Origin of the sequence: Burkholderia pseudomultivorans, assembly GCF_902499075.1 — a bacterium.
In the GTDB taxonomy this organism is placed as follows: domain Bacteria; phylum Pseudomonadota; class Gammaproteobacteria; order Burkholderiales; family Burkholderiaceae; genus Burkholderia; species Burkholderia pseudomultivorans.
The window spans coordinates 1-50,526 of record NZ_CABVPP010000056.1 but is presented as its reverse complement, the minus strand read 5'-3'; the positions used below and the strand labels follow the sequence as shown (position 1 = coordinate 50,526).

Annotated in this window: 50 protein-coding genes and 2 pseudogenes; 28 read left to right on the top strand and 24 right to left on the bottom strand. The window is 67.4% G+C overall.

What is annotated here, in order from left to right; translation table 11 throughout:
* The 3 genes and pseudogenes from BST28156_RS27665 to BST28156_RS27655 all read left to right on the top strand — a co-directional run.
* Positions 1-219 (top strand): annotated as a pseudogene (locus tag BST28156_RS27665) (chemotaxis protein CheA); the annotation flags it as partial.
* 154 nt (positions 220-373) lie between these two features.
* Positions 374-958 (top strand): hypothetical protein, encoded by a 585-nt coding sequence (locus tag BST28156_RS27660; RefSeq protein ID WP_060241374.1) that lies wholly within the window; start codon positions 374-376, stop codon positions 956-958.
* Positions 959-1,121: 163 nt separating this feature from the next.
* Positions 1,122-2,483 (top strand): sigma-54 dependent transcriptional regulator, encoded by a 1,362-nt coding sequence (locus BST28156_RS27655; protein ID WP_174903887.1) that lies wholly within the window; start codon positions 1,122-1,124, stop codon positions 2,481-2,483.
* A gap of 42 nt (positions 2,484-2,525) precedes the next feature.
* On the opposite strand, the gene BST28156_RS27650 is transcribed toward BST28156_RS27655, so the two are convergent.
* Positions 2,526-3,014: a hypothetical protein gene (locus BST28156_RS27650; protein WP_040131284.1), complete on the bottom strand. Its 489-nt coding sequence runs from the start codon at positions 3,012-3,014 to the stop codon at positions 2,526-2,528.
* Positions 3,015-3,386: 372 nt separating this feature from the next.
* Between BST28156_RS27650 and BST28156_RS27645 the strand changes: the two genes are divergently transcribed.
* Positions 3,387-4,085, top strand: coding sequence for a LuxR C-terminal-related transcriptional regulator (locus tag BST28156_RS27645; protein ID WP_174903886.1), 699 nt, complete (start codon positions 3,387-3,389; stop codon positions 4,083-4,085).
* Between the two features lie 34 nt (positions 4,086-4,119).
* Here BST28156_RS27645 and BST28156_RS27640 read toward each other — a convergent pair whose 3' ends face one another.
* Positions 4,120-5,673, bottom strand: coding sequence for a methyl-accepting chemotaxis protein (locus BST28156_RS27640; RefSeq protein ID WP_174903885.1), 1,554 nt, complete (start codon positions 5,671-5,673; stop codon positions 4,120-4,122).
* A gap of 250 nt (positions 5,674-5,923) precedes the next feature.
* Here BST28156_RS27640 and panE point away from each other — a divergent pair, with 250 nt between their 5' ends.
* The 8 genes from panE to BST28156_RS27600 all read left to right on the top strand — a co-directional run bounded on the left by panE (position 5,924) and on the right by BST28156_RS27600 (position 15,257).
* Positions 5,924-6,871 carry a 2-dehydropantoate 2-reductase gene (gene panE / locus BST28156_RS27635; RefSeq protein ID WP_174903884.1) on the top strand — a complete coding sequence of 316 codons (948 nt, stop codon included), beginning with the start codon at positions 5,924-5,926 and terminating at the stop codon, positions 6,869-6,871.
* Between the two features lie 276 nt (positions 6,872-7,147).
* Positions 7,148-8,107: an AraC family transcriptional regulator gene (locus tag BST28156_RS27630; protein WP_174903883.1), complete on the top strand. Its 960-nt coding sequence runs from the start codon at positions 7,148-7,150 to the stop codon at positions 8,105-8,107.
* Positions 8,108-8,228: 121 nt separating this feature from the next.
* On the top strand, positions 8,229-9,179 hold the full coding sequence (locus tag BST28156_RS27625) for a substrate-binding domain-containing protein (protein ID WP_174903882.1): 951 nt from the start codon (positions 8,229-8,231) through the stop codon (positions 9,177-9,179).
* 62 nt (positions 9,180-9,241) lie between these two features.
* Positions 9,242-10,762, top strand: a complete 1,521-nt coding sequence (locus BST28156_RS27620; RefSeq protein WP_174903881.1) for a sugar ABC transporter ATP-binding protein — start codon at positions 9,242-9,244, stop codon at positions 10,760-10,762.
* Positions 10,749-11,768: an ABC transporter permease gene (locus BST28156_RS27615; protein WP_174903880.1), complete on the top strand. Its 1,020-nt coding sequence runs from the start codon at positions 10,749-10,751 to the stop codon at positions 11,766-11,768. The genes BST28156_RS27620 and BST28156_RS27615 overlap by 14 nt, the downstream gene beginning before the upstream one ends.
* A 53-nt stretch (positions 11,769-11,821) precedes the next feature.
* Positions 11,822-12,910, top strand: coding sequence for an alcohol dehydrogenase catalytic domain-containing protein (locus tag BST28156_RS27610; protein ID WP_174903879.1), 1,089 nt, complete (start codon positions 11,822-11,824; stop codon positions 12,908-12,910).
* A 29-nt stretch (positions 12,911-12,939) separates the two neighbouring features.
* The gene (locus tag BST28156_RS27605; protein ID WP_174903878.1) at positions 12,940-14,487 is read left to right on the top strand and encodes an FGGY-family carbohydrate kinase; all 1,548 of its coding nucleotides are present in this window, start codon (positions 12,940-12,942) and stop codon (positions 14,485-14,487) included.
* On the top strand, positions 14,484-15,257 hold the full coding sequence (locus BST28156_RS27600) for an SDR family oxidoreductase (RefSeq protein WP_174903877.1): 774 nt from the start codon (positions 14,484-14,486) through the stop codon (positions 15,255-15,257). Before BST28156_RS27605 ends, BST28156_RS27600 begins: the two co-directional genes overlap by 4 nt.
* Before the next feature lie 67 nt (positions 15,258-15,324).
* On the opposite strand, the gene BST28156_RS27595 is transcribed toward BST28156_RS27600, so the two are convergent.
* The 4 genes from BST28156_RS27595 to BST28156_RS27580 all read right to left on the bottom strand — a co-directional run bounded on the left by BST28156_RS27595 (position 15,325) and on the right by BST28156_RS27580 (position 17,195).
* Entirely contained in the window at positions 15,325-15,471 is a 147-nt protein-coding gene (locus BST28156_RS27595; protein WP_174903876.1) for a hypothetical protein, read from the bottom strand.
* Positions 15,472-15,635: 164 nt separating this feature from the next.
* Positions 15,636-16,220, bottom strand: a complete 585-nt coding sequence (locus BST28156_RS27590) for a nucleotidyltransferase family protein (RefSeq protein ID WP_174903875.1) — start codon at positions 16,218-16,220, stop codon at positions 15,636-15,638.
* Between the two features lie 343 nt (positions 16,221-16,563).
* On the bottom strand, positions 16,564-16,959 hold the full coding sequence (locus BST28156_RS27585) for a type II toxin-antitoxin system VapC family toxin (protein WP_009688937.1): 396 nt from the start codon (positions 16,957-16,959) through the stop codon (positions 16,564-16,566).
* Positions 16,956-17,195, bottom strand: coding sequence for a type II toxin-antitoxin system Phd/YefM family antitoxin (locus BST28156_RS27580; protein ID WP_105769670.1), 240 nt, complete (start codon positions 17,193-17,195; stop codon positions 16,956-16,958). Before BST28156_RS27580 ends, BST28156_RS27585 begins: the two co-directional genes overlap by 4 nt.
* 271 nt (positions 17,196-17,466) lie before the next feature.
* Here BST28156_RS27580 and BST28156_RS27575 point away from each other — a divergent pair, with 271 nt between their 5' ends.
* Complete coding sequence (locus BST28156_RS27575) at positions 17,467-19,563, top strand: hypothetical protein (protein ID WP_174903874.1); 2,097 nt, start codon at positions 17,467-17,469, stop codon at positions 19,561-19,563.
* Here the strand turns inward: BST28156_RS27575 and BST28156_RS27570 are convergent.
* The gene (locus tag BST28156_RS27570; protein ID WP_174903873.1) at positions 19,557-19,949 is read right to left on the bottom strand and encodes a hypothetical protein; all 393 of its coding nucleotides are present in this window, start codon (positions 19,947-19,949) and stop codon (positions 19,557-19,559) included. The two genes, BST28156_RS27575 and BST28156_RS27570, sit on opposite strands and share 7 nt — an antisense overlap.
* A 314-nt stretch (positions 19,950-20,263) precedes the next feature.
* Here BST28156_RS27570 and BST28156_RS34870 point away from each other — a divergent pair.
* Positions 20,264-20,563 (top strand): annotated as a pseudogene (locus BST28156_RS34870) (DUF308 domain-containing protein); the annotation flags it as partial.
* 140 nt (positions 20,564-20,703) lie between these two features.
* Here the strand turns inward: BST28156_RS34870 and BST28156_RS27565 are convergent.
* Positions 20,704-21,915: a helix-turn-helix transcriptional regulator gene (locus BST28156_RS27565; RefSeq protein ID WP_374991858.1), complete on the bottom strand. Its 1,212-nt coding sequence runs from the start codon at positions 21,913-21,915 to the stop codon at positions 20,704-20,706.
* A gap of 605 nt (positions 21,916-22,520) precedes the next feature.
* Between BST28156_RS27565 and BST28156_RS27560 the strand changes: the two genes are divergently transcribed.
* The 3 genes from BST28156_RS27560 to BST28156_RS27550 are packed head-to-tail and all read left to right on the top strand — an operon-like array spanning position 22,521 to position 26,184.
* Positions 22,521-23,642 (top strand): glycosyltransferase family 4 protein, encoded by a 1,122-nt coding sequence (locus BST28156_RS27560; RefSeq protein ID WP_174903871.1) that lies wholly within the window; start codon positions 22,521-22,523, stop codon positions 23,640-23,642.
* Complete coding sequence (locus tag BST28156_RS27555) at positions 23,639-24,385, top strand: polysaccharide deacetylase family protein (protein ID WP_174903870.1); 747 nt, start codon at positions 23,639-23,641, stop codon at positions 24,383-24,385. Before BST28156_RS27560 ends, BST28156_RS27555 begins: the two co-directional genes overlap by 4 nt.
* Entirely contained in the window at positions 24,382-26,184 is a 1,803-nt protein-coding gene (locus tag BST28156_RS27550) for an ArnT family glycosyltransferase (protein ID WP_254596430.1), read from the top strand. Before BST28156_RS27555 ends, BST28156_RS27550 begins: the two co-directional genes overlap by 4 nt.
* Before the next feature lie 192 nt (positions 26,185-26,376).
* On the opposite strand, the gene BST28156_RS27545 is transcribed toward BST28156_RS27550, so the two are convergent.
* The 3 genes from BST28156_RS27545 to BST28156_RS27535 are packed head-to-tail and all read right to left on the bottom strand — an operon-like array spanning position 26,377 to position 30,062.
* Positions 26,377-27,060 (bottom strand): Fe2+-dependent dioxygenase, encoded by a 684-nt coding sequence (locus BST28156_RS27545; RefSeq protein WP_060241354.1) that lies wholly within the window; start codon positions 27,058-27,060, stop codon positions 26,377-26,379.
* Complete coding sequence (locus BST28156_RS27540) at positions 27,057-27,812, bottom strand: tetratricopeptide repeat protein (protein WP_174903869.1); 756 nt, start codon at positions 27,810-27,812, stop codon at positions 27,057-27,059. Before BST28156_RS27540 ends, BST28156_RS27545 begins: the two co-directional genes overlap by 4 nt.
* Positions 27,813-27,815: 3 nt before the next feature.
* On the bottom strand, positions 27,816-30,062 hold the full coding sequence (locus BST28156_RS27535) for a TonB-dependent receptor (protein WP_060241429.1): 2,247 nt from the start codon (positions 30,060-30,062) through the stop codon (positions 27,816-27,818).
* 300 nt (positions 30,063-30,362) lie between these two features.
* Between BST28156_RS27535 and BST28156_RS27530 the strand changes: the two genes are divergently transcribed.
* Entirely contained in the window at positions 30,363-30,602 is a 240-nt protein-coding gene (locus BST28156_RS27530) for a FitA-like ribbon-helix-helix domain-containing protein (protein WP_012216644.1), read from the top strand.
* The gene (locus tag BST28156_RS27525) at positions 30,599-31,054 is read left to right on the top strand and encodes a type II toxin-antitoxin system VapC family toxin (RefSeq protein ID WP_060241352.1); all 456 of its coding nucleotides are present in this window, start codon (positions 30,599-30,601) and stop codon (positions 31,052-31,054) included. The genes BST28156_RS27530 and BST28156_RS27525 overlap by 4 nt, the downstream gene beginning before the upstream one ends.
* A gap of 99 nt (positions 31,055-31,153) precedes the next feature.
* Here the strand turns inward: BST28156_RS27525 and BST28156_RS27520 are convergent, their stop codons facing one another.
* Positions 31,154-32,449 (bottom strand): aspartate carbamoyltransferase, encoded by a 1,296-nt coding sequence (locus tag BST28156_RS27520; protein ID WP_060241351.1) that lies wholly within the window; start codon positions 32,447-32,449, stop codon positions 31,154-31,156.
* 234 nt (positions 32,450-32,683) lie between these two features.
* On the opposite strand from BST28156_RS27520, the gene BST28156_RS27515 reads away from it, so the two are divergent.
* Positions 32,684-32,818 carry an entericidin A/B family lipoprotein gene (locus BST28156_RS27515; protein WP_060241350.1) on the top strand — a complete coding sequence of 45 codons (135 nt, stop codon included), beginning with the start codon at positions 32,684-32,686 and terminating at the stop codon, positions 32,816-32,818.
* A 90-nt stretch (positions 32,819-32,908) separates the two neighbouring features.
* Here BST28156_RS27515 and BST28156_RS27510 read toward each other — a convergent pair whose 3' ends face one another.
* The 3 genes from BST28156_RS27510 to BST28156_RS27500 form a co-directional block, all read right to left on the bottom strand.
* Positions 32,909-33,481: a permease gene (locus BST28156_RS27510; protein ID WP_174903868.1), complete on the bottom strand. Its 573-nt coding sequence runs from the start codon at positions 33,479-33,481 to the stop codon at positions 32,909-32,911.
* 149 nt (positions 33,482-33,630) lie between these two features.
* Complete coding sequence (locus BST28156_RS27505) at positions 33,631-34,590, bottom strand: DMT family transporter (RefSeq protein WP_174903867.1); 960 nt, start codon at positions 34,588-34,590, stop codon at positions 33,631-33,633.
* Positions 34,591-34,645: 55 nt separating this feature from the next.
* On the bottom strand, positions 34,646-35,440 hold the full coding sequence (locus tag BST28156_RS27500) for an AraC family transcriptional regulator (protein ID WP_174903866.1): 795 nt from the start codon (positions 35,438-35,440) through the stop codon (positions 34,646-34,648).
* A gap of 167 nt (positions 35,441-35,607) precedes the next feature.
* Here BST28156_RS27500 and BST28156_RS27495 point away from each other — a divergent pair, with 167 nt between their 5' ends.
* Together BST28156_RS27495 and BST28156_RS27490 are read left to right on the top strand one after the other, a co-directional pair.
* Positions 35,608-36,441 carry a MoaF C-terminal domain-containing protein gene (locus tag BST28156_RS27495; RefSeq protein WP_174903865.1) on the top strand — a complete coding sequence of 278 codons (834 nt, stop codon included), beginning with the start codon at positions 35,608-35,610 and terminating at the stop codon, positions 36,439-36,441.
* Entirely contained in the window at positions 36,438-37,247 is an 810-nt protein-coding gene (locus BST28156_RS27490; protein WP_174903864.1) for an SDR family oxidoreductase, read from the top strand. Before BST28156_RS27495 ends, BST28156_RS27490 begins: the two co-directional genes overlap by 4 nt.
* An 86-nt stretch (positions 37,248-37,333) precedes the next feature.
* Here BST28156_RS27490 and BST28156_RS27485 read toward each other — a convergent pair whose 3' ends face one another.
* Entirely contained in the window at positions 37,334-38,011 is a 678-nt protein-coding gene (locus BST28156_RS27485; RefSeq protein ID WP_174903863.1) for a dihydrodipicolinate reductase C-terminal domain-containing protein, read from the bottom strand.
* A 363-nt stretch (positions 38,012-38,374) separates the two neighbouring features.
* On the opposite strand from BST28156_RS27485, the gene BST28156_RS27480 reads away from it, so the two are divergent.
* Positions 38,375-39,088 (top strand): SDR family NAD(P)-dependent oxidoreductase, encoded by a 714-nt coding sequence (locus tag BST28156_RS27480; RefSeq protein WP_060241426.1) that lies wholly within the window; start codon positions 38,375-38,377, stop codon positions 39,086-39,088.
* 94 nt (positions 39,089-39,182) lie between these two features.
* On the opposite strand, the gene BST28156_RS27475 is transcribed toward BST28156_RS27480, so the two are convergent.
* On the bottom strand, positions 39,183-39,917 hold the full coding sequence (locus tag BST28156_RS27475) for a LytR/AlgR family response regulator transcription factor (RefSeq protein ID WP_060241345.1): 735 nt from the start codon (positions 39,915-39,917) through the stop codon (positions 39,183-39,185).
* Between the two features lies 1 nt (position 39,918).
* Positions 39,919-40,992: a sensor histidine kinase gene (locus tag BST28156_RS27470; protein ID WP_174903862.1), complete on the bottom strand. Its 1,074-nt coding sequence runs from the start codon at positions 40,990-40,992 to the stop codon at positions 39,919-39,921.
* A 314-nt stretch (positions 40,993-41,306) separates the two neighbouring features.
* Here BST28156_RS27470 and BST28156_RS27465 point away from each other — a divergent pair, with 314 nt between their 5' ends.
* Positions 41,307-41,840, top strand: coding sequence for a hypothetical protein (locus BST28156_RS27465; protein WP_174903861.1), 534 nt, complete (start codon positions 41,307-41,309; stop codon positions 41,838-41,840).
* A 143-nt stretch (positions 41,841-41,983) separates the two neighbouring features.
* Here BST28156_RS27465 and BST28156_RS27460 read toward each other — a convergent pair whose 3' ends face one another.
* Together BST28156_RS27460 and BST28156_RS35210 are read right to left on the bottom strand one after the other, a co-directional pair.
* Positions 41,984-42,286, bottom strand: a complete 303-nt coding sequence (locus tag BST28156_RS27460; RefSeq protein ID WP_060241342.1) for an H-NS histone family protein — start codon at positions 42,284-42,286, stop codon at positions 41,984-41,986.
* A 127-nt stretch (positions 42,287-42,413) separates the two neighbouring features.
* Positions 42,414-42,860 (bottom strand): hypothetical protein, encoded by a 447-nt coding sequence (locus BST28156_RS35210; RefSeq protein ID WP_374991857.1) that lies wholly within the window; start codon positions 42,858-42,860, stop codon positions 42,414-42,416.
* A gap of 219 nt (positions 42,861-43,079) precedes the next feature.
* Between BST28156_RS35210 and BST28156_RS27450 the strand changes: the two genes are divergently transcribed.
* Positions 43,080-43,277: an oxidoreductase-like domain-containing protein gene (locus BST28156_RS27450; RefSeq protein ID WP_081077125.1), complete on the top strand. Its 198-nt coding sequence runs from the start codon at positions 43,080-43,082 to the stop codon at positions 43,275-43,277.
* Positions 43,278-43,304: 27 nt separating this feature from the next.
* On the opposite strand, the gene BST28156_RS27445 is transcribed toward BST28156_RS27450, so the two are convergent.
* The gene (locus BST28156_RS27445) at positions 43,305-44,765 is read right to left on the bottom strand and encodes an MFS transporter (protein WP_174903860.1); all 1,461 of its coding nucleotides are present in this window, start codon (positions 44,763-44,765) and stop codon (positions 43,305-43,307) included.
* Between the two features lie 170 nt (positions 44,766-44,935).
* On the opposite strand from BST28156_RS27445, the gene BST28156_RS27440 reads away from it, so the two are divergent.
* Together BST28156_RS27440 and BST28156_RS27435 are read left to right on the top strand one after the other, a co-directional pair.
* A complete protein-coding gene (locus tag BST28156_RS27440; protein ID WP_174903859.1) occupies positions 44,936-45,808 on the top strand; it encodes a LysR family transcriptional regulator in 873 nt (290 codons plus the stop codon).
* 48 nt (positions 45,809-45,856) lie between these two features.
* A complete protein-coding gene (locus BST28156_RS27435; RefSeq protein WP_174903858.1) occupies positions 45,857-46,168 on the top strand; it encodes a DUF7660 family protein in 312 nt (103 codons plus the stop codon).
* An 86-nt stretch (positions 46,169-46,254) separates the two neighbouring features.
* Here BST28156_RS27435 and BST28156_RS27430 read toward each other — a convergent pair whose 3' ends face one another.
* A complete protein-coding gene (locus BST28156_RS27430; protein WP_174903857.1) occupies positions 46,255-47,208 on the bottom strand; it encodes a LysR family transcriptional regulator in 954 nt (317 codons plus the stop codon).
* Positions 47,209-47,306: 98 nt separating this feature from the next.
* Between BST28156_RS27430 and BST28156_RS27425 the strand changes: the two genes are divergently transcribed.
* Positions 47,307-48,287 carry an NAD-dependent epimerase/dehydratase family protein gene (locus BST28156_RS27425; protein WP_174903856.1) on the top strand — a complete coding sequence of 327 codons (981 nt, stop codon included), beginning with the start codon at positions 47,307-47,309 and terminating at the stop codon, positions 48,285-48,287.
* Positions 48,288-48,313: 26 nt separating this feature from the next.
* Here the strand turns inward: BST28156_RS27425 and BST28156_RS27420 are convergent, their stop codons facing one another.
* Together BST28156_RS27420 and BST28156_RS27415 are read right to left on the bottom strand one after the other, a co-directional pair.
* On the bottom strand, positions 48,314-49,015 hold the full coding sequence (locus BST28156_RS27420; protein ID WP_174903855.1) for a DUF2848 domain-containing protein: 702 nt from the start codon (positions 49,013-49,015) through the stop codon (positions 48,314-48,316).
* 54 nt (positions 49,016-49,069) lie between these two features.
* Positions 49,070-50,389, bottom strand: a complete 1,320-nt coding sequence (locus tag BST28156_RS27415; RefSeq protein WP_174903854.1) for an MFS transporter — start codon at positions 50,387-50,389, stop codon at positions 49,070-49,072.
* Between the last annotated feature and the right edge of the window lie 137 nt (positions 50,390-50,526).

Sequence of the window (50,526 nt, the reverse complement as noted above, 5' to 3'; positions counted from 1 at the left end):
CAGGCCGCCGCCGCACCGGCGCCGGAAGCCGCGCCGCCCGCCGCCGATACGCCGGTCGCAGCCGAACCCGCGCCCGCACCGGCGGCCCAGGCCGCCGACATGCCGGCCGTGTCCGATCCGGCGAAGGACGCAGCGCCGGCTGCGGTCGACCAGCAGGCCGCACCTGCGGTGCCGGCCGCGCCGATTCCGGTGGCCGTGTCGACGAGCACGTCGTCGTAAGCAGCGGGTCCGGTCTCCGTGCGACCGGCATGCCGGTCGCACGGGCTTCCCCCGGACCTGCCGCACGACGATCGTTCCGGTTTGACGGGTGTTGGTCCCATCCCCGAGGTCAACACCTCTTTTTGCCTGACGAGGATGCAAGGAGGCCTCAATCATGAGGATCTTTTTGGTCGCTCTGCTGCTGTATAGCGCGCAAGCCGCTGCGCAGGCGGTTTTTCAGAACCCGGCGGTCTTTGTCATCCTGAGCGAACAGACCCTCGCGAATGCCGCGAGCGTTCAGCAGGCACTGACGACGCTCAACCGCGCGGACAACACCGCATGCATGCCGATGATGATGGTCGGCGATCCGCAGGTGATCTACATGGTGCCCGAGGCCGGCCACGCGCCGTCCTGGCAATCGCCGGTCTACGGACGCGGCGCGCCGTTCGATGCGCAGAACGGGCCTGCTCCGACGGGCAAGACGATCGGCGCGATGCAGCATGCCGAAGACATGCAGACGCAGCCGTGGGCCGACAGCGGCGCGATTACGCAGCGAATCGCAGGCGAATCGAGCGTGTCGGCGTCGAGCACGGTGAGCGACTGGCAGCGCGCCGGGCTCAACGCCATCGAGACCGCGCGCGCCGACGAAGTGACGGTGAACGGCAAGACCTACCGGGCTTACCAGCATGACATCAACCGGTCCGCGCAGCCTGTCGTCGAGCCGCAGGTCTACACGCAGCGCGTCATCTTCTGTCGATAGCGAGCCTTCAATCCGCGGACATGCCGGCGTCGCGCGGCGGGACTACGAGCCCGCGCACCCAGCGCAGCCGGCCTTCCCGATTACGACACGCGGCGAGGTCATCGTGAACCATTGCTGTTCGATCAGACTGTCCGGTCCGCAGGACGCCGAAGGCGACGCGTGCATGCCGCCGTTCGTCGCCGTGCGGCGCAACCAGGCGGCGCCGTCGCGGTCGCTCGTCTATCTGTCGCAGCGTCACGACCCGGGGCTCGTCGAGTGCCTCGCCGCGCGCGGCTGGGAAGTGTGGCGCGCCAGAACCGTTGCGGACGCACTGAATCTCGTTCGCGCGAACCGCCTGTATGCGGGCGTCGTCGACTTCGGCAGCTTCGCGTCGCCCGACGTCGCGGCCTTCGAGGCGCTGCTGCGCGATCCGCGGGTCGGCTGGGTCGCGCTGGCCGACGACGAACGTCTGAAGGAGGCCGCCATCTGCCGGCTGGTCCGGCAATGCTGTTTCGACTATGTGCGCAACGCGACGGCCTACACGACGATCGGCTATCTCGTCGGACATGCGTACGGGATGCTGAAGCTGTCGGAAAGCGATCCGGCCGAGGATGCCGTGCCGCCCGGCGGCGCGATGATCGGTGCATGCGACGCGATGCGCCGGCTGTTCGCGACGATCCGCAAGGTCGCGAACACCGACGCGACCGTGTTCGTCGCCGGCGAATCCGGCACCGGCAAGGAGCTGACGGCCGCGGCGATCCACCAGCACTCGGCGCGCGCCGACGCACCGTTCGTCGCGGTCAACTGCGCGGCCATTCCGTCGACGCTGCTGCAGGCGGAACTGTTCGGCTACGAGCGCGGTGCGTTTACCGGCGCGCATCAGCGCAAGATCGGCCGCATCGAGGCCGCGCACGGCGGCACGCTGTTCCTCGACGAAATCGGCGACATGCCGTTCGAGAGCCAGGCGAGCCTGCTGCGCTTCCTGCAGGAGGGGACGATCGAGCGGCTCGGCGCGCACGCGTCGATTCCGGTGGACGTGCGGATCGTGTCGGCGACCCATGTCGATCTCGACGCGGCGATGCGGGCAGGGCGGTTCCGCGCCGATCTCTATTACCGCCTGTGCGTGCTGCGCATCGACGAGCCGCCGCTGCGCACGCGCGGCCGCGACATCATGCTGCTCGCCGATCATGTGCTGCAGCGGTATCGCGGCGACAGTGCGCACCGGATTCGCGGCTTCATGCCTTGCGCGGTCGAGGCAATCCACAACTACGGATGGCCCGGCAACGTGCGCGAGCTGATCAACCGGATCCGGTTCGCGGTCGTGATGACGAACGGCCCGATGATCTCGGCCGCCGACCTGGAGCTGAACCAGTACACGTCGCGCCAGCCGCAGACGCTCGCCGAAGCACGCCGGCAGGCCGAGCGGCGCGCGATCGAGGAAACGCTGATGCGCCATCGCCACCAGCACGCGGACGTCGCGGCGGAACTCGGCATTTCACGTGCGACGCTGTACCGCCTGATGACCGCGCACGGGCTGCACGGCTGACGCGCGCGGCCGCTGCGGGGCCGCCCTGCGCATGAACGGGCGTCAGGCCGGCCGCGCGAATCCCGATTCGACCCAGCGGCCGGCGCTCGCCTTGTTGAGCTTGAACGCGGCCGACACCTTCGCGTCGGCGAGCAGTTCGCCGTACGGGTCGAACGCCTTGAGTTCGGCGTACGGCTCGATTTCGTCGGGCACGATGTCGAGCGTCACCGACACTTCCTGTTCGCCGGCCCACACCGTCACCTGCTTGTGCAGCATCGCGCGCCGCTGCTGCTCGTGCCGCATCAGCACCTCGGTCGCGGTCTTCACGAGCGTGCGGAACGCGTTCGCGTCCATCGGCTTCGGGTTCTTCTTGTCGCGGCCCATCGTCCACGGTCCGACCAGCGCGGGCTCGGCTTCGCCGTCCTTGATCATTTCGACGGCCCAGCCGTCGTCGTCCTCGTTCTTGATGATGCGGGCGGTCCAGCCGTTGTCGCGCCAGAGGCCGTCTTCGTGGATGCGGGTGTCGTCGGATGGGAGATCGGATTCGGTCATGGATGAAGCGGCGTGAGCGGGCGGCCGCGCAGCCGGGCACCGCGCGCGCTTGCGCCGGCTGCCCGCCGCCGGTTGCCCGGAATGGCATGCAAAGGCCGCAATTTTACCTGCTGATCCGCCGGCCGGCCCGTCGTCGCACCTATCGTCGGCCGACCGGACGATGCCGGACGCCGTCGTCCGATCGAACCGGCGCAAATATCAAACTCGTATTACGTCCTGGCGCGCCGATCGCGTGCTCGTCCGATATCGCGGCCGCGAACAGCTTCATAGAATGACTACCGGGCTAAAAATAGCCTGAAAACCGATTCGGCACCAATCCTGCCGGGCGTGCGCGTTTTCAGCCCGCGCCCGGCGCAACACATGGGACTGCGCATGGGGAAATTCAGTGTTCGCACCGTTTTCGCATATGACTGGCCGTTGACGCTGGCCGGCATGGAACATATCGCGGCCAGCGGGTCCGCGATCGAACTGGTCGGCGTCTATTCGACGACGCCCGAACTGGTCGCGTCGTTCGGCGTCGTCGACTGCGACGTCGTGCTTGCCGACTATTCGATGCGCGGCGACCGGCGTTTCGACGGCATCGCGCTGTTCGAATGGCTGCGCCGCACGCGTCCGGACGTCGGGATCGTCGCGCTGGTCGCGGACGAAAGCCCGGTGATCCTGCGCTCGATTCTCGCGTATGGCGGCGTGAGCATCGTCAGCAAGTTCGACGAAGTCGGCCATATCGTCACTGCGATCCATTCGGGCTACAGCGGCGGGTGCTATCTGTCGCCGCTCGTCAGGCGCGCGATCGAGTCGTCCTGCGAAGGCGAGCCCACGAAGCTGTCGGCGCGCGAAATCGAGGTGATCCGGCTCTATCTGGCCGGCATTCCGATCAAGACGATCGCGGAGCGGCTCAACAAGGGCAAGCAGACGGTCAGCGCGCAGAAGATCAGCGCGATGAAGAAGCTCGGCGTCAACAACGACGTCGAGCTGGTCCAGCATGCGGCGGGGCTCGGGCTGGGGCTCGTGCCCGTTCGCTCCGGCAGCGCGCGGGCGAACGCGCGCCACGTGGCGCGGCTCGACGAGTGAGGCGCGGCGGCGGTGCACCGCCGAACCGGATCGGTCAGGCCGGCAGCGCGAAGCGCGTGACCGCATCGCGCAGCGCCTCGGCCTGGTCGCGCAGCGAATGCGCGGCGGCCGCGGCCTGCTCGACGAGCGCGGCGTTCTGCTGCGTGACCTGATCCATCTCGCCCACCGCCCGATTGACCTGCTCGATGCCGGCGCTTTGCTCGCGCGACGCGTGGCTGATCTCGTCGAGGATCTCGTTGACGCGGCGCACCGACTGCACGATCTCCGCCATCGTCTCGCCCGCATGCGTAACGAGCGTCGCGCCGTGCTCGACGGTCTCGTTCGACGACACGATCAGCGACTTGATCTCCTTCGCGGCCGTCGCCGAGCGTTGCGCGAGCGAGCGCACCTCGGCCGCCACCACCGCGAAGCCGCGGCCCTGTTCGCCCGCGCGCGCGGCTTCGACGGCCGCATTCAGCGCGAGGATATTGGTCTGGAACGCGATGCCGTCGATCACGCCGATGATGTCGCCGATCTTGTGCGAGCGGTCGGTAATCTCGTTCATCGTGCGCACCACGTCGTCGACGACCGCGCTGCCGCGCGTGGCCACCTGCGCGGCCTGACCCGCGAGCGACGCGGCCTGCGCGGCGCTGTCCGCGTTCTGCTTCACGTTCGCGGTCATCTGGTCCATGCTCGACGCCGTCTGCACGAGCGCGGCCGCCTGTTCCTCGGTGCGCTGCGACAGGTCGGTGTTGCCGGACGCGATCTCGCTCGCGCCGACGTTGATGTTCTCGGTGCCGGCCCGCACGCGCGACACCATGTCGATCAGGCCGCCCTGCATCGTGTGCAGCGCGTGCATCAGGCTGCCGCGATCGTCGTGCTTCACGTCGACGCGCGCGGTCAGGTCGCCCTGCGCGATGCGCTGCGCGGCATCGAGCGCAGTCTCGAGTTCGCCGCCGAGGTTCGCGCGCACGCTCTTCAGCACGAGCACCATCACGACGGTCGCGAGCGCACCGAGCACGGCCGTCATCGCGAGCCAGCGGCCGATGCTCGCGAGCACGGCCGCGCGCACGTCGTCCATGTACATGCCGGTGACCAGATACCAGTCCCACGGCGCGAAACGCTGCACGGCGCTGGTCTTGTCCTGCGGCTTGTCGGCGCCCGGCTTCGGCCACAGATATTCGACGAAGCCCTTGCCGCCCGCCGCGTTGCCGGCCTTCACGATCTCGACGAACAGGTGCTTGCCGTTCGGGTCCGCGAAATTCGACACGTCCTTGCCGTTCAGCTCGGTCTTGATCGGATGCATCACGATCACCGGCTTCGAATCGTTGATCGAGATATAGCCGTCCGTGCCGTAACGCATCGCGGCGATCGCGTCCAGCGCCTTCTGCTTCGCATCGGCCTCGGACATCGCATTCTGCTGCGACAGCTTGTAGTAGCGGTCGGCGACGTTGGTCGCCTGCTCGACCAGCGACGCGAGCTGGTCGCGGCGGCTGTCGATCATCGACGCGCGTGTCTGCCATGCGCCGAGCCCGGCGATCACGAGCAGGCCGAGCCACAGGATGACGATCATCGAGGCGAGTTTCTGATTCAGGGTAAGAGTGCGCATGGTGATAGGGTCGGTCGGTCGAACAGGCTCGCCGTAACGGCGTGACGGGATAAGTGTTTGACGGCGCGCAACGATCGCGGCCGCAGGCGGGAAATCCCTTAGTCGACCGGGCGACCGGATGCGCGGCGCGAAAGCCGTCGACGCGCGCAAGGTTATCTATGCATATACATAAAGCGGATCGCTATACTGTCGACGAACTGGCGCTACTGGCCCGATCGGGTGCGCCGAACCAAGCCGAAAGGAGGCAACGATGCGAATTCTGGTAGTGGGCGCCGGCGCGGTCGGCGGGTACTTTGGCGGCCGGCTTGCGGCGGCGGGGCGCGACGTGACGTTTCTCGTGCGCGAAGCACGCGCGGCGGCGCTGGCCCGCGACGGGCTCGTGATCCGCAGTCCGCGCGGCGATCTGACGCTGAAGGACGTGCAGACCGTGCGCGCGGGTGACGCGGGCGCCGGCGTCGCGCCGTTCGACCTCGTGCTGCTGAGCTGCAAGGCATACAGCCTCGATGATGCGATTGCGTCGTTCGCGCCGTTCGTCGGGCCGCAGACGCTGATCCTGCCGATGCTGAACGGCATGCGTCATCTTGACGTGCTGCGCGAGCGCTTCGGCGCCGCGCAGGTGCTCGGCGGGCTGTGCGTGATCGCGGCGACGCTCGATCGCGAGCAGCGCATCGTGCACCTGAACGACACGCACGGCGTGACCTTCGGCGAACTCGCGGGCGGCGAGTCGCCGCGCGTGCGCGCGCTGGCCGGCGTGCTCGGCGGCGCGGGCTTCGATGCGACGCTCAGCGACGACATTGCCGCGCGGATGTGGGACAAGTGGGTGTTTCTTGCGACGCTCGCCGCGAGCACGTCGCTGTTCCGCGGCTCGGTGGGCGACATTCTCGCGGCGCCGGACGGTCGCCGCCTGCTCGAGACGATGCTCGACGAATGCAGCGCGATCGCCGCGCACAACGGCTACCGGCCCGACCCCGTCGCGATCGAGCGGATGCAGCGGATGGTGCTGACGCCGTCGCCGCTGACCGCGTCGATGCTGCGCGACGTCGAGAACCGGGCGCGCGTGGAGGCCGATCACGTGCTCGGCGATTTGCTCGCGCGCCGCGATCCGCAGGCGGGCGACGCGCTGTCGCTGCTGCGGATCGCGTACAACCATCTGAAGACTTACGAAGCGCGCGTCGCGCGGGAAAGTTCGGCCGCGTGAGCGCCGCGAGGAGCGACGGGCGTCCGGTCATGACGGCGGACGCCGCGCCGCTTTCTGCATTGCACAAATTTTCCGCCGGGCGCCATTCCCGGCCGGAATACGCAAAAAAGTATCGAAAATCAGGCGTAAAGTTGGTGGAGTCGCGCGCGCGACCGACCTACATTGTTTCCCATGCGACCGGTCCGCGTCGCCGCGCAAAACAGGTGAAATCCGGCGGCGGACGAGCGAACAGCCGAACAGGCCGGCCAGCGAGACATCGGAATGGAGACGCCAACGATGATGCACCCCGATCTGGAAGTGGTCGAAGTGCGACGCGACGAGTCGTTCAAGGTCTGGTCGCACGGCTACCCGTATCGCACGATCCGCTGGCACTTCCATCCCGAGTTTGAACTGCACCTGATCGTCGCGACGCACGGCAAGTACTTCGTCGGCGACCACATCGGCTCGTTCGGCCCAGGCCATCTCGTGCTGCTCGGCCCGAACCTGCCGCACAACTGGGTCAGCGACATGGCCGCAGGCGAAACCGTCGAGCGCCGCAACCTGGTGATCCAGTTCGATCGCGAGTTCGTGCGCCGCTGCATGGACGCGTTTCCCGAATGCCGCGACGCGCAGGCGCTGCTCGACGATGCGCGGCGCGGCGTCGGCTTCGATGCGGCGACGAGTGCCGCGATCGCGCCGCTGTTCGACGAATTGCTGACGGCGCGCAGGATGCGCCGCATCGCGCTGTTCATGACGATCCTCGAACGGCTCTGCGTGGCGGCCGAGCGCACGCTGCTCGCGAGTCCCGCGTACGACCAGGCCGACGTCACGCCTACACGGCTCAGCCACGCGCTGTCGTACATCGGCAAGAACCTCGCGTCCGAGCTGCGCGAATCCGAGCTCGCGCAGCTGAGCGGGCAGAGCGTCAGCGCGTTCTCGCGCGCGTTCCATCGCCATACCGGCTTGCCGTTCGTGCAGTACGTGAACCGGCTGCGAATCGAGGCCGCGTGCCAGATGCTGCTCGCCGACGACGCGAACATCACCGATATCTGCTTCCAGTCGGGCTTCAACAACGTGTCGAACTTCAACCGCCAGTTTCGCGCGGTGAAGGGGATGACGCCGTCCGAATTTCGCGCGCTGCAGCGCCTGAACGCGTGCAGCCGCGAGCTGGCGCTGCATGCCGCGCCGACCGGCAATCCGCGCCCTCCGCGCGTGGTGACGCCCGGCGTGCCCGAACTCGCCCCGCAGCCCGGATGATCGCGGGGCTACCGCCCGGCCTGATCTTTCCCTGCCGTTTCAACCCGCCGATCGCGCCGCTCACGACGCGAGGGGCTTGCTCAACCGCGAAAAAGCCGTACACATAACTGGAGACGCCGTCATGACACACGCATTGCCCGCCTCATCGCCCCGCCGTGCCGCCCGAATCGCGACCTGCACCGCGCTCGCCGCCGCGGCTTTGCTGCTTGCCGCCGCACCGGTCGCGCAGGCCGCGCCGCTGCGCATCGGCATGACGTTTCAGGAACTGAACAACCCGTATTTCGTGACGATGCAGAAGGCGCTGAACGACGCGGCTGCGTCGATCGGCGCGCAGGTCGTTGTTACCGACGCGCATCATGACGTCAGCAAGCAGGTCGGCGACGTCGAGGACATGCTGCAGAAGAAGATCGACATCCTGCTCGTGAACCCGACCGACTCGACCGGCATCCAGTCCGCGATCACGCAGGCGAAGAAGGCGGGCGCGGTGGTCGTGGCCGTCGACGCGAACGCGAACGGCCCCGTCGATTCGTTCGTCGGCTCGAAGAACTACGACGCGGGCGTGATGTCGTGCGACTACCTTGCGAAGGCGATCGGCGGCAGCGGCGAAGTCGCGATCCTCGACGGCATCCCGGTCGTGCCGATTCTCGAGCGCGTGCGCGGCTGCAAGGCCGGGCTCGCGAAATACCCGAACGTGAAGCTCGTCGACACGCAGAACGGCAAGCAGGAGCGCGCGACCGCACTGTCGGTGACCGAGAACATGATCTCCGCGCACCCGAAGCTGAAGGGCATCTTCAGCGTCAACGACGGCGGCGCGATGGGCGCGCTCGCCGCGATCGAGGGCTCCGGCAAGGACATCAGGCTGACGAGCGTCGACGGCGCGCCCGAGGCGATCGCCGCGATCCAGAAGCCGAATTCGAAGTTCATCGAGACGACCGCGCAATTCCCGGCCGACCAGGTGCGCATCGCGCTCGGCATCGCGATCGCGCGCAAGTGGGGCGCGACGGTGCCGAAGGCAATCCCGGTCGACGTGAAGGTCGTCGACCGCAGCAATGCGAAGGGCTTCAGCTGGTGAACGACCTGCGACGCGGCGCGAAGGGCGGCGGCCCGGCCGACACCCTTCGGACGGAGAGACCGATGGACACGATACTCAGGCTCAGCCACATCACGAAAAGCTTTCCGGGCGTGAAAGCGCTGTCGGATATTGATCTGGACATCGCCCGCGGCGAGATCCATGCGCTGCTTGGCGAGAACGGCGCGGGCAAGTCGACGCTGATGAAGATCCTGTGCGGTATTCATCAGCCGGATGCCGGCACGATCGAGATCGACGGCGTCGTGCGCCATTTCGCGAACTATCACGACGCGGTGGCGGCAGGCGTCGGCATCGTGTTTCAGGAATTCAGCCTGATCCCGCACCTCGACGCGGTCGACAACCTGTTTCTCGGTCGCGAGCTGCGCGGACGCTGGGGCTTGCGCGACCGCGCGCGGATGCGGCGCACGGCCGCCGGCCTGTTCGCTCGGCTCGGCGTGTCGATCGATCTCGATGCGCCGATCGGCACGCTGTCGGTCGCGCAGCAGCAGTTCGTCGAGATCGGCAAGGCGTTGTCGCTCGACGCGCGCCTGCTGATTCTCGACGAGCCGACCGCGACGCTCACGCCGGCCGAGGCCGAACACCTGTTCGCGATCATGCGCGAGCTGAAGCGGCAGGGTGTGGCGATGATCTTCATCTCGCACCACCTCGACGAAATCTTCGCGGTGTGCGACCGCATCACGGTGCTGCGCGACGGCCAGTACGTCGCGACCACCGACGTCGCGCGCACCGACGTCGAGCAGCTGGTGCGGATGATGGTCGGGCGGCGGATCGAGAGCAGTTTCCCGCCGAAGCCCGCACGCGCGGCCGATGCGCAGCGGGTGCTGGAGGTCGCGGAACTGCAGATCGAACGCGACGGCCCCGTGAACCGTTTCGCGCTGCATGCGGGCGAGATCCTCGGGTTCGCCGGACTGGTCGGCTCCGGCCGCACCGAAACCGCGCTCGCGGTGATCGGCGCGATGCGCGCGCACCGCAAGGATGTGCGCGTGCGCGGCACCGCCGCGAAGCTGAAGGATCCGGCCGACGCGCTGCGCGCGGGCATCGGCATCCTGCCGGAAAGCCGCAAGACGGAAGGGCTCGTCACGTCGTTCTCGATCCGCGACAACATCTCGTTGAACAACCTCGGCAAGTACCGGTCGATGCGCTGGCTGATCGACCGCCGCGGCGAGGCGCGCACGACGCACGACGTGATGCGGCGCGTCGGCGTGAAGGCGCCGTCGATCCACACCGAAGTCGCGACGCTCTCCGGCGGCAATCAGCAGAAGGTCGTGATCGCGCGCTGGCTCAATCATCACGCCACGGTGCTGATCTTCGACGAGCCGACGCGCGGCATCGACGTCGGCGCGAAAGCGGAAATCTACGGGCTGATGCGCGAACTCACCGCACGCGGCTACGCCATCATCATGATCTCGTCCGAGCTGCCGGAAATCGTCGGCATGTGCGATCGCGTCGCCGTGTTCCGGCAAGGCCGCATCGAGGCGACGCTCGCCGGCGACGAGATCGATCCCGACGCGGTCATGACCTATGCCACTGCCGGCACGCGAGGAGCGGCCCATGAAACTGCCTGATTCTCCTTCCTCTTCCACGCCTTCCACGACGCTCGCGGCCGCCGCCGGCAACGGCGACGCACCGCCGCCCCGCGCGATATGGACCCAGTTGCGGCGCTCGACGCTGTTCTATCCGCTCGTCGGCCTCGTCGTCGTATGCATCGCGATGATGATCGCGAGCCCGGGCTTCCTGTCGGCTGCGAACCTGGAAAACGTGCTGCGGCAGGTGTCGATCAACGCGATCATCGCGGTCGGCATGACTTGCGTGATCCTGACCGGCGGGATCGACCTGTCGGTCGGCTCGGTGATGGCGCTGTCGGGCACGCTCGCGGCCGGGCTGATGGTCGCGGGCGTCAACGCGGTCGCCGCGCTCGCGATCGGCATCGCGGTCGGCTTCGGGTTCGGCTTCCTGAACGGCGTGTTCGTCGCGTTCGCCGGAATGCCGCCGATCATCGTCACGCTCGCGACGATGGGCATCGCGCGCGGTCTCGCGCTGATCTACACGGGCGGCTATCCGATCGACGGGCTGCCCGACTGGGTCGCGTTCTTCGGCAGCGGCAAGGTGCTCGGCATCCAGGCGCCGGTGCTCATCATGCTGGTGGTCTATGTGATCGCGTGGCTGCTGCTTGAGCGCATGCCGTTCGGCCGCTATGTCTATGCGATCGGCGGCAACGAGCAGGCGACACGCCTCACCGGCGTGCGCGTCGCGCGCGTGAAGCTGATTGTCTACACGCTGGCCGGCGTGACGTCGGCGCTCGCCGCGATCGTGCTCACCGGCCGGCTGATGAGCGGCCAGCCGAACGCGGGCGTCGGTTTCGAGCTCGACGCGATCGCGGCCGTCGTGATGGGCGGCACGTCGATCTCGGGCGGCCGCGGGGCGATTCTCGGCACGCTGGTCGGTGCGCTGCTGCTCGGCGTGCTCAACAACGGGCTGAACATGATCGGCGTGAATCCCTACGTGCAGAACGTGATCAAGGGCGGAATCATTCTGCTCGCGATTTATATCAGTCGCGAGCGGGCGCGATAGCGGACCTGCCCGACGCAGGACGAATTTTTCATCTTCAACGAACGAGACAACTCATGACGACACCCGAAGCCCCGCCGCGGATGACCGCGGTCGTCTGCCACGGCCCCGAGGACTATCGCGTCGAACAGGTCGAGAAGCCGCGCGCGGGCTCGAACGAGCTCGTGATCCGCATCGCCGCGTGCGGGATCTGTGCGAGCGACTGCAAGTGCTATACGGGCGCGAAGATGTTCTGGGGCGGCCCGAATCCGTGGGTGAAGGCGCCCGTGATTCCCGGCCATGAATTCTTCGGCTACGTCGAGGTGCTCGGCGACGGCGCGGCCGAACACTTCGGCGTCGCGCCCGGCGATCGCGTGATCGCCGAGCAGATCGTGCCGTGCGGCAAGTGCCGCTACTGCAAGTCCGGCCAGTACTGGATGTGCGAGGTGCACAACATCTTCGGCTTCCAGCGCGAGGTGGCCGACGGCGGGATGGCCGAATACATGCGCATTCCGCCGACCGCGATCGTCCACAAGATTCCGCTTGGCGTATCGCTCGAGGATGCTGCAATCATCGAACCGTTGTCGTGCGCGATCCATACGGTGAACCGCGGCGACCTTCAGCTCGACGACGTCGTCGTGATCGCGGGCGCCGGGCCGCTCGGGCTGATGATGACGCAGGTCGCCCACCTGAAGACGCCGAAGAAGCTCGTCGTGATCGACCTGATCGACGAGCGGCTCGCGCTCGCGCGCGAGTACGGCGCCGACGTGACGATCAACCCGAAGCACGACGATGCGCGCGAGATCGTTCGCGCGCTCACCGACGGCTACGGCTGCGACGTCTACATCGAAACGACCGGCGCGCCGGTCGGCGTGAACCAGGGGCTCGACCTGATCCGCAAGCTCGGGCGCTTCGTCGAATTCAGCGTGTTCGGCGAGGACACGACCGCCGACTGGTCGATCATCGGCGATCGCAAGGAACTCGACGTGCGCGGCGCGCATCTGGGCCCTTACTGTTATCCGGTGGCGATCGACCTGCTCGCGCGCGGGCTCGTCACGTCGAAGGGTATCGTCACGCACGGTTTCGCGCTGGAGGACTGGGACGACGCGATCCGCGTCGCGAAATCGCCCGAATCGATCAAGGTACTGCTGAAGCCGGCCCGCTGACGGCCGACGTGCGCCTTACCGGAGACATCATGGAATACGTTATTGGCGTCGACATCGGCACGCAGAGCACCAAGGCGCTGCTCGTCGACCGGCACGGCACGATCGTTGCGCGGCGCTCGGCCGGCTATCGGCCCGATACGCCGCGCCCGCTGTGGGCCGAGCAATGGCCGCAGGTGTGGTTCGACGCGGTGCTCGACTGCATCGCCGGCTGTGTCGACGATGCGCGCGCGCAGGGCGTGCCGGCCGACGCGATCCGCGCGGTATGCGTGAGCAGCCTGTACGGCGGCTCGGGCGTTCCGGTCGACAGCGAGATGCGGCCGATCCATCCGTGCCTGATCTGGATGGACCGGCGCGCGACCGCGGAAGTCGACTGGGTGAACGGGAACGTGAACGTCGGGCGGCTGCGCGCGATCACGGGCAACGGCGTGGACAGCTACTACGGCTTCACGAAGATGCTGTGGCTGCGCGAACAGCGACCGGAGGCATGGGCGAACGTGCGTTATTTCCTGCCGCCGAACGCGTACGTGATCTACCTGCTGACCGGCGAGGTCGCGGTCGATCACAGCTCGGCCGGCAACCTCGGCGGCGTGTACGACGTCGCGCGTCGCGAGTGGTCGGACGACGCGCTCGACATGCTCGGCATTCCGGCGACGATGATGCCGGAGCGGCTCGTCGATTCGACGGAGATCGTCGGCGGGCTGCTGTCGCAGTGGACCGAACGGCTTGGGCTGCTCGCCGGCACGCCGATCGTCGCGGGCGGCGTCGATGCGGCCGTCGCGACGTTCGCGGCCGGCGCGACGCGCACCGGGCAGCACGTCGCGATGATCGGCACCAGCATGTGCTGGGGCTACGTGAGCCAGCACGTCGATGCGCGTCACGGGCTCGTCAGCATGCCGCACGTGTTCGACGGGCAGCGCGACCTGTATGTGTTCGGCGGCGCGATTACGGCCGGCGCATCGGTCGCATGGTTTCGCGACCAGTTTTGCCGCGCGGAGATCGATGCGGCGCGTGCGTTGCCGCACGGCGATCCGCACGTGCTGCTCGAGGAAGCGGCCGCGCGCGTGCCGGCTGGCGCGGACGGCGTGCTGTTCCTGCCGTATCTGATGGGCGAACGCAGTCCGGTGTGGGACGCGAAGGCGAGCGGCGCGTTCGTCGGGCTGAGCCTCGCGCATACGCGGGCGCACCTGTATCGCGCGGTGCTCGAAGGCGTCGCGTTCGCGCTTCGACACAACATCGAGGCCGGCCGCCGCGGCGCGGCCGTGCTCGACGACCGCTTGATCGTCGTCGGCGGTGCCGCGCACTCCGCGCTGTGGATGCAGATCATCGCGGACGTGACAGGTTTTCCGGTGTGGACGATCGAAGAGGACGTCGAAGCCGCGATGGGCGCCGCGCTGCTGGCGGCGGTCGGGGCCGGGCTCGTGTCGAGGCAGGATGCGCAGGGCGGCTGGGTCACGCTGGTCGAGCGCGCGCGCCCCGATCCCGCGCGCGCAGGCCTGTATGCGGCGCGCTTCGAGCTCTACACATCGTCGTATCCGGCACTCCGGCCGATCATGCACGGGCTGCAGACACCATCATGAAGACGCGATTCGATTTCGACGGTTCACGGGTGCTCGTCACGGGCGCATCGAGCGGGATCGGGCGTGCTTGCGCGGTCGCGTTGGCGCAGGCGGGTGCACAGGTCGTCGCGGCGGCGCGCGACGCGGCCGCGCTCGATGCGCTCGCCGGCGAGACCGGGTGCGATACGCTGCGCGTCGATCTCGGCGGCGACGAGCAGGCGATCGATACCGCACTCGCGGCACAGGCCGCGTTCGACGGGCTCGTCAATTGCGCGGGCGTCGCGTCGCTCGAGCCGTCGCTCGAAATCAGCGCGGCAAGCTTCGATCGGGTCATGGCCGTGAATGCGCGCGGCGCGGCGCTGGTCGCACGATCCGTCGCGCGGAAGATGATCGCGCGCGACGGCGGCGGCGGTCGCGGCAGCGGCGGTGAGCGTGCAGGCGGCAGCATCGTCAACGTATCGAGTCAGGCCGCGCTCGTCGGCTTGCCCGCGCATCTGAGCTATTGCGCGTCGAAGGCGGCGATGGATGCGATCACGCGCGTGCTGTGCATCGAGCTCGGGCCGCACGGGATTCGCGTGAACAGCGTGAACCCGACCGTCACGCTCACGCCGATGGCGCAGTTCGCGTGGAGCGAGCCGGAGAAACGCGCGCCGATGCTGGCGTCGATTCCGCTGGGACGATTCGCGGAGCCCGACGAGGTGGTCGCGCCGATCCTGTTCCTGCTGAGCGATGCGGCGTCGATGATCAGCGGCGCGTCGTTGCCGATCGATGGCGGATATACGGCGCGATAGCCGCTTTGGCGCGCAGTCGATGTTCGCCGGGAAATCAGGGGCGCAAGCCGGTGACGGCTGCGTCCCGCTAGACCGGATCCTTGTTCGGCGGCCCATCCGGCTGCTGCGGGCTGTCGTGATGATGACCGGGTGACGGGGGCGACAGCGGATCGTCTTCCGGATCGCGGTTCGGGTCGGCCGGGGGCTCCGGCATCGGGGTCGTGTGGTCGGTCATGACGGACTCGCGTGAGCGTGGCGGCGGCACGGCGGTGCCGCCTCGTCTCCGTTATAGGCAATCGGGCACGCGTTTGCAGCGGGATTCTTGCCGCGCCGGATGCGTGAGCGGCGATTTCCGTGAGCATGCGGTCGTCGTTCCCCGGTTTCGCGCCGGCCGCGCGCTCAGCGCAAATCGGCCGGCGTATCGACGTCGCGCAGGATGCCGGGATCGTCGACGTCGAGCAATTGCACTGGTGCACTCGCGAATAGCGCTCGCGCCCCCGTATCGCCGTCGAGCGCGGCCAATGCATCGTAGTGGTGCGCGGCGAAGCCGACCGGGTGGCCACGTTTGCCGCGATAGGCGGGCGCGACGATCGACGCGTTGTCGGTTTCGAGCGCGCGCGTTACTGCTTCGTAGGTGGGCGATGCGATCCACGGCATGTCGCCGAGCGCGACGAGCCAGCCGTTCGCGTCGGGCGTGGCGCGCACGCCGGCCGCGAGGCTCGCGCCCATGCCGCGCACTGCGTCGGGCGCGTAGACGACCTGGCAGCCGGCTTCGTTCAGCAGGATCGCGAGCTTTTCGGCGCCGGGACGCACGACGGCGATCACGTCGGCCGTGGCGGCCGCCAGATGGCGGGCGGCCGCGACCGCGACCGGCGTGCCGTCGGGGAGCAGCGCGAGCAGCTTGCTGTGCAGGCCGCTCGGGTCGAAGCGTTGACCAAGGCCGCCGGCAAGGAGAACGCCGGTGGCGAGTGACGCATAGGACATCGGCGCGGGGGGAGTGAGGCTGGTGCCGCGATTGTGCGGGAGCGGACGGGGATCGGCAAGTGAGGATGTTACCGAACCGCGCCCGTCATGTCGGAAAGTTCGTCACGATGCGTGTTCGTAGAGACGGTTTTCCTCGACGGGGCCGTAAACGGCGTGTGATTCCTCGCGCATCACGGCCCAATAGCGGTCGCCGAACGACCAATGCCACCATTCCGACGAGTAATTCGCGAAGCTCCGTCGCGCGCGGCCGGCTGTTGACGATCGATTTGATCGGACGAATCACCAATATGCCCGAGTCGGGGAGAGGGCGTCTCGCCGTTTTTGCGGCAGGGCGGTGCCGGGATTACCAGAGCGTCTTGACGTGCGCGTATGCGCGGATTTTCTCGTCGCGCGTGACGAGCGGCGCGCCGAGCCGCCGCGCCGTCGCGACGATCATGCGGTCGGCCGGATCCTTGTGGAACGTGCCGGGCAGCGCGGTGGATTTCGCGGCGATGTCGGCATCGACTGGAACGAAGCGCATGCCGTCGATCTGCGCGACGGTGGCGAGCCATGCGTCGACGTCCATCGTCAGCGCGAGTCGGTCGTTGCGCACCAGCATCGCGATTTCCCACGCAGAGATCGCGGATGCGGCCAGCGTCCCCTCGCTGCGCGCGCGATCGATCGCGCTTCTCGCTTTCTTGCTGAGCGAAGGGTCGCCCGCCACCCACCATACCAATGCATGCGTATCCAGCACGATCACCGCGACGCCTCCCAATCCTCTTCCGCAATCGGATCGATGGGATTGTCGTAGCGCATGACCGAGCCGCGCAATATATCCAACGGCTGGGATTCGCTCGAGCGATACGGCCGGATTTCGAGCGTCGGCTTGCCGTGATCGGTAACGATCAGGCTTTCGCCCGACGCTTCGACGAGCCGAAAGTATTCGAGTGCGCGAGCCTTGAATTCGGATTTCGAAACGGGAGCGTGCGGCATCATGATATGAGCATGGTCATTTGACGATGGTCATTTTATGGGCTGTATTGAATCGGTGCAAGGACCGATTGAGTTGAGCGACTTGATTCATCGATTGCCAGCGGCGCAACGGTGGATGAGCGGGTGCGCTGTGGAGGGCGGTTGCGCGCGTCAGTGCGCGCTGCGCCAGGGTGAGTCGCAATCCACGTTGGGTAGAATGCCCGCTTCGGCTGCCTGGATGTCGCACCCTGACTGAGAGAGGGGAAGGGCGGTCTCAGACGACAAACAGACAATCATGAAAACGATACGCGACCGATTTGATGAAATCGCTGATGGGCATCCCTTTACGCTTCTGTCGCTGATGGTGCTGGTGCTCGGTGGCGTGCCATTGCTGCTGTACTCGTTGAGCCTTGACCAGGTTCCGGATTGCACGCTGACCGAACTTACAGGCACTCTGATCGCTACCTTCATTGTCGAAATCGGGTTGATTGGTGTGTTTGGCGCGTATTCGCTGTTGGCGGGCTTTGCTGCCCGCTTCGTGCTCGATCGGTTCTACGAGGATACGCACGTGGTTGCCTTTGGCCAGATGGGGCCGCTCACGCAGAATCAGCAGATGCGCGATCGCCTGGTGCGCGGGCGTTTCATCGTGATCGCAACGGTCCTGACGGTGCTGATCTGGACGGACGTACTGGCGAATCCGTTCGTGTCATGGGCCAGCCCGGTGCTGGCCTGGCTGACTGTCGTGGCCTATATCGCGACTTATGGCGGATTGATCGGGTTGTTGCTCGCCGACGGGTCGTTTGTCGACAGCCGGCTGACGCGAGTGTTATCAAGTGTGCTGCTATTCGGCGCGGTGGTTCTCGGCGCGTTGCAGTGCGTCGCGTATTTCGGCAACGAGCGGATCGACACGAGCGCCGGGGCAACGGCGCGCGCGCAGCCGATCGCTTACGCATTTTCGCAGCTGGCGCCGAGCGTGCGAACCTGCATCGAGTGGATCAGTACACCGTCCTGGGCTGCCGCCGCGGCAAGCGCAGTCGGCGCGGCGCTGGTATGGCTCGTGCACCGCTTGCTGCGTATCCCGGCGAGCGGGCCGCGTAGCATACCGAAACGCATGATGCGAGCAACGCTGCATGCCATTCGCGCGATAGGTGCGTTCGTTCTCGTGGTCGCAGTCGTTTCGTGGTTGATTGCGCTTGTCGATTTCAAACGGATCGTGACGGGCAAGTCGTTGCCCGTCACGATCGTGTGTGCCGCGGTCTTTGCTGTATGGATGCTTCGGCAGGGCTGGTCATATCGTAAGCGCAGGATCGCGCAGGTCGGGCTCCCGGCGCGCGCGATGCCGACATCGGCGGCATCGTATCGCAACGGCGTACCGAAGCTCGTAGCGGCTAAGCTATGTACGGCGGCTGCATTCGCGATCCTGTCGCTGTGCGTGCTGATCTTTGCAGACCTTGTGGCTTTCCTGAACGGTAACAGGGAAAGCGCGCAGACACTGTTACTGACCATGGCGCTGCTGAGCGTGATGAACTGGGGTGCGTTTGCGTCGCGTGGCTGGAAGATGCGCACCGGATTGTGTGCGCTTGCAGCACTTTTTTCGTTCGTGTCGGTTCCGATCATCGTACAGAATCCGCTGCTGTTTCCCCGCATGCTCGTAGCGATGCTGGGTTTCGGCAACCGGCATGCGTCGAGCATGGCGTTGTCCGGTCAGCAATGCGCGACGTTGGCACCATTCGGCGTACGGTGTGCGGCCGGCAAGGACGGCGCGATTACGTTGACCGATGTAAATATCGTCAATCGCCTGGGGTCGTCGATGGTGGTCGAACTAGTACTTCGTGCCGAGCCGTCCGTTTCGGTCGGCGCGACGACCGAAGGGGCGGCGGACGGCGGGCACATGCAGTCACGGGTTGTACGGGACGATAAATCGCCTGGCGTCCCCGCAACCGCTCCAGCCGTCGCAAATCCATCCGCGCCTCGGGCAGAGGCTGCGAATGTGACTGTCCAGACGCTGGTGCTCGCGCTTCCGGCGGCCGACGCAATGTTGCGCAAACGGGCATATGGTTGCGATCAGCCGTTGCTTGATCAGCGGAATCGAGCGCTTAAGCAGGTAGTCGGCCAGGCTGCGAAATCCGGTGACAAGACGAAGGTGTCCGACGGAGTGCCGACTGGCAACAACGGGGGCCGTGCGACCGACATCGGTGCAGCGGGCGCCGCCGACGCAGCGGCCGCGACGGCGGCGGGTTCCCCGATCGCGGAGGATGTCGGATTGGCCTGTGTGCGCATCACGATCCCGAAGGACCAGGTCGTCAGCTACACGAATGCTGGCTGGAGAACCTACATGGCGGGCTATTCGGGTTATATCCCGGTTGCGGAGAAAGCGGCCGGTGCTCATTGAGCGTTGGCATCGGCGAGGCGGATATGGCGGGCGAGTAAACTGCCGCAGCGAAGATCCAGGATCTTCCTCAGGCGTGGAATCGTATGCTGGACTGCAGGATCCAGGTCGACGGGATAGAAGTCGGTGCGATAGGCGCCGCACGCAAAAGCTTCGAATATATCCCACGTATAGGTCGACAAGTCGAAATTCGACAGTCTCACCAGTTGCTGCATCAGATCGAAGCCGACGGGAAGGGTGAACCTGCTGTCGAGGAACGACAGCGCGACATTGCGAGCCAATACATCGAAAGCGGCGTGGCGGCCGGGCGATGTCGAGATGTCGATGGCCGCCAGGCAATCCGCGGGTATGCTCCGGGTCGTCTGGAGACGGCGAATGATTTCGTTCATGAGCGGTCGGACCTGCGTGAAAAACGGGACTGTCGTCCGGACGACACCGACGGTGCACGGTGATGTCGCCGCAGTGTCGGGTCTGTCTGGAAAAGCCCGGATTACCCGCCTGAAGGCACTCGATTGTTCCGTCGCGCGACGCTGCCGGTTTTCAAAAAATTGCGGTGATTTTGTGAAAGTTTTCGGCTGACGCCCGATATAGGATTTTTCGCCAAGGCGCGCGATTCAATAGCTCCCGGGGGCGCCTGCTTTTATCAACCGCGAAATTGTGTTGCCCATCCACCGATGCAGGCGGCGCGAAGAATCTCGATGGACTGTTCGCGGGCACGCATGCGCCGGTCGAGCATTTCACGCGCGCGCGGCGCCTTGAGCGCAATCCGGCATTCGACGTATCGCGGCGATCCGCATTGCTGCCCGACGCGCATGCGGCCACACGCGCAAGCCGGTTCGATCGTACCGAGTGGGACGGCCCGCCGGCCGATCACGAGCGTGCGCTCACGGTGCACGTATGGACGCCGACCGGCTCGTCGAAGGCGCAGCATAATCCGGTGATCGACCGCTACATCGCGGCGATCGACATCAACGGAACGATTTCGACCGGACACGCGGCGCTGATCGGCCGAGCCGATTGCGCGTGCCGCATGCCTGGAGGAGGCGACGAAGTCGCGGTCGACGGAGTTGCAACGCTATCTCGATTGCCGAGAGGGCGATGCGAACGGCCCCGTCGCGGCACAGTGATCCTCGCCGCACGGGGTCATCGGCGGCTGTTGTCGCCGCGAACCGCCGCGCCGGCCGACAGGCGAAGCCGACGCGGCGTGACGCCGTAATGCCGCTTGATCAGCGTTGTCAGATAGCTCTGGCTGCCGAATCCGCAGTCGAGCGCGATCGACAGAATGCTTGCGGATGTGTGGCACAGTCGCCAGCGCGCAAGTTCGAGGCGTCGTTCGATCACGTACTGCATCGGCGTGCGCGCGAACCGTTCCTTGAATGCGGCGATCGTCGCATGTTCGCTCAGGCCGGCCAGGCGTGCGAGATCGGCGAGGCTGATCGGTTTGCCGAGGGATTCGTCGATGAAACGGTCGACCATGGTCTCGGACAACGTATCGGCAGGTCCGCGGAAATCGTGGTGAATGTCGGTCGCGTTCGGATTGCGTCGGTAGGTTGCGCTCGGCGGCTCGCCGAAGCGCTGCCGATATGCGCTTACGAAGCGGTTGGACGGCGCGAAGCCAAATGCGCGCAGCGTGCCGACGAAACTGCCGTCGCCGTTGGCGAGCGCCCGACGGACGCCATGTAGGCGCGCGTCGAAAAACAGTGCCGCCGAGGGCCGACCGGTCAGCCGGCGGATCGCATTCTCCAGCGCGCCGGTCGCGCAGCCGAGCGCATGGGCGACGGAACCGAGCGTTTTCCATTGCATCGGCTCGGTTTCGATCATCGCCACCGCGGAACGGGCGGTCTGTTCGGCCGCACAAGCGTCCATCGCGAACAGCGCGCTGTAGTTGCTGCCGTGCCGCAACATCATGTGTTTCAGCATATGCTCGTACAGCGCACGAATCGCGGCTTCCGGCGCAGGTGTCAGCAGCAGCATCCGGCGCAGGCAGTCCGCGGCGGCGTTCCATTCGACGGTCGCGTCCGCTGCGATCGGCTTCATGTCGAACCGGACCGGCGTCGCGAGCGGCTTGCCGATCCATTGCGACACGAAGTCGTTCAGATCGCCGGCATCGAGAATCACCGACAGATGGCCGATACCCTCGGGTTGCGTGACGCAGCTCGAGATGCCGGTCGACGAAATCGGCATCACGTCGCCGACCGTACATTGCGCGACCGTTGTGCCGCTCGTATAGGTTGAGCCGCCGCGACGGCACGACAGGAACAGATAATTCGGACGCGGTTCCGACGAATGGAAATGAAACGGCATCTCGTAATCGACGTCGTATATGCCGATTCCTCTCCATTCCTGACCGCCCATATTCACGGCCTTTCTGTCCGCATGCTGTGCGCGAAAGCGGTTATCCGCGTAAATTTTCTCGATGAAATCGGACACTTCATCGGGATCGTCGCTATGAAAACTGTGCGTCTGGGGCCGCGATTCGCTAATCATGATGGTCGGTCAGGATTGTCTGGGTTCGATTGCATTCCAATGGGAATCAATCGGGCCGGAAGCGGCGCAATTCACGGCCGACATCGTAAGGAAGCGCGAGCCGTTCGATAAGCGGTCGCGCCGTATACGAGGTATACGACCGGCGGCGCCGATTATTCACAATGAAGCTGACGCACGGCGAAACGATTCAATCGGGCCGCAATAATGAATAAAACAATTCGCCTGCCAGGCCAGTCGTCGTCTTTTTGGAGAAATTCCGTCGATATTCTGAAATAAATATTATTACAAAGTCAATACAATGGCATCGCCAGATGCGGTCCGTGCCGAGCACGCGAAACTGTCAGAATGATTCGATTGAGAATCGAGCGGCGTCATTCGATGCGCGGGACGAAACCGGCTCACGGCGTCCGGGAGAAGAGGGCCGCCGGCAAATGCGGGCGCACTTGCGTTGCCCTGTCCGGGGAATATAAGCGATGAAAATTCTCTATACCAACTTTCACGGTGGCAATGGTGGCGGACACGACACCTATATCTACCATCTGGCGGCCGGCCTGAGCCACCGGTATCGCGTGGCGGTCGCCTCGCCGGCCGGCAGCCGCCTGTCGAGCATGGTCGATACGCTGCCGGGGGTGCACGTGATCGACATGCAATTCAAGCCGGGATGGCGCACATTTCTGCCGGAACTGGCTCGGCTGCGGCGGTTGATCGAGCAATCCGCGTTCGACGTCGTACACGTCAATGGCTCGGCCGACCATCGGCAGGTCATGCTGGCGCTGGTGGGCTGTCGCAGACGGCCGGCGGTCGTCTTCACGAAACACAATACGTTTGCGGCCGGCAGTGTCGGTAATTTCCTGCGCGCGCGGTTTGCGACGGACCGGACGATCGCCGTCAGCGACTATGTCCGGGTCATGCTCGAACGGCAATCGCCTTATGGCGATATCACGGTGATCAAGCATGGCGTGCGGCCGCCTTCGCAGGCGATCGAGCGCGCGGAGATCCGACGCAGGAGAATGGAATATTTCGGCGAAGAGGGCGCCGATGCGATCGTGCTGGGCAGCGTCGCGGGCACCGGGCCGCACAAGGGCTGGACCGATCTGGTCAGTGCGCTCGCGCATCTGCCCGATGCGCTGCGCGCGAAGTTTCGCGTGATGCTTGCCGGCGACTGGCCGTCGCACGCGCAGCGCGAATTCGTCGAGCGCAGCGGCGTGGGGCGGCAGCTCGTGTTCGTCGGCCCGACGGACCGTACGCATGAGGTGCTGGCGACCTGCGACGTGTCGTTCGTGTTGTCGTATCACGAAAGTCTGTCGTTTGCGTGTCGCGAGGCGATGTCGATGGGGCGGCCGGTGATCGTCACCGATGTCGGCGGTTTGCCGGAGAACGTCAGCGATCGCGTCGACGGATGGATTGTCCCGCCGCGATCGCCGGACGCGGTGGCGGCCGTTTTGCGCGAGATCGCCGCGCGCCCGGAGCGCGTTGCCGAGATGGGCCGTGCGGCGCGGGCGACGAGCGAACGCGACTTCAGTTTTGCGCGGTTCATCGACGAAACGAGTTCGGTTTATCGAGCGTCGGTTCGAGGTTCGACGGTTTTCGCATGATCGATATTCCGATGCAACGGTCGACGGGGGAGAACAGGCTGTCGTCGTGGGGGCCGATCCTGATGTACCACCAGATCCGTGCGCTGCCGCCGAGGCCGGACGTATTGCGCGGATTGAGTGTCGATCCGTGCGCGTTTCGACGCCAGATGCGCGCGCTGAAGGCCCTCGGCTATCGCGGCGTGTCGGTCGCCGAGTTGCAGCGTCGGCAGTCGCAGGCGCGCAGCGCGAAGCTGTTCGCGATCACGTTCGACGACGGCTTTCACAACGTCTTCGAGCATGCGTTGCCCGTGCTCGACGAACTCGGCTTTACCGCGACCTGCTATTTCGTGTCCGGCAAGCTCGGCGGCAGCAACGATTGGGATAGCGGAATCGCGACCGCCAGCGCGGCGTTGATGGATCGCGGCGCGATGCGCGAATGGCTGACGCACGGGCACGAGGTTGGCGCGCATACGGTCGATCACGTTGCGTTGTCCGATGTGCCTGCGTCGACGGCGTGGCGGCAGATTTCCGATTCGAAGTCGCAACTCGAGGACGCGACCGGACATCCGGTCGTGTCGTTCTGCTATCCCTACGGCGCACTCGACGAGAGCATCAGAGGGCTGGTGGTCGATGCAGGCTTTCATAACGCAACGACGACCGTGCGCGGGCGCGCGCACGCGCACGCCGACCCGTTTCTGCTGCCGCGCATCGCGGTGCCGGGCGGCCGCGGCATCGCGCGCTTTCTCGGGAGGTTCTTCCGATGATGCGCGATACGCCCGCCGCGAACGCAGGGCGGCTTCCACTCGCGTTCAACACGGACTGGCTGGAGCGGCCGGTGGTGCGCGTGCTGGTGCTCGTGGCACTGGGTATCGCCTATCTGGCACCGGGGATCGTCGGTCACGACCCGTGGAAGCAGGACGAAACCTATACGTTCGGGATTGTTCGGCACATGCTCGACACCGGCGACTGGGTCGTGCCGACCAACGCCGGTCTGCCGTTTCTCGAGAAGCCGCCGCTGTACGACTGGGTCGCGGTCGCGTTTGTCCGGCTGTTCGGCGGGATCCTGCCGCTGCACGACGCCGCACGGCTCGCGAGCGGGCTGTTCGCCGCGCTTGCGTTCGGCTATGTCGCGCGCGCGGCGCGCGTGGCGACCGGCGCCGCGCGCTGGTTCGATCCACGCGTGATCGGGCCGGTCGCGTTGTGTGCGGGTACGCTCGTCGTGATCAAGCACACACACGACATGATGACCGACGTCGCGCTGATGGCCGGCACGGCAATCGGTTTTTGCGGCCTGCTCGAACTCGTCGCGGCGCTGTTGCGCGTCGGCAGTCCCGATTACCGGGCGGCCGTGCGGCTCGGCGCCGGCGTCGGGATTGCATTGATGTCGAAAGGATTGTTCGTGCCGCTCGTATTCGGTGCGACCGCGGGTATTGCGTTCATGCTGTATCCGGCGTGCCGTACACGTGGCTGGGTGCGTGCGCTTGTAGTGGCCGTGTCGGTCTGCGCGCCGTTCATGCTGATCTGGCCGACGGCGCTTTATCTGCGCTCGGAAACCTTGTTCGCCACGTGGTTCTGGGACAACAACGTCGGCCGTTTCTTCGGTTTCTCGGTGCCGATGCTCGGTGCCGAGAACGACAAGCCGCTGTTTATCTGGCGCGCGCTGCTGACGGTCGGATTTCCGGTCGGCCCGCTTGCGCTGGCGGCCATTGCCGGCGGCGTCTTGCGCGGCTGGCGCAATCCGGCGATCGCGCTGCCGATCGCGTTTGCCGCGATCGGGCTCGTGGTGCTGCATGTCGCCGCGACGTCGCGGCAACTGTACATCCTGCCGTTTATCGGACCGCTGTCGCTGATCGCCGCGTGCAGCGTCGAGCGCATGCATGCGCGCTTGCATGCGGCCTGGGATTGCGCGAGCCGTTGTCTGTTCGGCGCGTTCGCGATGCTGGTATGGTGCGTCTGGTTTGCGATGACGGGCGATACGCTGCCGCGCAACATCGTCGCGTGGCTCGGCGCATGGTTGCCGCTCGACTGGACGATTCCGCTGCAGCCCGCGGCAATCTGTGCGGCGCTCGTACTGAGCGCGGCCTGGGTCGCGGGTTTGCCGCTGCTGCGGCATACGGGACCGTGGCGCGGCGTGCTGTCATGGGCGAGCGGTACGGTGCTCGCGTGGGGGCTGGTCTATACGCTGTTGCTGCCGTGGATCGACGTCGCGAAAAGCTATCGTTCGGTGTTCGACGGTCTGAAGGTCCGGCTCGCAAGCGAGTGGCGCGAGCGCGATTGCATCGCAAGCCCGGGGCTCGGCGAATCGGAAGCGCCGATGCTCGACTACTTCGCCGGGATTCGCTACGTGCCGCTGCATGAACCGCGTGCGCGCGCATGTCGATGGTTGATCCTGCAGGGCGTGCGCGGTGCGGTGCCGGACCCGGGCGCGCGGTGGGTGCCGTTCTGGCACGGTGCGCGCCCCGGCGACACGCACGAGGCGCTCGTCGTTTATCGCGTCGTGGACGGCGAGTCGTCGGGCGTGGACTCCGCGCAAAATGCGGCGAATTCGTCGGAGGGCCGATGACCGCACGCATCGGCCGTCGCGGCTGCTGGCTCGCCGTGCTCGTGATCGGCGCGGTTATGCTGCTCGTCGCGGAGCTGATCGGCATCGTCGGGTGGCTTGTGCGTTAGCCGGACGTTGGTCCGACGTATGCCGGATCGGGACCGGCGGGGCGAGGAGGGCGGGGCGATCAGGGGCCTCGGCCAGGCCCCGTCGTCACGCATCCGCCCACTTCCTCAGCAGGTTGTGATAAATCCCCGTCAACGAAATCACCACCGGATCCTGCGCGCCTTTCTCCGCAGTCAACGCCTGAATCTGCGTATCGAGCTGAAACAGCAGCGTGCGATCGCCGTCGTCGCGCACCATGCTCTGGATCCAGAAGAACGACGCGACGCGCTCGCCGCGCGTGACCGGCGTCACATGATGCAGGCTCGACGCCGGATACAGCACGAGATCGCCCGCCGGCAGCTTCGCGCGATGCATGCCGTAGGTATCCTCCACGCACAGCTCGCCGCCGTCGTATGCGTCGGGATCCTCGAGAAACAGCGTCGCCGACAGATCGCTGCGCACGCGGAAATCCGTACCGCGCAGCAGCCGGATCGCGTTGTCGACGTGCGTGCCGAATGCGTCGCCGCCGCCATAGCGGTTGAACAGCGGCGGAAACACCTTCAGCGGCAGCGCTGCGGAAAAGAACAGCGGATGACGTGCGAGCGCATCCTGAATCGCGTCGCCGACCGCGCGCGCGACGGGCGAGCCTTCGGGCAGTTGCCGGTTGCGTTTCGCGAGCGCCGACTGCGCGCCGGACGTCACATTGCCGTCGACCCATTCGGCGGCATCGAGCATTTCGCGGCAATGCGCGACCTGGGCGCGCGTCAGCACGCCGGGAACATGCAGCATCATGTCGTGGACTCCATGCGATGCGGCGCCAGTTGCAGCGCCATCTCGCGAAACGCGTCGAGCGGCGACGACGCGAGATACGCACGCATCTTCGCGACGAACGCGGGCGTCGCGGTGGCCGGCACGCGCGCGAGCCACGCGAGCGCTTCGTCGATGCGTGCGCGTTCGGCGAGCAGCCGCGCATAGTTGAACTGGCCGCGAAAATCGCCGGCCTCGGCGGCGCGGCGATAGTGATCGAACGCGATCTCGGCGTCGGCGTCCACGACCCAGCCGTCTTCGTAGAAGCCGCCGATCAGGTTGACCGATTTCGCGTGGCCGAGCGCGGCGGCGCGCCGGAACCAGTCGAGCGCTTCCTCGCGGTTCTCGTCGATGCCGTTGCCGAGCGCAAGCGCCGTCGCATAGTTGTACATGCCCCAGTCGAGCCCCGCCTGCGCGGCGAGCCGATACCAGTACACGGCGACCGGTGCGCACATCGCGATGCCCCAGCCGAACTCGTAGCAGCGCCCGAGCATGTTCATCGCCATCGGATGATCGGCCTGCGCAGCGTGCCGGAACCAGCCGAACGCGGCGGCCGGATCGCGCGCGACGCCATGCCCGTCGAGCAGATATTGCCCGTAGACGGCCTGCGCCTCGACGATGCCGTGGTCGGCCGCCGCCGCGACCCACGCGGCGGCGCGCTCGGGCGGCCCGGCCAGAATCTCGGCGAACTCGCGCGGCGACACCGACGCGAGCGCCTTCAGCGATACGGCCTCCATCGATCAGTAGCGCGCGTTCAGCGTGACGAACGCCGAACGGCCCGGTGCGATCGACGCGTAGTGTGCCGGATACGCCTGATCGAAGTACGTGCGGTTGAACAGGTTGTTCACGTTCAACTGCAGGTCGAGCTTCTTGTTGATCCGGTACTGCGCCATCGCATCGAAGCGCCAGTAAGACGGCACGGCGCGCAGGTTCGCGGTATCGCCGTATACCTTCGACATGTAGAACGCGCCGCCGCCGAGCGTGAACTTCGGCGTCACGTCGTAGTTCGTCCACATCGTGAAGCTGTGCTTCGGCGTGTTCGGGAACTGGTGGCCGTCGTTCGCGGTGTCCTTGCCGTTGTCGCGCAACTCGCTCTTCATGTATGTATAGCCGCCGAACACCTGCCACTGCTTCGTGATCTGTCCGGCAACGCCGAGTTCGAGACCCTGCACGCGCTTGTTGCCGACCATCGCGTACTGGTTGTTCGGCAGCGTCACGCGGGCGTTCGTCGTGTCGATCTGGAACAGCGCGGCGGTCAGCGACAGCTTGTCGTTCAGCACGTTCCACTTGGTGCCGAGTTCGATGCTGCGGTTCTTCTCGGGCGACATCTGGTCGGCGTTCGGGCCGACGCCGCCGCGGCCGGGCTTCAGCGCGGTGACCGATTCGTCGCCTTCGCCGAGCAGCATGCCGGCCGGCGTCGACGACGTTGCGTACGACGCGTAGATGCTGCCGTTCTGCGCAGGCTTGAACACGGCGCCGAGCTGCCAGTTGAACAGCGTGTCGTCGCGCGTATAGGTCTTGCCGCCGTTGGCCTGGGTGTCGGTGAAGCGGGTCGAGTAGTCGTCGACGCGCACGCCGGCATTGATCTGCCAGCGCGGCGTCAGCTCGATCGTGTCGAAGCCGTAGATCGACTTCGTCGTGGTGCGCGCGTGCGCATAGTCGTTGTTGCGCGAGATCGAGCCGGCCCACGGATCGGCCGGGTTCGGCGACCACAGGCTCGTGCAGTTGTAGCCCGACGCGGCGCCGATGCCGTTCTGGCAGATCTTGCCGGTACCCGTCGCGACGCTGTACGTATCGCGCCTGCCCCATTCGCGCGACAGCTCGATGCCCGTCGTGAAGCTGTGCTTGAACGGACCCGTGCGGAACTCGCCGAACAGCTCGGTCTGGTTCGCGATGCTGTTGATCGTGCTGTAGCGGTTGTTGTTGCGACGCCAGACCTTGCCGTTGATCACGTTGCCCTGGCTGTCGTCGGGCTGCGTCCAGATGTAGTCCTGCGACGACTCCGTGTAGCGCGTCGTGTTGCGCACCGTCAGCCCCGGCGTGATGTCGTGCTCGATCTTGATCGTGCTGATGTCCGACGTGGTCTTGCGGAAGTCGCGGTCGATCAGGCCGTAGAAGTTGTGACGGTCGACCGGCGCCGGATAGATCGTGTCGACGTTCGCGGGCTTGTTCGACGTCGTGTAGAAGTACGGAATGCCGCCGTCGGGCAGATCGTCCGTCGACAGGTGGTAGTAGCTCGCGGTCACGCGCGTCGGCGTGCCGAGACCGAACGCGATCGACGGCGCGACGCCCCAGCGTTCGTTGTTCACCGCGTTGCGGCCTGCGACGTCGTTGTTGTGGCTCATCAGGTTCAGGCGGAACGCGGCGTGATCGGCGAACTGCCAGTTGCCGTCGGCGGTGAAGCGGCGATAGCGGTCGGTGCCGAAGCCCGCGCTCGCGGCGGCCGTCGTGCCGAGGTGCGGCGCCTTCGTGATTAGGTTGATGCTGCCGCCGGCGCCGCCGCGGCCGCCGTATGCGCCGTCGGAGCCCTTGGTGATCTCGACGCGCTCGGTGTTGAAGATCTCGCGGGTGGTCGCTCCGGTGTCGCGCATCCCGTCGACGAACATGCTGCCCTGCGCGTCGTAGCCGCGAATGAACGGGCGATCGCCGAGCGGGTTGCCGCCTTCGCCCGCGCCGAACGTGATGCCGGGCACCGTGCGCAGCGCTTCGGTCAGCGTCGACGCGCCGCTGCTCTGGATCAGTTCCTGCGGAATCACGGCGACGGATTTCGGCGTGTCGACGAGCGGCGCGGTGAATTTCGCGGAAGCGGAGAAGTCGGCCTTGTAGCTGTGCTCGGTCTTGCCCTTGATCTCGATCGGCGCGAGATGGTCGCCGCTGTCGACCGGGGCGGGCGGCGGCGCACCGTCCGCGAACGCGGGGCTCGCGGCAAGCACGCTGCACAGGGTGGTGAATTTACCGAGCTTCAGCTCTTCGGGACGGGACTTCATGATGCACTCGACCTCGCGGTGTGGCCCCGGCGCGGGCGCTGCAAGGAGGTGCATGCCGCCGGGAATTATTACGATTTGTTTTCAGCCGTGCATTCTATGTAATTTTTCGTTAAATGAGAAGCGTTCTTGTTATCGTTTGTAAGGAAAGGTGGATTGAGGTGTGGCGAGCGAATGGCGGCGGCCAAACGGCCGAGTATGACGAGGCGGCGGCGCTGGCTAGAGTGTCTGGACGTGGTGCCTCCCAGCGTGACAGCAAAGTGATAAGATGACTGCATTGAAAGCATCTCGTTGGAGTGCATCATGCCTGTGATTACCGTTCGAAATTTGCCGGATGAAGTGCATCGCGCCCTTCGGGTCCGCGCGGCGCTACATGGGCGCAGTACCGAGGCAGAGGTGCGCGACATCCTCGAGCAGGCGGTGCTGTCGGAAGGGCGCGTGAAGCTGGGAACCTTGCTGGCGGAAATCGGGCGGGAGGCAGGCGGAGTCGATCTCGACATTCAGCGTGACAAGACGCCAACCGATCCGATGAGCTTCGAATGATTCTTGTTGATACGAACGTCATTTCCGAGCCGCTGCGGCGCGAGCCGAGCGCGGCCGTGATTGCGTGGCTCGACGCGCAGAACGTCGAGACGCTGTTTCTGGCCGCGATCAGTCTCGCCGAAATGCGATTCGGTGTCGCGGCGCTGCCGGAAGGACGAAGGCGGGAGTGGCTGCATCAAAGCATCGAGCATCGTGTCGTGCCGGTGTTTCGCGGCCGGATCCTGTCGTTCGACGACGCTGCGAGCAAGGCCTATGCGCGCATTCGCGCGCGCGCCCGTGCCGGCGGCAACGCGATCGCGCCCGCCGACGGCTACATTGCCGCGACGGCCGAGGCGAACGGCCTGATCGTCGCGACGCGCGACGTCGCGCCGTTCGAGGCGGCGGGCCTGCGCGTGATCGATCCGTGGGCGTCGCAGGGCGCGCGGGTTCGCCAGGGCATCGCGTCGAAATGAAAACAGCGCGCCGGGTGGGCCGGCGCGCTGTTCATGATGCGGTGACGCGGCACGCCCGGGCCGACGCAATCACGTCCCGGCCGGGCGATACGCCGGATATCAGTCGATTCCGTGAAACACCGCATCCTCCGGCCCGAGGTATGCCGGCGGTCGCCACGTCGCGTCGCGCATCGAATGCTGCACGAGGTTTTCGACGCCGAGCAGCACCGCGAAGATCGCCATCCGCACCGGGATGCCGTTGTCGGTCTGGCGGAAGATCGCGAGGCGCGGGTCGCGGTTCAGGTCGACCGACAGGTCGTTCGCGCCGGGGCGGCTGTCGCGCGGCAGCGGGTGCATGATCAGCGTGTCCGGCTTGCAGACCGTGTCGACGAGCGCCTGGTTGATCTGGAAGTCGGGCGTATAGCCTTCGAACGACTCGTCGGTGAAGCGCTCCTTCTGGATTCGCGTCGCGTAGACGACGTCCGCGCCGCGCAGCCCGGCGGCGAGGTCGTTGGTCTGCTCGATCACGTGCCCGTTGGTCGCGATCTGGTCGATGATGTAGGCCGGCATCTCGAGCGTCGGCGGCGACACCAGCGTGAACTTGAGCCCGCGGTACAGCGCGAGCAGCTTGACGAGCGAATGCACGGTGCGGCCGTACTTGAGGTCGCCGACGAGTGCGATGTGTGCGCCGTCGACGATCTTGCCGAGCCGCGAGAACTCGCGCTGGATCGTGTAGAGATCGAGCAGCGCCTGGCTCGGATGTTCGCCGGGGCCGTCGCCGCCGTTGATCACGGGCAGGTTGGTCGCGCGCGCGAACTCGGCGACCGAGCCTTTTTCCGGATGGCGGATCACCAGTGCATCGACGTAGCCGGCCATCACGCGGCTCGTGTCGTAGATCGATTCGCCCTTGGCCATCGACGAGAACGTGAAGCCGGTCGTATCGCAGACCGACCCGCCGAGCCGGCAGAACGCCGCGCCGAACGACACGCGCGTGCGCGTGCTCGCCTCGAAGAACAGGTTGCCGAGCACCGCGCCTTCCAGCACGCGCGAAATCTTGTGGCGGCGCGCGATCGGCTGCATCACGTCGGCGACCCGGAACAGCGCCTCGACCGACTCGCGCGAGAACTGATCGACCGAGATCAACTGCGGCTTGCCTTCGAACAGGAACTGCTTCGCGAGCCCCTGGTTATCTACGCGTTGCGTATAGTCACTGCCTTCCGGCGCCGAGCGTTCGACGATCTCCGAAACGAAGCGCTCGACGATCTCGGGCATCCCGCGCGACTCCTGCGAATCGTCGGGCAGCAGCCACGTATCCAGCGCACGGCGGCTGACGCCGATCCGGCTGGCAAACGCTTCGCGCGTCATGTTGAGGCGGCGCATTGCGTCGCGGAGGAAGGCTTGCTGGGGAACGGTCATCGGCGGCACCTGACGAAAAATATACGCGGTGCGTATATTAGTTCGCGGTGCGCTGAAGTCAAGAAAAATCTGCGCAGCCGGACTGTGTGGCCCGCGTGACACTCGACCGCTTCGCACTGGCGCGCGGCGGCTGTCTCCGTATAATCTGGTCAGGCCCCGTGTCCTGCACGTCGCAGGGCGCCACGCCGCACATAATTCGCCCGATCGGGTCCGTTGAATCGAAGGAGAATGAGAATGACGCGTACGATTGCAGCAATGCTGCTGGTGCTGACTGCCGCGCTTGCCGGTTGCAACACGGTGGCCGGCGTTGGGCAGGACATTTCGAAGGGCGGTCAGGCGATCAGCGATACGGCTGAAAAAGCCAAGTAACTCCGGCGCCCGCATGCGAAAGCGCCGTGCCGTTCCGCGATGGCGGAACGGCACGGCGTTTTTTCTGTGCAGCGTGGCGTGCGAGCGGTCTTACGCGTGTTCGACGAACGCGTAATGGCCATCGACCTTGCGCGGCGTCAACCAGCCGTAGTCAGGAAACATGCGGTTGCGGACGAACCAGACGTACGCGACCAGTGCGAGCGTGATCGCCAGGCTCGGCAGTGCGGTCGCCGGTTCGTGCGGGAGGTCGGACAGCGTTTTCGGCAACTGCAGCAGCGACAGCACGATGAACGCGTGATAGACGCCGACGCGATGGGTCGCGAAGCCCCAGATGAACAGCAGCGACAGCGGCACGGTCAACGCGAGGAACAGCAGCGCGAGCCCCTTGGCAAGGCTGCCGGCCGAGCCGAGCTGACCGTAGGCTTCGAACAGGACGATCCCGAGCAGCAGGCTGATGATCAACTGAGCGATGCCGATCGCGATCAGGATCCAGGTGTGCACCTTGTTGCGCCGGCAGCGTTCGGGATCGGGGCGCGACGCGATCAGGCCGGCGATCACGCGGTCCTTCACCCCCTGTCCGGACAGTTCGGCCAGCACGTCGGCTTTCCTCGTTCCCGCGGAGAGCAGCACCGCGATTCTTGTTTTGGCTTCCTTCTTGTTCATTGCGTGGCGAATTATTGTTCGATGGTTGTCAAAAGGCCCGGCCACGCGAATATTGCATCTTGCGTGACGCGACGCAATGGTTTTGCAATGCTCCGACACATTCCTACAAGTTGTCGCCGACGGGGCGGCGGCGCGTCGCCGAGCCGGGATCAGTCGGTGGCGGCTTGCACGGTTCGCGCGGTTTGCGCGGAGCCGGCCGGCTGCGCATCGACTGCTTGCGCCGTCGGCTGGCGCCGCTGCGTCGCACCGACCAGCACGCCCGCGACGACGAGCGCGATGCCGGCGATGCGCGTGCCGTTCAGCGTGTCGTCGAACAGCGCGATGGCGAACAGGACGGCCGAGACCGGCGCGACGGCCGTGAACAGCGCGGCCTCGGTGCCGCTCGTTCGCGCGGAGCCCGCATACCAGCACACGTAGCCGAGCACGGTCGGCACCAGCGCGTAGTACGCGATCGCGGAAACGGCGCCGATCGTCCAGCCGGCCGCGGCGGCCTGCCATTCGAACGCGGCCGGCACGAGCGCGAGGGCAAAGCCGAGGCCCGACATCGCCGTCGACAGCGCGAGCGGCGGCAACGGTGCGCGCAGCCGGCGGTTGAGCAGGATGAATATCGCTTCGCACGCGACAGCCGCGAGTACCAGCGCGTCGCCGGCGAGCGTGCGGATCGACGGCATCGTGCGGCCGGGCGCGAACGTGACGAACAGCACGCCGGCCGTCGCGAGCGCGGCGGCGACCCAGTCGCGCGGCGTCTGCCGCTCGCGCAGCACGACGGCCGCGATCAGGGTCGACATCGCGGGCAGCGTGCCGAGCATCACGCCGGCGTCGACCGGCGACGCCAGCTTCGTGCCGCAGATCAGCAGCACCGTGTAGCCGACGCCACCGGCCGCCGCCTGGACGACGAGCAGCAGCGCATCGCGCGCGTCCAGGCGCGGCCACTGCATCCGTTGCGCGCGCATCAGCGCGAACAGCAGCGGTGTCGCGATCAGGAAGCGCAGCGCGGCGGCCGCGAACGGCGGCAGGCCGCCGGCCGCGACGCGGCTCGCGACGACGGTGCTGCCGACGCCCGCCATCGCGGCGGCGAGATAGAGATAGCCGATCAGTCGTGTCTTCATGCGCCGCATCGTCGCTTGCGGCGAGCGTGGGCGTCTTGAATGAAATTGCAGCGCGTCAGACGGCCTGCGCGAACCGCCCCGGCGTGATCCCGAACTGCCTCACGAACGCGCGGGTCAGGTGGCTTTGGTCCGCAAAGCCGGCCTCGGCCGCGGCATCGGCGATCGGCCGGCCGTTCGCGAGCAGCGCGCGGGCCAGCCGCGTGCGCGACTGAATCAGGTACGCGTGCGGCGTGATGCCGAGTTCGCGCGCGAAGCCGCGCAGCAACTGGAAGCGGCTGACGCCGCCGAGACCGGCCAGCTCGGCCAGCGACACCGGCGCGGCAGGCGCTGCGTCCAGCCGTTCGCGTGCGAGGCGGATCGCGGGCGCGACGCCGGCCGCCGACAACGCGCGGTTCGCATGCCGCGCGAGCAGTGCGGCGACGAGCATCACCAGCGCTTCGTCGCGCGCGAGCGGCAGATCGCCACCCTCGACGATGCGTGCATGCAGCCGTCCGACTGCGGCGGCGAGCCGCGCATCGCGCACCGCCGGATGCGCGAGTTCGACGCCGCCGAACCCTTCCTCCGCCGCGACGTCCGCGACCAGCGCGGGCGCCAGGTACAGCATCCGCCAGCGCCGGGCCGCGTCCGTGCCGATCGGCATGCCGTCGTGCATCTCGCCGGGGTTCACCATGATCGTGTCGCCGGCCAGCGCGTCGACCTGCCCGCGGCCGCTCCACGACCGGTGCGCGCCGCTGACGATCACGCCGACCCCGAATTCGTCGTGCGCGTGACGCGGAAACGCGCGGTCGGAATCGAGGCTGATCGCCTCGATGCCGTCGCCGGTCCGTCGGTAATGGGTGACACGATGCATGTGCGCTCCTCGCGCCGGGCGGGCGCGGATGCGACGCACTTTAGCGCGTTTCGGCGCCGCGCGCGCTTCATCCATTTGGCGGATACCGCGCGGCGCGCGCAACCCGCACCATGTTTCCGAGCAGCGTAGACGGCCCGCCGGGCCTGAGGCTGCACGGGAGACGGCAGGTGGAACGACAGGATCCGGTATTCATCCAGGTGGGCGCGCTGGCGGACGGCTTCGCGCCCGACGCGAACATCCTCGCGCCCTTCGACGCGCTCGCGGCGCGCACGCTGCAGCTCGACGACGCGTCGGGCACGTGGCGCATCTATACGTTCGAGCCGGGCGTGCTGCAGTGGCGCGACGCAGCCGGCGGCGCCAGCGGTCGCGAGCCGTGCCGCGTGACGCGGCTGCGCGACGGGCTCGTGTTCGTCGACCATCTCGACTCGACGGCGCGCGCGACGTCGGTCAGCCTCGTGATCGATCTCGACAACGGCGTGTGGACATCGGTCGTCGGCACGCTGCCGACCGAGGCCGACACGCATATCGACGCGTTCACGCGCGTAGCCCGCGGCCTGCCGCTGACGGGCGTCGATGCCGAGTTCCGGCACGGCACGCTCGGCGGCCATCCGCAGCCGGGCGCGCTGCATGCGAGCACGCGCGAGCTGATCGGCAAGCGGACGATGTACCGCTACAGCCCGACCGAATGCTACGAGCACATCTACCTGAACGAGAACTTCTACGCATGGCAGTGCCTGCAGGGCGTCGAAGCCGGGCTGGCCGACGTGGACCGCTGCCATTACTTCCGGATTGCCGACGCGCTGTATCTGTTCGTGTGGCGCGAGAAGATCGTGCCGACGCTCGGTGTCGTGCTGATCGATCTTGCGCAGCGCAAGACCGACGGCAAGATCTTCGGCTATCAGGGCGGCGATTTCGGCACGCTGTCGAACTTCCCGATCGGCGCGCATGCGCAGGTGCTGAACGAAACCGTGCATCCGCTCGGCGGCGAGGCGCAGCGATGAGTGCGGTGCCCGGCAGCGGCCGCCTGCGGGCGGATTTCAGCGGGCGCGTCGTGCTGGTCACGGGGGCGGCGCAGGGCATCGGCGCGGCGATCGCGCGACGTTTCGCGGAATCCGACGCGTGCGTCGCGCTCGCCGACCTGAACGACGAAGCCGCCGCCGCGCAGGCGGATGCGCTCGCCCGCGCGGGCGGCGACGCGCGCGCGTATCGCGTCGACGCCGCCAGTCGCGACGAGCTGTGCGCGCTCGTCGCGGCGGTCGAGCGCGACGCCGGCCGGCTCGACGTCGTCGTGCACAACGCCGCCTATTTCCCGCTTACGCCGTTTGCGCGGATCGACGAGCCGACCCTCGAGCGGACGCTGTCGGTCAATCTGTCCGCGTTGTTCTGGCTCGCGCAAGCGGCGCTGCCGGCATTCGAGCGCGCGGGCGCCGGGCGGCTGCTCGTCACGTCGTCGGTGACGGGGCCGCGTGTCGCCTATCCGGGGCTCGCGCATTACGCGGCGTCGAAGGCCGGCGTGAACGGTTTCATTCGCGCGGCCGCACTCGAGCTCGCGCGTCGCAACGTGACGGTCAACGGTGTCGAGCCCGGCATGATCCGCACGCCGGCGGCCGGCAATCTCGGCGATGCGTCGGTGGCTGAGCAGATCGCGCGCGACATCCCGCTCGCGCGCATGGGCGAGCCCGAGGACATCGCGAACGCGATGTTGTTTCTCGCGTCGGCCGATGCGGGCTACATCACCGGCCAGACGATCGTCGTCGACGGCGGTGCGACCTTGCCGGAGAGCGGCGCGGTGCTCGGCGAACGGTAGCGGCGGCGGTGAGCCGGCGGGTGGGCGACACGGCGGCGGCGGGTTCGTCGCTCGGCCGTCGTCGGCGACGCAGCGCAGCCGGACGGCTATAGCCAGCCGTTGCGGATGAATTCGACGATCGAGTAGCGGCGGTTGTCGAGATCGTGCTGCCGGACGGCTTCGACGATGCGCGACACGCCTTCCGCGTACGGCGATGCGCCATACACGCGGGACTCGAACTGCAGGCTGCACGCGCCGTCCTCGATGCGGATCCGGTGATACGCGTGACGGCCGAGCTGATCGTCGGGGATGCCGAGTTCGCTGCGCTGCACGTCGGGATCGCGCACCGAGCGGATGTCCTCCGGCCGCACGCCGAGCGATGCACCGATGCCGACCGCGGTGCCGGGAACGGACGTCTTGCCGGCCTGATGCGACTCGGTCACGCTGATCCGGCAGTCGCGGAACAGCGTGCCGCTGGTTTCCAGCATGCTCATGAACTTGAGCATCAGGATGTTCGTGTTCGGGCAGACCACGACCGGGAAGTCGTGCGTGCCGGTTTCGAGGTCGGAGCCGGTGGACAGCTCGACGAGCGGCGACGCGGTGGCGTGGCAGAACGCGGTCGCAGCGGCGAGTTCGCGGCCGGAACCGGCGTGCACGACGATCGATCGCGTGTCGAGCCGCGTGCTGTCCGACCAGCGCATCACGCGGCAGGTTGCGGGGTCGAGCCGGTGCGAGCCGAGCAGTTCGTTGGCCAGTTTGCCGGTTCCGACGACGAGTACTTGCATGGGAGTAGGGTTCGGGATTTCGAATCGGATGGAGGCGCCGGGCGCCGGGTTGGCCCGATACGTCGGATGAGCAGCAGGGCGGTCTCGCGCATTATGCCCGCACGCCGGATTGCGTGCCCGGCGCGGCGAGACGAGACGAGGATGGCGAGGGCGGAACGCATCGGCCTGCCGGCATTCGTCGAAACGATGTGGCAACCGCAGCGCCGCAACCTCTTGGTGATGCGCACGGACGCGTGAATGGCGCTACGCTGTCGGCAAACCGGCCGCGCCTCGTGCGCGGCCGCCGACTTGAACCGGCCGATCGGCCACGCAGCGCGCATGGACGCCGCGGGCCCGCCGGCCCTCAACCAGGAGTACCTCTCGATGAGCAACGACATCAACGGAAAGGTCATCGCGATCACCGGCGGCTTCGGCCATCTCGGCGTCGCGACGGCCGCGTGGCTGGGCGCGCGCGGCGCCCGCGTCGCGCTGATCGGTCGGAGCGCGGCGCCGGACGCGGATGCGCTGCCCGACGTGCCGGCCGATGCGCTGCGCATCGGCGGCATCGATCTCGTCGAGCCGCACGCCGCCGTGCAGGCGCTCGATGCCGTGCATCGCGAATTCGGCCGGCTCGATGCGCTGCTCAATATCGCGGGCGCGTTCGCGTGGCAGACCATCGCCGACGGCGATGCCGCCACGTGGGACCGCATGTACGAACTGAACGTGAAGACGGCGCTGAACGCGTCGAAGGCCGCGCTGCCGTATCTGCTGGACAGCCCGGCCGGGCGCATCGTCAATATCGGCGCGGGCGCGGCGTTCAGGGCGGGGACCGGCATGGGCGCCTATGCGGCCGCGAAGGCCGGCGTCGCGCGGCTCACCGAGGCGCTGGCGGCGGAATTGCTCGATCGCGGCGTGACGGTCAACGCGATCCTGCCGAGCATCATCGACACGCCGCCGAATCGCGCGGACATGCCCGACGCGGATTTCACGCGCTGGGTCCGGCCGTCCCAGATCGCGGCGACGATCGGCTTCCTGCTGTCGGCCGATGCGCAGGCGATCACCGGCGCGTCGATTCCGGTGAGCGGCCGCGTCGCGTAGTGCGGGCGCGATGCGGCAAGTGGCCGCGAGGCGGTTGCGCTCGCGCCGGAACGCTCGGCGCCGCGCCCCGATTCCGAGCGCCGAGCGCCGAGCATCACATCTGCCTGAACAGCGCGGCACACGTGCGGCTGACCGGCAGCACGTCGCGGTGCCCGCGCAGGTGGATGCGCTGGCGGCCCAGCAGGTCGCGTTCGATATGATCGATCGCCGCGTAGGCGACGATCACGCCGCGATGCACTTGCGCGAAGCGGCTGCTGTCGAGCCGCTGCAGCATTTCCTTGAGCGGCGTGCGAATCACGTGCCGTTCGTCCGCGGTCACGACTTCCGTGTATTTGTCGGCGGCCTGGAAGTACAGCACGTCGTCGATCGGCACGAGCCGCGTCTTGTCCCGGATGCCCACGGTCAGCCAGCGGATCGGCTCGACGTCCCGCCGCACATGCGTGTCGTGCGGCGGCAAGGCAGGACGAGCCGGTGCCGCCTCGCCGCGCTGCAGCCTTGCGATACAGCGCAGCAGCCGCTCGTCGGTCACGGGTTTCAGCAGATAGTCGAGCGCCGACTCGTCGAACGCGCGGACCGCGTACTCGTCGTAGGCCGTCACGAACACCACGCGCACGTGCGGTACGAGGCCCGCGATCTTCAGGCCGTCGATGCCGGGCATGCGGATATCGAGGAATGCGAAGTCGGGGCGCTTCGCATTGAGTGCGGCGAGTGCGTCGACGCCGTTGCCGGGCATCCCCACGATTTCCAGGTCGGGCCACAGCGTGGACAGGCGCGCGGCCAGTTCCGCGGACAGGTTCGGTTCGTCGTCGGCGATCAGTGCGGTCGGCATGTCAGGCAAGCGGAATCAGCAAGGTTGCGGTCACGCCCCGCATCGCGTCGGCATTCGTGCCGACCGAGAGGCGGGCGCGCTCGCCATGGAGGCTCAGCAGCCGCGCGCGTACGTTCGCAAGCCCGACGCCGCCGTGCAGCTTCGGGCCGCCGTGGCCGAGCCCCACGCCGGTGTCGCTGACGCTCAGCACGAGCCGGTCGCCGTCGCGCGAGCCGTGGATCCGGATCTCGCCGCCGTCGATCGACGGCTCGATGCCGTGCAGCAGCGCATTCTCGACGAGGGGTTGCAGCAGCAGCGGCGCCAGCGGCAAGGTCCGCAGCGACGCCGGTACGTCGATCGTATAGCGCAGGCGCGTTTCGCCGAGCCGGATCGTCGCGATCTTCAGCAGCGCGGCGACCAGTTCCAGTTCGTCGTCCAGTGTCGACGACGCTTCGCGCGTGCGGCTCAGGCTCGCGCGCAGATAGCGGTTCAGGCTGTCGAGCATCGTCGTCGCGCGCGCCGGGTCGCGCCCGATCAGGCTCTGTACGTTCGCCAGCGTATTGAACAGGAAATGCGGCTCGATCTGCGCCTGCAGCAGCGCGAGCCGTGCGGCCGTTTCGGCCTGGCGCGCCTCGGCGGCCTCGCGCCGCTGCGTTTCGAGCGCTGCACGCATGCGTGCAGCCTGCAGGAACACCGATACGAACGCACAGCACGCACCGGCGACCACGAGCGACGAGCCGTAGGCGAGCCATGTTTCCGCGCGGGCATGTCCGGTCAGGCGCGGCACGTGCCCGATGGTGGACGCCGCGATCTCGAAGCCGATCAATACGCTGACCGGCGCGACGATCAGGATTTTCGGCGCCAGCGCCAGTTTGCCGCGCGCGAGCTTGTCGAGCGCGGCGCCGAGCAGCATCGCGCTGAAGCCGATCGCGTTGGCGACGACCAGGTACGGCAGCAACGCGTCGTCGCGGCGCATGGCCCAGAACAGCAGCCCGACACAGGAATTGAACAACAGCAGGCCCGCCAGCGACCGGTGTGGCCGGACAGCGCCGGCACCGGATGCCGGAGACGGGAAAAGGCGGAAGCTGCTTTGCATGGCAGCGATCGAGCGTGGATGTGCCGGAGATGGTAGCGCAACCGGCGGTCGCGTCGCTATCGTCGATCGGCGTCGGCGTCGGCGTCGGCGTCGGCGGCGAGGCGCACGCCGCTCGCGGGCGAGCCGCGCCGCCGGACAGCTGCTGCGATGCGGCAACCGACATGAACCGGCCGTCACCCGATGGACGTTCATCGGCCGCCGATGCCGTTCATTCACGGATTTCGACCGTTCGTCGCAACGCACGGCGCCGGCGGCTTTCGGCCGTTACAGTCGTTGCCATCTCCGCCGCTTCGGCGATCTCGGACAGGTCTCCCATGCAACGTCTGCCGATTTACGTTTATCTGCTGTTCGGTGTGCTCGTCTATGTCGGGCTGAAACGCTGCTTTCCGCGAGAAGTGCGCCCCGTGCGTCCGATCGTGTTTCCGGTCGTGTTCGTCGGACTCGGCATCGCGAGCCTTGGGCATCTGTTCCCGCGGGCGGGAGACGATGCGTATGCGGCTGCGCTGGCTGCGCTTATGGTCGGTGCGGCGGCCGGCTGGCTCCATGCGCGCCGCTGGCGGCTGCAGTTCCGCCACGCCGCCGAAGGGATGCTCGTGCGCCTGCCCGGCGACGCGAGCCTGCTGGTCATGCTGCTGCTGACCTTCGTCGCCGAGACGCTCATGCACTATGCAATTGCCGCGTCGTGGCCGTGGGCGGCCAGCGGGGCCTTCGCGATGCTGTCGTTTTCGGTCTGGGGCGTGCTCGTCGGCATGCCGCTCGGGCGCGCGATCAACGTGATCACGCGCTGTCTCCGTTACGCCGACGGATCGTTCGACGAAGGAGACTCGCCGTCGCTCGGGGCGCGCTGAGTCGACGCGGTCGCCGGTAAAGGCAGGCTTCGCGATAGCTGCGCGGGCACCGTGCCGGCGTGTACCGGCGGGATCTCCGCGTGTCGCGCCGCGACCGTCGGGGGCAATGCCCGTGTTCGGTCCAACCCCGTAGCCCGCGGCCTCTATTGCTTGATCAGGAAGCGATCGCGGTTCTTGACATCCTTGATCCATGCCGGCGCGCGGCCGCGTCCGCTCCACGTTTCGCCGGTCTTCGGGTTCTGGTATTTGGCGGCAACGGGCGACGCCGTCTTGCCTTTGCCGGCGCGCGTGCGACCGAAAATCTGTTCCGGCGTGATGCCGTATTCGGCGACTTTGGCGCGGATCTCCGCGATTACCGCTTCCATTTCCGCAATGCGGGCCGCTTCCGTTTCCTGCTCGAGCTTCGCGAGTTGTTCCTTCAGATCCTTGTAGTTTTTCGTTGCCATAGATTCATCTCCATAGTTTGCGGTTGCGAAAATTCGCAACGGACAAATTATGCCACCTATTGAGGTGTACAGAATCAATGGTTTTTTATGTAGGTTGATTGTCAGACGGAAACGTTGAAAGCGCGACTCATGCCGGCGCCGTAACAGCATGCATTTGGCCTGCTTCTCGGGATTGACCGGGAAAGCACTGATGCGGGCCTCGATTGGTGGCCGGAATGGACGGATTTAACGCATTTCCCGGTTCATTCAGATGATCGGGAGGGCAAAGTACCGGTCTGCTTTTCGGCAACGGCGGAAAAGGCGCTTCGGCATCGCCAATTCGCGACGCGCGTCGCCATTCATCGCCCGCTTTAGGAAATCCGCGCTGCGAACACGCAATCCGTGAATCAACGCGCCGGCCAATACGGGGAATGTCGCCGCATTGGCGATTCAAGCGCAAGGCGAGGGCATCCGGAATCGCGCGCGGAATTTCCGCGATCGCGGCGATCTCGGTCATCAGGTCGCTGCGATACAGGCATTCGACCTGGACGGTCGTCGTGACCGGATAGGGTTCGGAGAAGAATGTCGCGCGCATGTCGCCGAGCCGACCGCATGTCCGTCCCGATCGAGCGCAAGCCGGCCTTTCGGATGGACGATCCGGCCATCGCCCTGGATCGTCGTCGTCGAGAATGCACCGAATGGCGCCCGGACGCTGTCGGTCGATTCGTTTATCGATCGGCGTGCGCAGCCGGCATGTATCGCGGTCTCCCCTTATACTGGGAGCTTCCCGTCACCCTGTCATGTGGTTCGAGCCGTGCCCAAGCCTGTCTCCCCGGAATCGTCGGCCGACGATCCGCGTCCTGTCCCGCCCCCGGAACCTGCACTGGAAGACTGCTGCAACAGCGGCTGCTCGCCGTGCGTCTTCGATCTGTACGATGAAGCACTCGCGCGCTATCGCGTCGAGCTGGCCGAATGGGAGGCGCGGCACGCGAAGCGCAAGCCGCACGGATGAATTGCCGGCCGCCGATGGAGCGGCCCGTTACGCGGCCGCATGCAGGCGCCGATGCATCGGCCCGAGCGCGGCCGACAGCGCGACGCACACGAGCAGGATCGCCGTCAGCGCAAACATCGACGTCCTGAATCCCTGTACGTAGTCGACCGCGGCCGGATGCGCGCCGAGCCGCGCGAAGAACAGTCCGCCGAGTGTCGCCGCGCCGACGGCCGCGCCGATCTGCAGCGCGGCCGTGACCATCCCGGACGCGACGCCCGCGCGCGGTGCATCGACTTCGGCGAGCACGATGCGCACGACCGACGGCAGCACGAGGCCCTGTCCGATGCCGATCGCCGCAATCCCCGCGTAGAAGCCGGCGCCCGGCGCGCTTTCGCCCGCGAGCACGGCGGCGCTCGCGACGCCGGCCGCGAGCATCGCGAAGCCGAGCGTCAGCACGCGGTACGCGCCGAACCGGCCGACGAGGCGCGGCATCAGCAGCGGGCTCGACAGGAAGCCGAGCCCGAGCGGCAGGATCGCGATGCCCGACGCGAGCGGCGACCAGTTCAGGCAGCCCTGCAGATAGATCCCGTAGCTCAGGAAAAACGCGCTCAGCATATAGAACAGGAACGCGAGCGCGAGCCCGGTCGCGACGACCGGATTGCGAAACAGGCGCACGTCGAGCAGCGGGTCGCGGCCGCCGGCGAGCCGGCGCGCCTCGACCGTCAGCAGCGCGCCGAGCATCGGCAGCGCGCCGACCGCGCACGCGACCATCCACAGCGGCCAGCCCGCATCGCGCCCGTGCGTAAGCGGGTAGACGAGCATCAGCAGGAACAGCGACAGCAGCACGGTGCCCGGCACGTCGATGCGCTGGCCGCGCGGCGGCCGGCTTTCCGGGATGAAGCGCCAGCTGCCGAACAGCGCCAGCACGCCGATCGGCAGATTGACGAGAAAGATCGCGCGCCAGCCAAGCCCGAACGGATGCAGGTCGATCAGCGCGCCGCCGCCGAGCTGGCCGATCACCGCCGCGAGGCCGAACACGAAGCCGTAGAAACCCATCACGCGCACCTGTTCCTGCGGGCTGAATACGCTGCGGATCGTCGCGAGCACCTGCGGCGCGAGGATCGCGGCGAACAGGCCCTGCAGCACGCGGCCGCCGACGAGTACCGCGCCGCTGCCGGCGAGCCCGCACAGCGTCGACGCGACGACGAAGCCGGCCATCCCGAGCATGAACATGCGTTTGCGGCCGTACAGGTCGCCGAGACGGCCGCCGGTGATCTGCACGACCGCGTTGGCGCACGCATATGCCGACACGACGAGCTGAAGCTCGGCCGGGCGCGCGCCGATGCCGTCGCGAATGGCCGGCAGCGCGAGATTCACGATGAAGTAGTCGAGCGGCGGCAGAATCGCGCCGACGAGCAGGACGACGAGCGCCCAGCCGTGATGGCTGCGCGGCGCTGCCGGGGCCGCCGGGCAGGCCGGCGCGCGGGGGGCGAGGAGGTTGTCCGTCATGGATGCAGTTCCGAGGAAATGAGGGCGGCATGCGGGCCGCGGCGGCGCGGGACATGCCGCGGCCGTCCCGGCCATGCAGTGGGACCCCTATTCTGGGCACCGCTCATGATTCGGAAAAGCGGGAAATGGTGGTAGCATCCATCGGGTTATTCGATGGATGGAGAACGACGATGCGCGGTTTCGACCTGGATCAGTTGCGGACTTTCGCGGCGGTCGCGGAGGCGGGCAGCCTGACGGCGGCCGCGCCGCTGCTGCACCTGTCGCAGTCGACGGTCAGCGAGCAGGTGCGCAAGCTCGAAATGCGGGCGGGCGTGCCGCTGTTCGTGCGCAGCAAGCGCGGCGTCGAGCCGACGCCGGCCGGCTCGCGGCTGCTGCAGCACGCGCGGCGCATCGTCGCGCTGAACGAGGCGGCGTTCGACGAACTGCGCGGGCAGGCGATCAAGGGCGAGCTGCGCGTCGCGATCACCGACTACTACCGGACGCACGAAGTGGCGGGCATGCTGGCGCGGCTGCGGGAGTGCTACCCGCAGTTGAGCCTGCACGTCAGCGCGATGAAGAGCGTTGACATCGAGGCCGCGCATGCGAAGGGGCAGATCGATCTCGGCGTCGTGATGCACCTGTCGAGCGGGCCGTTCCGGCCGGCGTCGGGCGACTCGCGCTGGGTGCTGCGGCGCGAGCCGCTGTCGTGGGTCACGTCGCCCGCGATGGCCGAGCCGTTGCCGGAGCCGCTGCCGCTCGTGCTGCTGCCGGACGACTGCATGATGCATCAGATCGCGGTGCGCTCGCTCGATGAGCAGCGCATCCCGTATGTGCTCGTGCACAGCGCGTCGGGCGTCGCGGGGCTGCAGTCGATGCTCGCGGCGGGGCTCGGCGTCGGCTGTCTGTGCGCGTCGGCGATCGGCGACGGGCTGGTGCGGCTCGGCGCGAAATATCGGCTGCCGGCGCTGCCCGACGCGGTGTTTTCGTTGACGCCGCCGATGCCGGGCGAGCGTGAAACCGTTGCGCAGGCGCGCGAGGTGCTGTCGCGGCAATTGCTGATGTGACCGGGGCGGGCCGGCGCCCCGTCGGGATACTGCGGAGGGGCGGAACCGATGGATGACGAACTGAAACGGCAGATGGCGGCCAGACTGCGGGATGCGCTGGAGCAGGTGGACGACGAGCGCTCGCTGATCCATTTCCTGCGCGTGCTGGGCCACGACTGGAACCGGGAGCGGCAGCTCGAGGCCGACATGCTGTCGTTGCCCGCCGCGCTCGGCTGGGAAAACCGTTCGATCGGCGAATATCTGGAGGCGATGGTCGACTGGGCCGAGGCTTCCGAGGAAGGGCTGCGTTTCTGCGATGTGCCCGACAACCCGTGGCGGCGCATGGCGGACATCCTGTTCGCCGGGAAAATCTACGCGTAGCGGCGTCGGGTGGATTCCCGTGCGCGCCGTTTGCCGCGGCCGCAAGCCGTCGCGCGACGACGAACGGCTCAACCGGCTGGAACGGCTTAAGCCGGTTCGTCGCCGGCGCGTGCGGCGGGCATAGCCGCACTGCGGGCGTTCGGTTCGGCCGCGCCCTCGATATACGCGCGCAATCCGTCCGCCAGCGCATCGAACACGACGCGGCAGCGCGGGCTCGTGCGCAGGTCCTCGTGCATGACGACCCAGGTTTCCAGCACCGTCGCCAGCGCGTCCGGCAACACGCGCACGAGGCGCACATCGCGTGCCGCGAGCCCGGTCTGGCAAAAGCCGATGCCGTAGCCGGCGCGGATCATCGCGAGTTGCGCGAGATTGCTGTCGGTGCGCAGCGCGAATGCGTCGCGCTTCCACGCCGGCAGCATGCGCGTCGCTGCGCGGATGAACGGCGTGACCGTATCGAAGCCGATCAGCGCGTGTTGCGCGAGCGCGTCGATCGTCGCCGGCATGCCGTGCCGCGCGAGGTAATCGTCGCGCGCGAACAAGCCCACTTCGATCCCGCCGACGCGGCGCGCGACGAGTGCGTCCTGCGCGGGCGGCGCCATGCGCACCGCGATGTCGGCCTCACGGTTGAGCACGTCCTGGATGCGGTCGGTCGGCACCAGCTCGACGACGAGCCCCGGATGGTCGCGGCGCAGCTGCGTCAGTACCGGCGGCAGCACTTCGACGGCGATCACGTCGCTCGCCGACAGGCGCACCACGCCGCGCACGCCCGCGCCATGGCTCGCGGCCGCGCGCTCGAACGCGGCCGCCGCGCTGCGCAGCGCCTCGGCATGGCCGCGCAGCGCGACGGCCGCCTCGGTCGGCAGCAAGCCCGACGGCGAGCGCGTGAACAGCGTCTGGCCGAATGCGGCTTCGAGCGCGGCGATATGGCGGCCGGCCGTCGGCTGCGTGATGCCGAGTGCGCGCGCCGCGCTGGACAGCGAGCCTTCCGTCAACACGGCGAGGAAGGTCCGGTAGCGTTCCCAGTTCAGGTCGGAGGTCATGCATAAATGTATAGCCGATCGTCCAGGCTCGGCAATTCCTTGTTAGCCGCCCGCGATCCAGAATGCGTATCACGACGGTTCATTCGAGGAGAGCGGCAATGATGACGGACGCAGCGGGAACGAAACGGCAGGCGCTGGTGCTCGGCGCGAGCGGCGGGATTGGTGGCGAGGTCGCGCGGCAGCTGCGCGACGCGGGCTGGCAGGTGCGTGCGCTGAAGCGCGGGCTGGACGCTGATGCCGTCGAGCGCGACGGCATCGTGTGGCTGCGCGGCGACGCGCTGGACCGCGACGCGGTCGTGCGGGCCGCGCGCGGCTGCAGCGTGATCGTGCACGCGGTGAACCCGCCGAGATACCGGAACTGGTCGACGCTGGTGCTGCCGATGATCGACAACACGATCGCGGCGGCGACGGCCGCGCAGGCGACCGTCGTGCTGCCGGGGACGATCTACAACTACGGCGCCGACGCGTTTCCGGTGCTGCACGAGGATGCGCCGCAGCATCCTCGGACCCGCAAGGGCGCGATTCGCGTCGAGCTGGAGCGCCGGCTGCAGGCGGCGGGCGCGCAGGGCGTGCGTACGATCGTGGTGCGCGCAGGCGATTTTTTCGGGCCTCGGGCCGGCAACAACTGGTTTTCGCTGGGGCTCGTGAAGCCGGGGCGGCCGGTCTCGGCGATCAGCCTGCCGGGGCGGCGCGGCGTCGGTCATCAATGGTCGTACCTGCCGGACGTCGCGTGCGCGATGGTCGCGCTGATCGAGCGTCGCGACACGCTGGAGGCGTTCGCGCGCTTCCACCTCGGCGGGCACTGGGACGCGGACGGCACACAGCTGGCGCAGGCCGTGTGCCGCGTCGCGCAGCGGCACGGGTTGCGCCCGGTGCTGCGGAATTTTCCGTGGTGGCTCGTGTGGGCAGCGTCGCCGTTCGTGGCGACGCTGCGCGAATTGCTCGAGATGCGCTATCTGTGGCGCGTGCCGATCCGGATGGACAATGCGCGCGTGACCGCGGTGCTCGGCCGCGAGCCGTTGACGCCGCTCGATACGGCGGTCGAGGCGACGCTGGCGGGGCTCGGGTGTCTGCGGTGAGCAACGGGCCGCGCCGCGATTGCCCGTTACGCGACGACCGGCAACACCTCGACCGCATACCGGTGCCGCAGGCTGCGCCCGAGCACCGGATCGTGCAGTTCCATCTCGAACGCGTCGCCGTCCGCCATTGCCGCGATCGCGCCATGCACGGCGACGGTGCCGCCGTACATCGCGCAGCGCGCGGGCAGTGCGCGGCGATCGTCGAAGCGCTGCCACAGCGCTTCGGGTGCGAGCAGGCCGCTGACCGCGCCGCGCTGGTACGCGACGCGCCCGCCGTCACGCGAAACCAGCCACGCGCGCATCTCGATCGCATCCCAGTGCGCGGCGACGTCCGCGTAGCGCCACGCGTCGCGGCCGAGCGGCTTCGCACAGACCTGCTTCGACACGGCCACGCCATACGCTTCGACTTCGCGATCGGTGTGATCGGAGCCGACGGTCACGAGCGTGCCGGCGGGGCTGTCGACCAGCACGCATTCGATCTCGCCGCCCGAGCGCGCGCCGAGCACGCCGATCGATGCCGCCTGCGTGAGCAGCGCAGGCGCGACGCGATAGAAGCAGGGCGTGGTCGACGGCGGCGCGACGCCGAGCGCCGCGAGTTCGTCGATATGCGCGCGGATCGCGTGCGGGTCGCGTCCGGCCCAGCCGGCGATGACGACGCGCTCGATCTCGACGTCGACGGCGGCCGGCGCACCGTGCAGGGGAATCATGTTGAACGACAGGGATTGCATGCGTTTCGTTTATCCGTTTGAAGTACGAAGGAAACAATCGACTGCCGGCGGCAGTCAATCCGCCAGCGGCCGATGCGCGGTTTCGCGCGCGACGACGAGCGCGATCGCGGTCACGACGAGCGACGCGGTGACATAGAGCGACACGGCCGTGGTCGTACCGGTCTGCCGGAACAGCGTGGCGATCACGAGCGGCGCGAAGCCGCCGCCGACGATGCCGGCGAGCGTATAGGCGAGCGACGAGCCTGCGTAGCGCACGCGCGTCGGGAACTGCTCGGTGACGAACGCGCCCTGCGGGCCGTACATCGCCGCATGGATCACGAGGCCGATCGCGACGGCTGCGACGATCGCGCCCGGATGCGCGGAATCGAGCAGCATGAAGAACGCGAATGCCCATACGATGCCCGCGATCACGCCGGCCAGGTACACGGGGCGGCGTCCGAAGCGATCCGACAGCGCGCCGAACAACGGCACCGCGAGCGCATTGCAGGCCGTGCCGACCATCACCGCCGTCAGCGCGAGCGGGCGCGACAGGTGCAGCACGGTCGTCACGTAGGTCAGCGTGAACACGACGATCAGCGCATACAGCACGTCCGAGCCGATCCGTGCGCCGCCCGCGATCAGCAGGCGCCGCCAGTGGCACTTCAGCACCTCGGCGACGGGCACGTCGGCGGTCGCATGCGATTCGGCGAGCTGCTCGAACTGCGGCGTTTCGTCGACGCCGCGCCGCAGCCAGAAGCCGAACACGACGAGCAGCGCGCTGGCCGCGAACGGCACGCGCCAGCCCCACGACAGGAAGCTTTCCGACGTGGTCGACAAGGTGACGAGCGCGATGCAGCCGGTGCCGAGCAGCGTGCCGAACGACGGACCGACCTGTGTCCACGACGCGGACAGCCCGCGCCGCTTCTGGTCGCCGTGCTCGACCGACAGCAGCACCGCGCCGGCCCATTCGCCGCCGAGCGCGACGCCCTGCACGAAGCGCAGTGCGACGAGCAGGATCGGGCTCAGGATGCCGGCCGTCGCATAGGTCGGCAGCGCGCCCATCAGCGCGGTCGTCACGCCCATCAGCACGAGCGTGAGCATCAGCACCGCGCGCCGGCCGATGCGGTCGCCGAGATTGCCGAACACGAAGCCGCCGAGCGGGCGCGACACGTAGCCGACCGCATAGGTCGAGAACGCGAGGATCGTGCCGGCCAGCGGATCGACGGAAGGAAAGAACAGGTGGTTGAAGACGAGCGCGGCGAGCGTGTTGTAGATCGTGAAGTCGTACCACTCGAGCGACGTGCCGATCATGCTCGCGGTCGCGAGTCGGCTGTTGCGGACGCGTCGGGGCGCGTGGGCGGCGGGCTGGGCGAGAGTGCTCATGGTGTCGGGCATGTCGTGATGGATGACGGGACGGACGGGGCGACGGGCCGGCGCCTGCGGCAGGCAGGCGCCGCGCCGGCGATCAGGCCGGCAGCGCGGCGGCGCGGTGCGGTTCGGGGTCGCGGCGCACTGCCGGCAGCGGCGCGGCG

Bases quoted from the DNA above. Each gene is read 5' to 3' on its own strand.
- BST28156_RS27660 (WP_060241374.1), top strand. From the start codon at position 374: ATGAGGATCTTTTTGGTCGCTCTGCTGCTGTATAGCGCGCAAGCCGCT.
- BST28156_RS27655 (WP_174903887.1), top strand. From the start codon at position 1,122: ATGCCGCCGTTCGTCGCCGTGCGGCGCAACCAGGCGGCGCCGTCGCGG.
- BST28156_RS27650 (WP_040131284.1), bottom strand. From the start codon at position 3,014: ATGACCGAATCCGATCTCCCATCCGACGACACCCGCATCCACGAAGAC.
- BST28156_RS27645 (WP_174903886.1), top strand. From the start codon at position 3,387: ATGGGGAAATTCAGTGTTCGCACCGTTTTCGCATATGACTGGCCGTTG.
- BST28156_RS27640 (WP_174903885.1), bottom strand. From the start codon at position 5,673: ATGCGCACTCTTACCCTGAATCAGAAACTCGCCTCGATGATCGTCATC.
- panE (WP_174903884.1), top strand. From the start codon at position 5,924: ATGCGAATTCTGGTAGTGGGCGCCGGCGCGGTCGGCGGGTACTTTGGC.
- BST28156_RS27630 (WP_174903883.1), top strand. From the start codon at position 7,148: ATGATGCACCCCGATCTGGAAGTGGTCGAAGTGCGACGCGACGAGTCG.
- BST28156_RS27625 (WP_174903882.1), top strand. From the start codon at position 8,229: ATGACACACGCATTGCCCGCCTCATCGCCCCGCCGTGCCGCCCGAATC.
- BST28156_RS27620 (WP_174903881.1), top strand. From the start codon at position 9,242: ATGGACACGATACTCAGGCTCAGCCACATCACGAAAAGCTTTCCGGGC.
- BST28156_RS27615 (WP_174903880.1), top strand. From the start codon at position 10,749: ATGAAACTGCCTGATTCTCCTTCCTCTTCCACGCCTTCCACGACGCTC.
- BST28156_RS27610 (WP_174903879.1), top strand. From the start codon at position 11,822: ATGACGACACCCGAAGCCCCGCCGCGGATGACCGCGGTCGTCTGCCAC.
- BST28156_RS27605 (WP_174903878.1), top strand. From the start codon at position 12,940: ATGGAATACGTTATTGGCGTCGACATCGGCACGCAGAGCACCAAGGCG.
- BST28156_RS27600 (WP_174903877.1), top strand. From the start codon at position 14,484: ATGAAGACGCGATTCGATTTCGACGGTTCACGGGTGCTCGTCACGGGC.
- BST28156_RS27595 (WP_174903876.1), bottom strand. From the start codon at position 15,471: ATGACCGACCACACGACCCCGATGCCGGAGCCCCCGGCCGACCCGAAC.
- BST28156_RS27590 (WP_174903875.1), bottom strand. From the start codon at position 16,220: ATGTCCTATGCGTCACTCGCCACCGGCGTTCTCCTTGCCGGCGGCCTT.
- BST28156_RS27580 (WP_105769670.1), bottom strand. From the start codon at position 17,195: ATGATGCCGCACGCTCCCGTTTCGAAATCCGAATTCAAGGCTCGCGCA.
- BST28156_RS27575 (WP_174903874.1), top strand. From the start codon at position 17,467: ATGAAAACGATACGCGACCGATTTGATGAAATCGCTGATGGGCATCCC.
- BST28156_RS27570 (WP_174903873.1), bottom strand. From the start codon at position 19,949: ATGAACGAAATCATTCGCCGTCTCCAGACGACCCGGAGCATACCCGCG.
- BST28156_RS27565 (WP_374991858.1), bottom strand. From the start codon at position 21,915: ATGGGCGGTCAGGAATGGAGAGGAATCGGCATATACGACGTCGATTAC.
- BST28156_RS27560 (WP_174903871.1), top strand. From the start codon at position 22,521: ATGAAAATTCTCTATACCAACTTTCACGGTGGCAATGGTGGCGGACAC.
- BST28156_RS27555 (WP_174903870.1), top strand. From the start codon at position 23,639: ATGATCGATATTCCGATGCAACGGTCGACGGGGGAGAACAGGCTGTCG.
- BST28156_RS27550 (WP_254596430.1), top strand. From the start codon at position 24,382: ATGATGCGCGATACGCCCGCCGCGAACGCAGGGCGGCTTCCACTCGCG.
- BST28156_RS27545 (WP_060241354.1), bottom strand. From the start codon at position 27,060: ATGATGCTGCATGTTCCCGGCGTGCTGACGCGCGCCCAGGTCGCGCAT.
- BST28156_RS27540 (WP_174903869.1), bottom strand. From the start codon at position 27,812: ATGGAGGCCGTATCGCTGAAGGCGCTCGCGTCGGTGTCGCCGCGCGAG.
- BST28156_RS27535 (WP_060241429.1), bottom strand. From the start codon at position 30,062: ATGAAGTCCCGTCCCGAAGAGCTGAAGCTCGGTAAATTCACCACCCTG.
- BST28156_RS27530 (WP_012216644.1), top strand. From the start codon at position 30,363: ATGCCTGTGATTACCGTTCGAAATTTGCCGGATGAAGTGCATCGCGCC.
- BST28156_RS27525 (WP_060241352.1), top strand. From the start codon at position 30,599: ATGATTCTTGTTGATACGAACGTCATTTCCGAGCCGCTGCGGCGCGAG.
- BST28156_RS27520 (WP_060241351.1), bottom strand. From the start codon at position 32,449: ATGACCGTTCCCCAGCAAGCCTTCCTCCGCGACGCAATGCGCCGCCTC.
- BST28156_RS27515 (WP_060241350.1), top strand. From the start codon at position 32,684: ATGACGCGTACGATTGCAGCAATGCTGCTGGTGCTGACTGCCGCGCTT.
- BST28156_RS27510 (WP_174903868.1), bottom strand. From the start codon at position 33,481: ATGAACAAGAAGGAAGCCAAAACAAGAATCGCGGTGCTGCTCTCCGCG.
- BST28156_RS27505 (WP_174903867.1), bottom strand. From the start codon at position 34,590: ATGAAGACACGACTGATCGGCTATCTCTATCTCGCCGCCGCGATGGCG.
- BST28156_RS27500 (WP_174903866.1), bottom strand. From the start codon at position 35,440: ATGCATCGTGTCACCCATTACCGACGGACCGGCGACGGCATCGAGGCG.
- BST28156_RS27490 (WP_174903864.1), top strand. From the start codon at position 36,438: ATGAGTGCGGTGCCCGGCAGCGGCCGCCTGCGGGCGGATTTCAGCGGG.
- BST28156_RS27485 (WP_174903863.1), bottom strand. From the start codon at position 38,011: ATGCAAGTACTCGTCGTCGGAACCGGCAAACTGGCCAACGAACTGCTC.
- BST28156_RS27480 (WP_060241426.1), top strand. From the start codon at position 38,375: ATGAGCAACGACATCAACGGAAAGGTCATCGCGATCACCGGCGGCTTC.
- BST28156_RS27475 (WP_060241345.1), bottom strand. From the start codon at position 39,917: ATGCCGACCGCACTGATCGCCGACGACGAACCGAACCTGTCCGCGGAA.
- BST28156_RS27470 (WP_174903862.1), bottom strand. From the start codon at position 40,992: ATGCAAAGCAGCTTCCGCCTTTTCCCGTCTCCGGCATCCGGTGCCGGC.
- BST28156_RS27465 (WP_174903861.1), top strand. From the start codon at position 41,307: ATGCAACGTCTGCCGATTTACGTTTATCTGCTGTTCGGTGTGCTCGTC.
- BST28156_RS27460 (WP_060241342.1), bottom strand. From the start codon at position 42,286: ATGGCAACGAAAAACTACAAGGATCTGAAGGAACAACTCGCGAAGCTC.
- BST28156_RS35210 (WP_374991857.1), bottom strand. From the start codon at position 42,860: ATGCGCGCGACATTCTTCTCCGAACCCTATCCGGTCACGACGACCGTC.
- BST28156_RS27445 (WP_174903860.1), bottom strand. From the start codon at position 44,765: ATGACGGACAACCTCCTCGCCCCCCGCGCGCCGGCCTGCCCGGCGGCC.
- BST28156_RS27440 (WP_174903859.1), top strand. From the start codon at position 44,936: ATGCGCGGTTTCGACCTGGATCAGTTGCGGACTTTCGCGGCGGTCGCG.
- BST28156_RS27435 (WP_174903858.1), top strand. From the start codon at position 45,857: ATGGATGACGAACTGAAACGGCAGATGGCGGCCAGACTGCGGGATGCG.
- BST28156_RS27430 (WP_174903857.1), bottom strand. From the start codon at position 47,208: ATGACCTCCGACCTGAACTGGGAACGCTACCGGACCTTCCTCGCCGTG.
- BST28156_RS27425 (WP_174903856.1), top strand. From the start codon at position 47,307: ATGATGACGGACGCAGCGGGAACGAAACGGCAGGCGCTGGTGCTCGGC.
- BST28156_RS27420 (WP_174903855.1), bottom strand. From the start codon at position 49,015: ATGCAATCCCTGTCGTTCAACATGATTCCCCTGCACGGTGCGCCGGCC.
- BST28156_RS27415 (WP_174903854.1), bottom strand. From the start codon at position 50,389: ATGCCCGACACCATGAGCACTCTCGCCCAGCCCGCCGCCCACGCGCCC.